The sequence below is a fragment of the Geitlerinema calcuttense NRMC-F 0142 genome (genome assembly GCF_030285425.1).
The window spans coordinates 1-57,671 of record NZ_JASVEJ010000035.1; the positions used below are offsets into that span (position 1 = coordinate 1).

Here is a 57,671-nt window from a genome sequence, read left to right on the forward strand (position 1 = left end):
CCCATCTCTTCTTCCCCCAACTCCTAACTCTCAACTCCCAGTTCCCCTTCTTTCCCCCCATCTCCCCACCTCCCCATCCTCTTCTTCCCCAACCCTAACTCCCAACTCCCAATTCCCTTTGAGATGCGAGACAATGGAAAACTTGGAAAATACATTGTCTTAGCTTGCTCATGCACGATTCATTGATGCTGCCAGAAATGACTGATCAGTGGCAGAATACCCTAGGATGGGAACCTTCAGCGGCGCAGCAACAGCAGTTTCAACAGCTTTATGCGTTGATTTTGGAGGGGAATACGCGGCTGAATTTGACCCGCATTACTCAGCCGGAGGAGTTTTGGGAAAAGCATTTATGGGATTCGTTGCGGGGAATTAAGGGATGGTTGCAAGCTGATACTTTGGCGAAAGCGATTGATATTGGGACGGGGGCGGGATTTCCGGGTATTCCGATGGCTTTGGTTTTACCCCAAACTCAGGTAACGCTTCTGGATTCTATTCGCAAGCGCATGGCTTTTTTAACTTCTCTGTTGCGGGAAATGGGGGTGAAGAATGCGACGGCGGTTGTCGGTCGGGCGGAAGCGGTGGGACAATTACCTCAGTATCGCGAAAAGTATGATGTAGCGATGATTCGGGCGGTGGCGGCTGCGCCTGTTTGTGCAGAGTATGCTTTACCGTTGCTGAAGGTGGGGGGGAAGGCGGTTTTGTATCGCGGACATTGGACGGCTGAGGAGGCGGAGGGGTTGGAATTGGCGCTTCAGCAGTTGGGAGGCGCAATAGAGTCTGTGGATGCTTTTACAACGCCTTTAACCCAAGGGGTGCGTCATTGCGTTTATTTGTCTAAAGATAAGCCGACTCCGGCGGAGTTTCCCCGCGCGGTTGGGGTTCCGGCTTCTCAACCTTTAGGTTAGCGGGTAGACCAGCGTTTTTTCCAGTGGGTGGTAGGTTCTAAGCTAGAGGCTTGCTGTTCTTGGCGGCGACGTTGCAAAATGAGTTCTGGCGGATCGTTAAGCTGCGGATCTCGATAGGGGATGGCGGCGGTGGTTTGCAGGTGTTCTTGTTCTTGTGGGGATAGGGGGGGTAAGTCTAGTTCAGTGTAACTGGCGATGGTTCCTGGCGATCGCCTTCCGAAGGGTTCGGTTGAACCAATCTTTAATCCGGCTTGCATTAAGGCAATTCTCACTGACGCCGCACAAGAATAGGTCGCCAGCCGTCCATCAGGTTTGAGACATTGACTCGCAAGACTTAAGAATTCTACAGTCCACAATTGCGGACAATGGGGCGGCGAAAAGGGGTCTAAAAAGATGGCATCGGCGAGAAAACCTTGCTGATGAACGTGTTTGAGGGTTTCTCTAGCATCGCCAATCAGCAATTGGGCTTGCAATTGGGGCGTTTGGCAAGTTTGGGTAGAACTTAACTGCTGGAGGATATCGCGAACTGGGGTAGACCAATGCTCTAGAAAGTGATGGTTAATGGCGCTTTGGGGAACGATGATATCTCGTTCTAAACCTAGCCATTCTATCTGACAATGGGGATTAGCTTGCCAAAGGGTTTCGAGGGCGACGGCGGTATTGTACCCTAATCCGTAGCAGATATCGAGGATGTGAATTTTGGCTGGCGCGAATCGCAATGCCTTCTGAGCCAGTTGAGTCGGTACAATAAATTTGAGTTCGGCTTCTAATCTCGCGCCGTGACTGCTATGAAAGGCTTCGCCAAACTCATCGGAAAAAAAGGTGAATGAACCATCTGCTGTGGTTTGAGGCTGGTAGGACACCGATGGGTTATCTTCCATGTTTCTAAGCATTGCTTTTGTCCCTCAAACCGGGTTGACTGACAATCAAGATAGTAGGTTGGGTTGAGGTACGAAACCCAACACAACCAGCGGCTGTTGGGTTACGAATGGCGCTAACCCAACCTACGACGACAACATAGGACTTTCAGCAGTGAGTGTCAGTCAATTGGTCCTCAAACTCTGACCGGGTTCGGTTCTGTTGGAACTTTGCACTTTAAACTTAATATGAATACTCCTCTAATTGTTGCACCGCAATGGGTGGCTGACCGTCTCGAAGATCCTGAAATCATTATTATTGATTGTCGCTTTGCGTTGAACGATCCGCAGTTGGGACGACAGCAATATCTCGCCAGTCATCTACCGGGGGCGTATTATCTCGATTTAAATCGAGATTTATCGAGTCCGGTACAGCAACATGGGGGACGCCACCCGCTACCGGATAGGGGAGAATTAGCCCGCAAGCTAGAAGGGCTAGGCATCAAGTTTAATCAGACTCAAGTCGTGGTTTACGATGACTCTAGAATGGCGTTTGCTGCGCGGTTGTGGTGGTTATTGCGCCATTTGGGTCACGATCGCGTTTCGCTGTTAGATGGGGGCTTCAGCGCTTGGCAAACGGCCGGATATCCGGTGAGTGAGGAGGTGCCGGAACCGCGTCTGGGCGGAAGTTTTACGCCCCAAGTGCAGGCTGATGCTGTGGTGGATATTGAGGCGGTTAAGGCGCGAAAAGATTTACCGGGTGTTGTCTTGATTGACTCGCGAGAACGCGATCGCTATTTGGGAGAACGCGAACCGATCGATCCGGTTGCCGGCCATATTCCAGGGGCGATCAATTATCCTTGGCAAGAGGTGACAGACGATCGCGGTTTTGTGAAATCCCAGGAAGCGCAACGCCAACGCTGGCAAGACATTGAAGCCGATCGAGAACTGATTGTTTATTGCGGTTCGGGGGTGACGGCGTGCGTTAATTTGCTATCGCTAGAACTTGCTGGAATTCAGGGTAGCAAGCTCTATGCTGGAAGTTGGAGCGATTGGTGTTCTTATGCATAAAACCTTCTACACTTCCCCCATAATTTGGAGATTTCGCCCCTAAAAAGTGATAGAGACCGCGATTTTTACTACGAGTCTACAACCATGCTTCGCAAATTCGCTCTTCTCTTCTGCTTGGTCTTGTTTGCAGTTGTGCTAGCGCCTCCTGCGACTGCCCAAACACCGCTGACGCGGGCAGTGATTCAAACGGTTCGCAACCAAGTTCAATTGATTCCCCGGCAGCAAACCCCGCGCCCTGCCCGAATTGCTGAGGAAATGCGATCGGAAGATGCCATCTCCACAGGACTTGCTTCTCTGGCGGAGTTACGGTTTAATGATGGTTCCCTGGCGCGGGTGGGAGAAAGTGCGGTGTTTCGGTTTGTGCCGAATACGCGCAATTTTCGGTTATCGAATGGCAATCTGTTGTTATTAGTCCCCCCAGGGCGGGGAACGACGCAAATTAATACGCCCAATGCGGCGGCGGGAATTCGCGGTTCGGCGTTGTTTGTCCGTTATCTTCCCAATAACGATACTACTATTGTTGCGGCGCTAACCAATAGCGGGATTGAGGTAGCTAACCGGACGCGATCGCAAAGACAAGGTATCCAAGCCGGACAATTGGCGCTACTGGTGCGCGATCGCCTGGAGGCGGTTTATAATTTTGACCTCAATCAGTTCTATGAAACTAATGAGTTAGCCCAAGACTTAAGTTTAAATAGTCGCGATCCACAAATAACGGACGATCGCGCGATTCGCGAAGCGTTCGCGCAGCGTCTCCACCGGAGAATCCCTGCGGGAATCGCAGCAGTTAGAGCCGAAATCCAAGAAGCCCTAGCCCAACCCCAACCCCCCCAAACGCCTTGGATACAACTGGCCGATCTCGAACAGTTCAGCGGGGTTCGTTCCCCATCCTCTTAACAAACTCAGAGATTTAACCAGCCTTCAATTCCCTTGCGAGTGGGAACGCCTGTTTGAGTAAACGTCCAAATGTCGCGTTTATGCTGGGGGCCATAGCTGATATGGATGGGGCGATCGCTTCCGTAAAAATAAAGCGAGTCGAAGGGTAATTTTTGTTGCAAAATCCACTCCACCACTTGACAGCTAGGCGTATTCAGGATTCTAAAATCGCAAGCAGCCCCCAGGCGATCGCAATAATACTGAGTAGTCTTCTTCACCTCATGGGCCATGTGCTGGTCTAAATGAGGCGCAACCCTGCCATTTTTTAAGCCAGTTATCGGATCTTTACGTTCCAAGAACTTTCTTAAATCAGGGGAACAAAACCCATAGGTGAGTTGAAATTGCGATTCGCGAAGCGTTCGCGCAGCGTCTCCACCGGAGAATCCCTGCGGGAATCGCCCAAAATGCTCAATAATCGGATCGAGAATCTGCTGGTTTAAGGCTTGGAGTGCGGGAATCGTTTCCTGGGGATTTTCAGGAAACGGATGAATCAACTCCGCATACTGGCGATAGGTTTGGGTACAAGTACAAAACTCAGTCAAACTCAAATATCGACCTAGCAGCACCTCATCCATCGCCTAACCTCTGGGTTGTTGAGGCTTGCGAAGGCGTTGGGGTGGGGGAGATGTCGGACGATTAGAATTGCGCGTTTTGCGGCGATGATGTTCTAAAGAAACCACATCCGCCTCATGATTCTCCCGCGCCACGCGAATCAGCAAACCCGCCGCCAGCAAACTGGCAATCATGGAGTTCCCCCCATAACTAAATAAGGGTAAAGGCAATCCCGTGGTCGGTAAAACCCCCGTCGTTACCCCAATATTAATTAACGCTTGTCCCACCATTAAAGTCGTTGCGCCAATAGCCACCAATTGATAAATCAGTCGCCGCGCCTTCAAAGCCACCAATAACCCCAACGTGGCATAAGCGCCAAGCAACAGCATAAACAGCCAACTCCCAACTAAGCCAAACTCTTCGGCATAGACCGCAAAAATAAAGTCAGTATATTGAATCGGTAAATAAAATAACTTTTGTTGAGACATCCCCAAACCCACCCCCCAAAAACCACCGGAACCAATCGCCAGTAGGCTTTGAATCAACTGATAGCCATCTTGTCCCGGATCGGCCCACGGGTTCAGAAACGAGAGAATCCGCCGCCGTTGGTACTCGTTAATGGTCACGCTGAGGCTAGCTAACAGAAAACCCGCGATCGCAGTTCCTCCCAAATAAAGATAGGGCAAACCCGCCGCCAACGCCACCAAAAATAGCGTCATCCCGCAAAAAGCAGCCGTACTTAAGTTGGGTTGTAGCAGAATTCCCACCAAAACAGCCGCAAAAATCAATAGCCACTTCACCCGATGTTTCACCGTCAGGCGTTCCCACTGACTAAACAAACGAGCGCTTTGTAAAACCAAAAACGGCTTAATCAGTTCCGAGGGTTGTAGCGGGAAAGATCCTAAAAATAGCCAGCGCGTCGCACCATTAATCGTCGTTCCTACCCCAGGAATCAGCGTTGCAACAATTAAGCCTAACAGAAATAAAACCGCCCAATTGGCAATACTCAAGGCATAGCGTAAGGGGAAGCGGATTAAAATCGTAAATCCCACCGAGCCAAATAGCACAGAAAGCAATTGGCGCTTCACATAATACAAACCGTCCCCCGACTCAGCTTCCGCAATAGGATAAGAAGCGGAAAACAAAGCCACGAGTCCAATAAATAACCAAAGAAAGGTTAACCACCGCAAAAGGCGAGCTTCAATCGCCCATTGTTGGGACGGACTATCAAACCAGGGAGAAAGGGAACGAATATCCAAAATCGCACGGCTAGCATGAGGAACGCTAAAATTTTAGCCTACATGGGGAAAAGAGTGCTGAGTGCTGAGTGCTGAGTGCTGAGTGGGGAAGTCAAACAAAAAGGAGGTTATGAAAACCTCCCGAACCACATCACTGAACTGAAAAGCCTAAAAATTAGCGTTTAGAGCAAACCTGTATTGGTGCCAACTTTACCTGTAGCGAGTTCTACTTTGAGGATTTTGCCACCCATCTTCATGATGCGTTGCTGCTCGCGGAACCAGTTTTCGTAGGGAACGAGCTTGGTGAAGTAGGTGTTTTGGAGTTCGCGCTGAGTCCGAATACGAGTTTGGCTAGGAACGCAAGCCGTAACTTTAAACATCCGCATGAGTCGATTAGCTCCTGAAAGGGTGAGGAAAACTTTGAATTCTTATGGATCGATTAAATTTGACAATTTTAAAGTCTGAGTGTCAAGAGTCAATTTTAGACTGTTCAAACCCATCGATGTTTCACCAAAGGCTTTTCACAGGCTAAGACTCACTCTAGACTACCCAGACTCTATAAGTTGTAGGGCTGAAGACTTTAGCCTTAAGCGCTACAGCGGGTGCCTAGCTCAAGCCAGAGCAGATGTAGTCGAAGTAAACGCCCATTTCTTTGCCAGCGTCAGCGCCAACTAAGCTAGCGGTGACTTCTTTCATGGCTTGGATTGCTTGAACGGTAGCAGAAACGGGAACGCCCAAGGAGTTGTAGGTTTCTTTCAAACCGTTGAGAACGCGCTCGTCGAGGATGGAAGGATCGCCAGCGAGCATTGCGTAGGTGGAATAACGCAGGTAGTAGTCGAGGTCGCGGATGCAAGCAGCATAACGACGAGTGGTGTACATGTTACCACCGGGACGGGTGATATCAGAGTACAGCAAGGACTTAGCAACTGCTTCTTTCACGATCGCAGCAGCGTTAGCGCTGATGGTGGTTGCTGCACGAACGCGCAGTTCGCCAGTCTTGAAGTAGCCTTTGAGTTTTTCTAAGGAGGAGGTATCCAGGTACTTACCTTGGACGTCGGAAGCGTTGATTACAGAGGTAATTGCGTCTTGCATTGTCGTTTTCGTTTGAACTTACGATTACTGGGATTGTTTTTCGGTTGATTCGGTAAGCGGTTGAGGCAACCCTTACTGCATTGCACCGATCACGTAGTCGAAGTAAGAGCCAGCTTCTGCTGCGTCTTCACCAGACATCATGGAAGCAGCAACGTTCTTCATTGCGCGAACGCCTTCAGCAACGCCGTCAATGGGGGTTCCCAAAGACTTGTACATTTCACGAACGCCAACGATACCGATTTCTTCGATCGGGGTGACATCGCCTGCAACGATTCCGTAGGTGATCAGGCGCAGGTAGTAGTCGAGGTCGCGCAAGCAGGTGGCGGTCATTTCTTCGCCGTAAGCGTTTCCACCAGGAGAAACAACGTCAGGGCGTTTTTGGAAGAGTTGGTCGCCCGCTTGCTTAACGATGCGCTCGCGAGAGTCGGTTAAGGTTTGAGCAATACGCAGACGGCGTTCGCCAGAGGTGACAAAGGTTTTGATCCGATCCAGTTCGCCAGGGCTGAGATAGCGAGCCTCAGCATCAGCGTTCACGATTGACTTCGTGACGATACTCATTCGTGGATTCCTCCAAAAAGATATGTAACCAAGTGGGTCTGATAATAGCTGGCTTACGCCAATGCCGTTCTGAGTTGAGTCCTGCTTGAGTGAGTGAAGTTGAGAGTCGCTTGGTTATGCCTGAGCTTTTCTCGCCGTCATTGGTTTTTCTTGAGCAGGTAACTCAGTGACTATCCGCAATTATTTTGCGGCATTGCGTTCGCATCCTAAATCAGTTCTTAACATTTTTTAATGTTATTCCTCATTTTTTCAGCCGCTTTGAGCGCCGCAATCTCAGACGGTGCCTGCCATTGGGAGTAGGATGATGAGAGAGTATCGGGATAATCTTAATGAGCGCTGCCAACCTCGACGATCGCCAGCCTGCTTCCAAGATTGTTGCGATCGCAGCATCGGCTGGGGGCATCAAAGCTATTGCGACTATCATTGGGGAGTTACCGAGCGATTTCCCGGCGGCGATCGCGATCGTTCAGCATCTCTCTCGCCAAATTCCCTCCCTGCTACCAGAAATTTTTGCTCGCCAAACCGCCCTGAAGGTCAAACCAGCAGAAATGGGCGACTTGTTGATGGGCGGACAGATTTACGTTGCCCCTCCGAATTACCACCTGATTATTAATGCAGATCGCACCTTATCGCTGACTCAAACCGAACTCGTTCATCACGTCCGCCCTTCAGCCGAGTTACTGTTTGAATCGGCGGCTTACAGTTATCGCGAAAATGCGATCGCGGTTGTCCTAACGGGTACCGATCGAGATGGTTCCCTCAGCGTTCAAACCATTAAGCGGATGGGCGGTATTGTCATTGCTCAATGCCCAGCCACAGCAGAATATCAGGGAATGCCCCAATCGACCCTCGATACTGGCGCTGTTGATTTACTTTTGCCGATTGATGAAATATCCTCTAACCTAATCAGGCTCATTGGCTCAACGCCTAAAATCCCAATGGCTATTAATGAAGAAGATCGTTTATTTGAAGCCCTTTTAGAATATTTAAGACAGGTACGCGGCTTTGATTTTACAGGCTATAAACCCTCTTCTCTGAAGCGACGCATCCGCAAACAAATGCAGGTTCGCGGTCTAGAAACTTTTGGCGATTATCTAGACTATCTCGAAGTTCATCCAGAAGAGTTTTCAGCTTTATTCAATACGGTTTTAATTAACGTTACGGGTTTTTTTCGAGATCCAGAAGCTTGGAAATATCTCGATACTCAGATTTTGTCAGCGATTCTGGCGCAAAAAACTCCAGATCTGCCTATTCGCGTCTGGAGTGCTGGATGCGCTTCTGGAGAAGAAGCCTATACCCTAGCGATGTTGCTCGCAGAGCATTTAGATATCGAGCAGTTTCGCCAACGGGTCAAAATTTATGCCACCGATGTTGATGAAGAAGCCCTAGCGCAAGCTCGTCAAGCCAGCTATGAAGCAAAAGCCGTTGAAGCAATTCCAACGGCTTTATTAGAGCGATATTTCGATGTGGTGACAGGGCGCTATGTCTTTCGGGCAGACTTGCGACGGGCTGTGATTTTTGGTCGCCACGACTTGGTTCAAGATGCTCCTATTTCTCGTTTAGATTTGTTAGTTTGCCGCAATACGTTGATGTATTTTAATGCGGAAACGCAAAGACGGATTTTGTCGCGGTTCCATTTTGCTTTAAACGATTCAGGTGCATTGTTTCTGGGCAAGGCTGAGATGTTGTTAACCCATAGCAGCTTATTTACCCCCCTGAGTTTGCAGCATCGAATTTTCTCACGGGTATCGCGGATTAATCCGCGCGATCGCTTGTTGGTTTTGGCCCAAACTGGAGATGAAGAAGCAGAGAATCGATTAGCCATCAATATGCAATTGCGAGAAGCGGCTTTTAATAGCGTGCCGGTTGCTCAAATTGTCGTTGATTTCAATGGCACTTTGGTCATGGCAAACAGTTTAGCAAGGTCTTTATTTAGAATTAACCTACAAGATGTGGGCAAACCCTTACAGGATTTGGAGATCTCTTACCGTCCTGTGGAATTGCGATCGCACATCGAAAAAGTTTACAGCGATCGCAATTCAATCTTAATCTCAAGCGTCCACTACACGCAGCCAGACAAACTCCCCCAGTTTCTGGATGTACAGATTACCCCGCTTCAGACCAACACTAATGGGTATATCGGCGTTAGCATCAGCTTTATTGATGTCACGGGCTATCATGAGTTACAAGCGGAGTTGCATCGCTACAACCAGGAACTCGAAACGGCAAATGAAGAATTGCAATCGAGTAATGAGGAACTCGAAACCACCAATGAAGAACTGCAATCCACCAATGAAGAGTTAGAAACCACCAACGAGGAATTGCAATCCACCAATGAAGAATTGGAAACAATGAATGAGGAATTGCAATCCACCAACGAGGAACTCCAAACCATTAATGACGAACTGCGAATTCGGACTGTTGAGTTAAATCAAAGCAATGCGTTTTTAAATTCAATTCTTGGCAGCTTGCGGGGAGGAGTGGTGGTTATCGATCGTCAATACAATGTTTTGACGTGGAATGGAGAAGCCGAGAACCTTTGGGGACTCCGCGCTGAGGAAGTTCAGGGTCATTCGCTGTTTAGTCTAGATATTGGCTTACCTGTAGAACATTTAGGAGAGCCGATTCGTAATTGTTTAGTTGGAAGCGAAAAATATCAAGAAGCAATTTTACAAGCCACTAACCGCCGGGGACGCGCGATTCAATGTCGAGTCAGTATTACTCCGTTAAATGGTCATGAGGAAAATCAACGACGAGGGGTCATTTTATTAATGGAAGAAATAGAAAGTTGAACTAAAAAGTCAAGATTTGCTCATCTCAGGATAACTTCAGCCTAGCGATAGGCGATTTCATGGGGATAAAGCTGCTACTTATGGAACGATTGCAGGCTATTGACAAGGATTATGGAGGAAAATTCGATGCCGCACGAAGTTGCCAAAGAGCGCACTCAATTAGCAATGGAACATGCTCGTTTAGCCGAACGCCACGGAATGCAGCTTGTAGAGAGAGGAAAAACTTTGCAGCAATCTGCCAGTTCCCAAGCAGCGGGTCAGTTTATTGAACGCCAAGGGGAGCTGGTTCAACAGCACGCCAAAAATGCTTTTGAGCTGGCGAAAACAGCCTTTGAATCGAGCGGTGAGGCGGCAAATCAAGCCTATGAAGCGTCTGTTGAAGAACACAGCAAGGCTACGGAAGAGTATACTAAAGCGATTCGAGAATTTGCCGAGTTAGCCCAAGACCACATTGAGCAATCTCAAGCTCGGATTAAGGAGGTGAAATAAAAATCTCTGGATCGGGGCTTGATGAGACAAAAACTAAATTAATACATTCAATAATAACCCCAGACCAATAGTTTTATTGGTTAACGCTTATAAAATAGCAAACAGGGTGCTTTTACTTTATAACAATCAGCTTTAAGCGTTATGTACACCGAGCAATTTTCAAATCAGCTTAGAAAAGCCCAAAATCGCTTACAAAAAATGCAAAAAGAAGCTGAGAATTCTTCTCAGTTGAACGAACAGTTAGTTCAAGAAGCTTTTGGTGAATTACCAAATGTGATTGAAGAATTGCATGTTGCCATTGAAGAGTTGCATCAACAAAATGAAGAATTAGTAGAAGCTAGAATCGCAATTGAAAGGGAAAGACAGCGCTATCAAGAGCTTTTTGATTTTGCGCCCGATCCGTACTTGGTGACAACTATTCAAGGGAGAATTGTAGAGGCGAATTATAGTGCAGAAAAGCTATTTAATGTTAGACGAAAAAACTTGTGCGGCAAGCCTTTGAGTATATTTATTGATCGGGAAGGTCATCATGATTTTTACCTGAAGCTGGTTAAATTGAAAAGCTCGCCTTCAGAGGCTGATGCAGGGAATCGCCAAGTGGTTTTACAAGATTGGGAAACGATAATTAAGCCTCGAAATCAATCGTCATTTCCTGCAACAATTTCTGTATCTAGTATTTATGATAGTCAAAAGCAATTATTAGGTTGGCGTTGGTTGATTCGGGATATTACCCAACGCAAGCAGGCTGAAGCAACCAACAGAATGTTACAAGAAGCCCGTGAAGTGAATAGTTTAAAATCGCGCATTCTCCGAACGGTGTCTCATGAATTTCGCACGCCGATGAATGTGATTTATATTTCCATTCAGCTATTGGAACGCTACAGCAATATCCAAAATGAGTCCACGAATAAGTTATTCTTGAAAATGCGAAAAGCCATCGATCATATGGTGAATTTGCTAGAAGATATTATGACTTTTAGTCAAGCAGAAGCGGGTAAGTTGGAATGCAACCCTTCGATGATTGAAGTTGTCCCGTTCTGTCAAAATTTGATTGATGAAATGAGCCTGGATAATAGTACCAAGAAGATTGTCCTGGTCGAGAAAAATCAACTAGCAACTGGCTACTGGGATGCCAAGCTTTTAAGACAAATTCTCGGTAATTTACTTTCAAATGCTCTGAAGTATTCGCCGCTGCATAGCGAAATTATTTTAGAGCTAGAGAGACAGGGCGATCGCGCGCTGTTCCATATTCAAGATTGCGGGATCGGCATTCCCCCAGAAGATGGCGATCGCCTTTTTGAGGTCTTCTACCGGGCGGGTAACGTCGGCACCATTCCCGGTACAGGTTTAGGACTCTCCATCGTCCAAAAAGCGATCGAGTTACAAGGAGGCGCGATCGCCTTTAGCAGCGAAGTGGGAGTAGGAACCACCTTCAGCGTCAGTTTACCGTTAAGAAGCCGCTAAAAAAACCCCCAATCCGCTCAGGATCGGGGGGGGTTCAAGGCTTTCTAATCGCCAATCAACCGCTTAACGGCTGAATCGTCCGCCCATCGTAGAAGGCGACAGATCCGACCAAGATTGTTTGACCAGATCCGTATCGGCGATCGCGCTTCCGAGGTAATTTCCGGCGGGTAGCGCCGGGAAGCGCTTGTAAGGCACCACATCTTCGCCAAAGAAGCGAGCATACTCAGCACTTTCCACCATTGCCACCACAGCCGCCTTCAGACCGCCATCTGCCAATAGCTTGTTGTACTGACGAATTTCCGCTTGCGTCGCCGGAGCGCGGCCTAACAGGTGTCTAAACAAGAATTCAATCACCTTGGTGTTGGGATACGGCGTGTAGAAACGCTTGCGGTAGATTTCGCTGCTCGCCAACTCGCGAACGAACTCCCGAACCGAGATTTCGCCATTGCGGAGCTTACTTTCCAAATCAGAACGACGGAATTCTCCCGGCACTTGACCGCTAAAGACATCCATCACCTGACAGTAAATGGCATTGATGGTTTGAGCCGTTTCCGCTTGGTTCGCCCCATTGGTCATCCGGTGAATGCGGGCGGGTTTGCGGCGGGTTGTACCCACACCCACCTCGACAGACTGGCCGCGACCATCATTAAACGAACGACCGAGTTCGATAAACTTCGGTTGGCTCATATCCATTTGACGGCTTTGAGCTGCCAAATCTGCGATCGCCTTGCCCGTCATCGGCAGCTTCGAGCTATCCATCCGAGACTTCACAGGCTCAAAACTCGGCACCACCAACTCGCGATTTTGCTTCGTCAAGCGGTTATAGAGTTTTTCACTATTCGGGAAGTTCGCCGCCGGGAAAGTATTGTAGCGGTAGTACGGTACCGTATCCTCGCCAAACGCTTGAGCATACTCCGCACTATTGACCATTGCGCCGACAAAAGCCCGAATTCCGCTCGCGGCCAGAATTTGGTTGTACTTTTGAATTTCCTTCTGATCCAAAGGCGCGCGACCGAGGAAATGCTTCGTCCCCAGCTCAATCACCTTCGTATTCGGATACGGCGTATAGAACTCGCGGATATAAAGCTCAGAACCGCCTAAGCCTTCAATAAACTCCTTGAGGTTAATTTCCCCATTGCGGAGCTTACTTTCTAGCACCGTGAACTCATTCTTGACTACGTAGGGTTCAACATCGCGCTCAAACACCTGACGGTAAGCCGCCCGAATCAGGGTTTCTACTTCTGTCTTGTTATTCAAGTCGCGCAGTTTGAACACCTTACGCTGATCGCGTTTAGCGCTCACCCCTTGACTGATGCGGAATTCAATATCCGGCTCAGTCCGGATCTCGGTAACTTGGCCCAACTCCACAAAGCGCGGCGTTTCTTCTTTCTGCGGCGGTACCCCAGCATCCGGGCGCAGGCTGCCCACGCGCGTGCGTAACGAAACACCCGCCGGAGTCAAATAGCGCTCGTAAGGAACGGTATCTTCGCCAAAGGCTTCGTTATACTCAGGGCTATCAATAATCGCATCCACGAGGGCGTAGAAGCCCTTCTTGGCGCAAGTATCGAAGTATTTGTTAATTTCTCCCCGACCGTAGGTTGGACGACCCAACAAGCGGCGATGAATATATTCAACCGCCTTGGTAATGTACAGCGAAGACCAGTACATCTTGCGGAACAGGTCAGACTTCGCCAACATCCGGATAAACTCGCGAATGGTGATTTCGCCGTTTTCCAGCTTAATTTCGGCTACCTTAATCCGCTGACCTTCGTAAACATCGCGACCAAATACTTGCAAGTAGCAAGCCCGAATCACCGCTTGGGTAGAGCTTTCGCTGAACTTGACGCTGGCACCCTTGTTTTTACCAACGGTACTCGGAATTTGGTCGAGCTTAAACACTTTGGGGCCTAAGCTACCGGGCGCAACCGGACGAGCCGCCGGGTTGCTGAGTTGGTTGTCAATACCAGGGCCGCGACGGATCAGAATCCGGCGGGTATCTTTACCAAACGGCGCAGGGCTGGCGCTGGGGTTGCGGGTTTCTTTGGGGAAGATTGCCCCAAATTGAATTTCCAGCGGGTCGTTGCCAGAACCGTAGGGGTGTTGATCCGGTAAAGGACGGTTATAACGCGCAAAGGTTGTAATAAACTGCGGAATCTTCCGGAAAGGAGCGCTGTAGTTAAACAGGTCTTGTTGGGGTCCCCAGTTGCGGCATTCTTGCGCTTCTTGACCCAATCCCCGCAGGTAGGGAACGGTTTCTTCGCCGAAGTAATCGCTGTATTCTGGAGAATCGATCAGGGCATCGATCAGGGCAGATAGACCGCCTTTGGAGATGATGCTGAAGTATTGTTGAACTTCTTCTCGCGAAGAGGGGCCGCGTCCGAGGATGTGACGGAAGGCGAGTTCTAAGGCCCGGCTGTTGATGAAGGGTTCGTAGAATTGTTTGCGATATAAGGGCGATTTCCCTAAGCGGCGAATAAACTCTTTCATGGAGATATCGCCGTTTTTCACCTGAGATTCTAGGTAAGAAATCGATTGGGAATAGGCGCGGGTAATGTCGCGTTCAAAAACTTGGCGATAAGCCGCTTTGACAACTTCTTGTTTTTCAAAAGCAGACAAACCGGGCTTCATCGCATATTTGGGGCGACGTTCTGCGGCGTTGAAGTAGCTTTGGGGCAACTGCAAGCCTTGCTGATCCCCAGACGGGCGCTGCCGTAATTTGTCCGAGGGACCCGGAGCTTTAAATTCGGTGATTAAAATGTCGAAGTATTGATTGACGATGGTGCTAGCCTCGTCATCTTGTCTGAAGTAACCCGCCGCTGCCACTTTCATTTCTTGAAGGGCAACGATGGTGGCTTGCGAGGAACAAGCATTTTCAATGATTTCTCTAAGACCGCGCGTGTTAACGACGATGATATTAGGGTCGCCAGCAACGATCGCGTAGGTGACATAGCGTAAAAACCAGCTCATGTCCCGCAGCGATTTTTGCATGTTGGATGGGCCATAGCGAGACACGTTGATCGGACGGAACCCAGTGGGAATGGGGCCTCCGCTGCCTGCGCTAAAGAGATTCCGCAGTCCTTCGAGAAATCCGCCGCTACTTTCAACGTAGGTGGCGGTTCCCAAGGAAACGGCTTTTCTCATGTCGTCGCCACCTGCTCCGGCGGCGGCTGTCACCATCACCTGTTCTCTGGGCTTTTCCAGATACGACATGGGAGAACCCCCCGTGAAGATCCGGTTGGCCGCACGCGAGACGATCAGTTCTGAGTTTTTGGTGATAATTTCAGCGATTTCTAAGCGCTTTAACCCGGAACTGAAGTAGTTAGACAGTTCGTTTAACTCTCCGCGCCCTGGAAAGCGGTCTTGTTGCTCGGCTTGAACAATGGTTGAGACTGGTAAGGTTTGATAGAGTTGCGGGCGTGCAACTGAGCTTCCACCACTTGCCTTGATACTCATGCGCTAATTCTTGGCTCCCTTCAGAATGCTTTACTTGCTTTAAACCTGAGTTCTCAGATTTGGGATGAAAGGATTTGGGATGAAAGGATGGTTGGCTTGCTGGTTGCTATTCAGGGCTTTTGGGCCTCCGATCCAGTAACCCCAATCCCAAATTTCCAATCGGCAATCTTTCAATCGATTGACTTATTATGACCACTTGGCAGCCATTGGCTTTTGGACTTTTGTTGAACTCCCAGTGGGTGAAAAAAAGTCGCGCAATGCTTGCCTAGGGCTAACCAGCTCAGTATTTAGATTAGTCTGGGTTGAGTCCCTTTGTTTATTAAAAAGCGTAACGAAGTCAATCATAGGCGATCGCAGCCCCTTCTCTGAGAAAAAAGATAAGTTTTGTTACCTTCTCAACAGTTGCTGACGCGAGCGATCCCGGTTCGGCATGGCGATCGCGATCGGTGTAGAGTAGAAAATCGCTAAACTACCCAAAGTTACTTTAATTTAAGTTTTATTGTTTCCCATGTCAGATTCTCAAGCGATTAGCCAAGCAGTTGCCAAGCTCTACGATACCTATCCCTTCCCGCCGGAACCGTTACTTGATGAACCGCCTCCGGGTTATAACTGGCGCTGGAATTGGCTAGCCGCCTATAATTTCTGCACGGGACAAAAGCCGCAACGCCAAAACGTTCGCATTCTAGACGCCGGATGCGGTACGGGCGTTGGGACGGAGTATTTGGTACACCTCAACCCCCAAGCGTCAGTGGTGGGAATTGACTTGAGTGCGGGGGCGCTGGAGGTGGCAAAGGAGCGCTGTCAGCGTTCGGGCGCAAACCGGGTAGAATTTCATCACCTCAGCTTGTACGATGTGGGACAAGTTCCGGGGGAATTTGATTTAATTAATTGCGTGGGCGTGCTGCATCACTTGCCTGACCCCATTCGCGGGATTCAATCCCTAGCCCCAAAGTTGGCTCCAGGTGGGTTAATGCATATCTTTGTGTATGCGGAGTTGGGACGCTGGGAAATTCAACTGATGCAGAAGGCGATCGCGCTTTTGCAGCAACCGGGCGACTATCGCGATGGCGTTCGGGTAGGACGGGAAATCTTCTCCTCTCTACCAGAAAATAACCGTCTTGTCAAGCGAGAACAAGATCGCTGGTCAATGGAAAATCAGCGGGATGCTTGTTTTGCGGATATGTACGTGCATCCCCAGGAAATTGACTACAACATTGACACCCTATTTGAGTTAATTGATGCTTCTGGCTTAGAATTCGTGGGCTTTTCCAACCCCCGTAACTGGCAAATTGAGCGACTTTTGGGCAAAAATCCCGATTTGGTAGAACGGGCGAAATATTTAAGCGATCGCCAATTGTACCGCCTCATCGAACTCCTAGACCCGGAAAACGTCACCCACTACGAATTCTTCCTCACCCGTCCCCCCCTCCCCAAAGCGGACTGGTGTTCCGAGGAAGCTTTACTCAGCGCCATCCCAGAAATCAATCCCTGTATCGACGGTTGGCCAAGTCGCTGCTTATTCAACTACGACTACCAACTGATTAACCTCTCAGAGTCCGAGTTTAACTTCCTCCAAGCCTGCGACGGTCAAAAAAATATCCAAGAGATTCTGGCGATCGCTCCTTTAGAGTTTAGCGATATCCGCAAGCTAATTGAACAACAACTCATCCTACTGAGTTCCGAGTTCCGAGTTCCGAGTTCCGAGTGAAGAAGAGGGTGGGGGGAAGTGAGTGCTGAGTGCTGAGTGCTGAGTGCTGAGTGTAAAGTGCTGTGCTTGCTTCCGCGTAGCGGTGTGCTGAGTGAGAAGTAGTTGCGCGGTTCTTGGTGTGTAGCCCTTTTCCTGTGTCTTCTTCCCTAACCCCCAACTCTTAATTCCCAACTCCCTTCTTCCCTCTAACTCCTAATTCCCAACTCTTTTCTTCCCCCCCATCTCCCCATCCCCATCCTCTTCCAAACCAGGGAGTAACGCAAAGAAAAGACCCCTATTGCTCTAGAAAATGGGAGAAATTGGGTAATTTCCAGATTTCTTCCAAGTTGCTTAATAATTCTTTAGAGCGATCCCTAGACGTGATATGATTCCTCATGGTCTGTCTTTCACAAGTCAAGCACCAGGACTGATTTAACGCAAGGTCGTTGTGAACACTTCCGACGAATCTCACGAAACCACCCCCAACGGGAATCCGAATCCGCCAGATTCCCTCAACGAAGAGCCAAACGCCTCAATGGAGGAATATTACCGACTGCAACAGGAGTTGTTTATCGGTACGTTGGCGATCGCAGGCGTTATTTTTATTTTCGTCTGGATTTTCTACTCCCTGAACATCGCTCTGAATTATGTCATCGGGGCGTGCACAGGTGTGGTTTACTTGAGAATGTTGGCGAAAAACGTAGAGCAGCTCGGACGGCAAAAAGAACGTCTAAGCAATACGCGGTTAGCGCTTTTTATTGGGTTGATTATAGTCGCAACTCAATGGAAACAGCTACAAATCGTCCCAATTTTTTTTGGGATTTCTGACCTATAAGGCCGCAGTTATCGTTTACGTACTTCGGACAACATTTCTGCCCAATCCGCGTTAGATTAGTTCGCCTTAAGTCTCCTTGCTGGCTTTGAGTCCTTGGGAATCTGAATGGAAACGCTAAATCTTCTAGAAGCCTACAACTGCTTACCCCTTGCTGAACTAGAAGTGGGTCAGCACTTTTATTGGCAAATTGGGAACCTCAAAGTTCACGGACAGATTTTCCTTACCTCTTGGTTTGTGATTGGCCTATTGGTCATCGCCTCCCTAGCCGCGACTCGGAACTTGCAGCGTATTCCCACCGGAATGCAAAACTTCATGGAGTATGCGCTGGAATTCATCCGAGATTTAGCGAAAAACCAGATTGGGGAAAAAGACTATCGTCCTTGGGTACCGTTTGTTGGTACCTTATTTCTGTTTATCTTTGTGTCGAACTGGTCAGGGGCCCTAGTTCCTTGGAAACTCGTCCATTTGCCTTCGGGCGAACTGGGCGCACCCACGGCTGACATCAACACAACGGTCGCTCTAGCGCTGTTAACCTCGCTAGCTTACTTCTATGCAGGTTTCAGCAAGCTTGGCTTAGGCTACTTTGCTCACTACGTTGAGCCAGTACCTTTCATGTTACCGTTCAAAATCATTGAAGACTTCACCAAGCCCCTTTCATTGAGCTTCCGTTTATTTGGCAACATCCTCGCTGACGAACTGGTTGTCGGAGTGCTAGTGCTGCTAGTGCCTTTATTTGTTCCCCTACCAGTTATGGCATTAGGTTTATTTACCAGTGCTATCCAAGCCTTAATCTTTGCGACGTTGGCGGCTGCCTATATTGGGGAAGCTCTAGAAGATCATCACCATGAAGAAGAGGCTCATTAAACTCTTCAGGGGTTGATGTGCTTGGGAAGAAATCTGGCACGGTAAGAGCGACCCGCTCTGTTAGATAACTTGTTTTGTTCAATTTTACGCTCATTCAAGGAGAATCGTTATGGACCCGTTAATTTCTGCTGCTTCCGTTCTTGCTGCTGCTCTCGCGGTTGGTTTGGCTGCAATCGGCCCTGGTATCGGACAAGGTAACGCCGCAGGTCAAGCGGTAGAAGGGATTGCTCGTCAACCTGAAGCTGAAGGCAAAATTCGCGGGACCTTGCTGTTGAGCTTGGCGTTCATGGAAGCACTCACCATTTACGGTCTAGTGGTTGCGCTCGTACTGCTGTTTGCTAACCCCTTCGCGTAAGTCTTAGCCTCCCTGTGTAGAGGTGCGAAAACTCGCATCTCTGCACCTTATAAAAACACTGCACTTTGGGTTGCCTAACCCCTCTATTGACGATGGGGAATTATAAACATGACAGAATGGACGATCTTACTAGCCGTTGAGGAGACTGCAAAATCTGGAGGGCTGTTTGACATTGATGCCACCTTGCCGTTGATGGCGGTGCAGTTTTTAATTTTAACTGCGGTACTCAATGCTATTTTTTACAAGCCCCTCGGTCAAGCCATAGACGGACGTAATGACTATGTGCGGAAAAATTTGACTGAGGCGCGCGAACGGTTAGCCAAAGCCGAACGGTTAGCCCAACAGTACGAAGAAGAACTCGCACAAGCCCGCAAACAAGCTCAAAGTGCGATCGCGTCGGCCCAAGAGGATGCGCGAAAAATTGCCCAAGACAAACTAGCACAAGCTCAAGGCGAAGCCGGGGCGAAGCGAGAACAAGCGGCTAAAGAAATTGAGCAACAAAAACAAGAAACCCTCAGCTCGTTAGAGCAACAGGTGGATGACCTCAGTCGCCAAATTTTAGACAAACTCCTTCAAGTCTAGGTGGCGCGTCTAGAAACACCACCAGGATTTGAATTAACTTGCACTGTTATGGGTTGAGTCACATGGGTACTTTTTGGTTGCTGGCAACAGAGGCAGCAGAAGCACATGAAGGGGGTTTCGGGCTAAATTTTGACCTGCTCGAAACCAATTTAATCAACTTGGTCATCATTATTGGGGTGCTGTTTTACTTTGGGCGCGGCTTTTTGGGGAAAACCTTGAGCGATCGCCAAGCTAAAATTGAAGCAGCGATTAAAGATGCTGAAAAACGGCAAAAAGATGCCGCCGCCGCCTTAGCGGAACAGCAACAAAAGTTAGCTCAAGCTCAAGCCGAAGCCGAACGCATCCGCAAGCAAGCACAAGACAACGCCCAACGAGCCAAAGAAGAAATCTTAGCTCAGTCGGTCAAGGAAGTCGAACGCCTGCGGGAAACAGCCACCCAAGAGATGAATGTCGAACGCGAAAGAGCGATCGCCGAATTGCGTCAGCGCGTGGCAACAATGGCATTAGCGCGAGCCGAAGCTCAACTCAAAGAGCAGCTTGATGAAGATCGCCAACAGCGCCTCGTCGATCGCAGCATTGCAATGCTAGGAGGTTAAGGCGTGAAAGGGAGTGGAACATTAGTCGGTGCCGTCGTTGAGCCGTATGCAGAAGCATTAATGTCTTTAGGACAGGCTAACGACCTCGTAGAAAGATTTGGGGAAGACGTACGGTTTTTAAAAGAATTGTTAGCAACTTCTGAAGAACTGCGGCAATTTATCGAAAACCCAATCGCCAAACCCGAAGCGAAAAAAGCCGTATTGCAGCAACTTGCAGGCGAGCAAATTCACGCGTATACGCTTAACTTTTTGTCGTTGTTAGTCGATCGGCGTCGGATTCAATTTTTAGATGCGATCGCCCAACAATATCTCGCCTTACTGCGGAAACTTAATAAAACCGTTTTAGCGGAAGTCACTTCCGTTGTCGAACTGTCCGACGATCAAAAACAGGTGATTCGCGATCGCGTAATTGCCATGACCGAAGCACAACAGGTCGAACTCGAAACCAAACTCGACCCCAGCTTAATTGGGGGCGTGATTATCAAAGTCGGCTCTCAAGTGATCGATGCCAGTTTGCGGGGTCAACTGCGGCGGATTGGTATTCGCTTAACCAGCGCCACCTAAACCCAGTCTCCAAGAAGATTCGAGTTTTGAGCCGTATTGGTTTACCTCAAGACTCAGCACAATTGCGAACCACTCAATACTCAAGACTAGGACAATGGTAAGTATCAGACCTGACGAAATTAGCAGCATTATTCGCCAACAGATCGAACAGTACGACCAAGAGGTTAAAGTCTCTAACGTCGGGACTGTTCTGCAAGTTGGAGACGGGATCGCGCGGATTTATGGCTTAGATAAAGCCATGTCCGGCGAATTATTAGAGTTTGAAGATGGCACCGTCGGGATCGCCCTTAACCTCGAAGAAGATAACGTCGGGGCCGTACTCATGGGTGAAGGTCGCGACATCCAAGAAGGCAGTTCCGTCACCTCCACCGGCAGAATTGCTCAGATCCCCGTAGGCGACGCCATGATCGGTCGGATCGTCGATCCCCTCGGTCGTCCCATCGACGGTAAAGGCGATATCAATACCAGCGAAACCCGCTTAATTGAATCGATGGCTCCGGGGATCATTCAACGCCGCTCCGTATACGAACCCCTACAAACCGGGATTACCGCTATTGACGCGATGATTCCCGTCGGTCGCGGACAGCGGGAATTAATCATCGGCGACCGTCAAACCGGGAAAACCGCCGTTGCTATTGACACGATTCTCAACCAAAAAGAAGAGAACGTGATCTGCGTCTACGTCGCCATCGGTCAAAAAGCCTCCACCGTGGCTCAAGTTGCCGGAATTCTCCAAGAACGCGGCGCGCTCGACTACACGATCATCGTTGCTGCTAACGCGAGCGACCCCGCTACCCTGCAATACTTGGCTCCCTATGCGGGCGCAACCTTAGCCGAATACTTCATGTATCGCGGCCGCCACACCCTAGTGGTTTACGATGACTTGTCCAAGCAAGCCCAAGCTTACCGCCAAATGTCCTTGCTGCTGCGTCGTCCGCCCGGACGGGAAGCGTATCCTGGAGATGTTTTCTATCTCCACTCTCGCTTGCTCGAACGTGCCGCTAAACTCAGCAACGAACTAGGCGAAGGGAGCATGACCGCTCTGCCGATTATTGAAACCCAAGCGGGTGACGTATCGGCATACATCCCGACCAACGTTATTTCAATTACCGACGGTCAAATCTTCCTGTCTGCGGACTTGTTTAACTCCGGTCTGCGTCCGGCGATTAACGCGGGGATTTCCGTCTCGCGGGTAGGTTCTGCGGCTCAAACCAAGGCGATGAAGAAGGTTGCCGGTAAGCTGAAGCTGGAATTGGCTCAGTATGATGACCTGGCAGCATTTGCTCAGTTTGCGTCTGACTTAGATAAAGCCACCAAAGACCAACTCGCACGCGGTCAACGCCTGCGCGAACTGCTGAAACAGCCGCAATACTCCCCCTTGAGCGTTGCCGAACAAGTCGCGCTAGTGTACGCCGGGATTAATGGCTATATGGATGATATTCCGGTGGACAAAGCGGCGGCCTACGCAAAAGGTCTGCGGGAGTATCTCAAGACCAGCCAGCCGAAGTACCTCGAAATTATCCGCAACGAGAAGCAACTGACCGAAGAAGCTGAAAATCTGCTCAAAGCAGCAATTTTAGACTACAAAAAGAGCTTTTTAGTCTCTGCTTAGGTCGAAAAAGGGGTTGGTCTGACTCTAGAGACTCGCCCCTTTTTGAGTTGCCATTCGCCATTCGCCATTCGCAAAACTATGCCTAACCTTAAAGCAATTCGCGATCGCATTCAGTCGGTTAAGAATACGAAAAAAATTACAGAAGCAATGCGTCTAGTGGCGGCGGCAAAAGTACGTCGCGCTCAAGAGCAAGTCATTGCTACGCGCCCCTTTGCAGACCGTTTGGCCCAGGTGTTATACCGCTTGCAAGGTCGGTTGCAATTTGAAGATGTTGACCTGCCGTTACTCAAACAGCGCCCGGTGAGAACGGTTGGGTTGTTGGTGGTTTCGGGCGATCGCGGTTTGTGCGGCGGTTACAATGCCAACGTCATCCGCCGGGCCGAACAACGGGCGAAAGAACTGCAAGCCGAAGGCCTCAACTATCAATACGTTTTAGTCGGCCGCAAAGCCATTCAGCATTTCCAACGCCGCAACGCGCCGATTGCGGCAACCTACGCCAACTTAGAGCAAATTCCTAGCGCCAGCGAAGCCTCTACCATTGCTGACGAACTGCTGTCGCTGTTCCTCTCAGATGTGGTGGATCGCGTTGAGTTGGTCTACACCAAATTCGTCTCCTTAATCAGCTCTCGCCCAGTGGTGCAAACCCTGCTGCCCTTGGATGCTCAAGGCTTAGAGGCTGCTGATGACGAAATCTTCCGCCTCACTTCGCGGGGGGGCGATTTTGAGGTCACGCGGGAGAAAGTCACCTCCCAGGCTCGCGCATTGCCCAGAGACATGATTTTTGAGCAAGACCCAGTGCAGATTTTAGACGCGCTGCTGCCTTTGTACTTGAATAACCAATTATTGCGATCGCTCCAAGAAGCGGCCGCTAGCGAACTCGCCGCTCGGATGACGGCCATGAGCAGCGCCAGCGATAACGCCTCAGAGCTAATTACCACCTTAACCTTGTCCTACAACAAAGCCCGCCAAGCCTCCATTACCCAGGAAATTTTGGAAGTGGTTGGTGGTGCCAGCGCTATTGGCGGTTAATCGGGTTGCGGCGCAAGTCTGGAGATTAACGCAAAATCTACCCAGAGTGCGATGAATCTTAAGGGAAAAGAAAGGATGAATAGTCCTTTCTTTTTTTTGTTTTGAATGTTTCAAAAATCCCCCCTTTCAGAAGCTACAATGACATAAACTTGTAGGCCTGATTGAAAGCGATTGTCTCAACTGCTGACCCTCCCCCAATTCCCCGCCCAAATTTGCCCGCTGACCAACGGATTAACCCTAATCCATCAAGCCATTCCTGCGACTCCAGTTGTGGTTGTTGATGTTTGGGTACAAGCCGGAGCCAAACTCGATCCAGAAGATGCGCCGGGAATGGCTCATTTTCTAGAACACATGATCTTTAAAGGGACCAACCGACTCGCAGCCGGGATTTTTGACGAGGCGATTGAAAGTCGGGGTGGCTTAAGTAACGCCGCCACCAGCTACGATTACGCTCACTTTTTCATGACTACTGCGGTCGTTCATCTCAAAGAAACGCTGCCCTATCTAGCAGAATTATTGCTGCATCCGGCAATTCCAGAGGAAGAATTTTTTCGGGAACGCGAAGTGGTCATGGATGAAATTCGGCAAACTCAAGATGACCCCGATTGGCTAGGCTTTCAAACGCTACTTGAAAATCTTTATCCTAGCCATCCCTATGGCCGTTCGGTGTTAGGCAGCCAAATTCAACTGATGCAGCAAACGCCGGAACAAATGCGCGCCTTTCACCGCCAGCATTATCGACCCGATAACATGAGCGTGGTGGTGGTTGGGGGAATTGAGCAATCTCAAGCCTTTGATTTAGTCAGCGAGTGTTTTGCGGAGTTTGAAACAAGCCATTTTCCCCCCTTACCCCCTCCTCAACCGCCCGCCTATCACCCCCCCGGCTGACTCAACCCTACCGCCGCGAACTGAATTTACCCCGTTTAGAACAGGCACGCTTAATGATGGCTTGGTTGGGGCCGGGCGTAGATTCCTTAAGAAGTGCTTACGGGTTAGACTTAATTTCAGTTTTGCTGGCTTCGGGTCGCACTTCGCGGTTAGTTCGCCAATTGCGCGAAGAACAAGGATTAGTTCAGGGCATTTGCGGTAACTTTTCCTTGCAAAAAGAATCGAGTTTATTTACCCTCACCGCTTGGCTAGAACCGCAAGAGCTTCCGCAGGTGGAAGAACTCATTCGCGAAAGCTTGTTACAATTGCAAACAGTGCCGGTTTCAGAAGCAGAACTGCTGCGCTGCCAAAGACAATTATGTAATGACTACGCTTTCTCTACGGAAACCCCCAGCCAACTTGCAGGACTATACGGTTACTACAATACGATTGCTCAAGCCGAGCAAGCAGCTATTTACACCCGTTGCATTCAGTCTTTGCAACCCGAAGATATCCAGGCATTGGCCCAACAATATCTTTCACCCGATTGCTACAGTGCTATCGTGATGAAACCGCTCTGGTAGTTCTGTTAGCCTCCGGATGGGGATGAAAGTCGTTAACATCAGTAAAGATTAGGTATTAGGGAAAACTTTGTGAGTCTAAGTGTGACGCCTTCGCGACAGAGCTACCAAGTCGATCGAATTGAGTTAGAAAATGGCATGGTGGTATTGGTAGTTGAGAATTTCGCTGCTGATATCATTTCAGGTCGGATTTTTGTGAAAGCGGGAAGCCGACGGGAGAGTCGAGAAAAAGCGGGACTGGCGAATCTCGTAGCATCGGTACTCACGAAAGGCACAGAACGGTTGAGTTCGCTGGAAATTGCCGAAAAAGTGGAATCGGTTGGCGCGAGTTTGGGGGCAGATGCCGCCTCAGATTACTTTTTGGTGAGTTTAAAGACGGTTTCAGCGGATTTTAGCGATATTTTAGGGCTAGCGGCCGAGTTATTGCGATCGCCTGCCTTTGAACCAGCTCAAGTGGAACTCGAACGCCGCCTCGCGTTGCAAGCGATTCGTTCTCAGCAGGAACAGCCGTTTGCTCTAGCCTTAGAGGGGTTGCGTCAATCGATGTACCAGCAACACCCCTATGCTTATTCTGGGTTGGGTTCGCTCTCAACGGTGAGTCAGTTACAAGTAGAAGACTTACAGGCTTTTCATTCCACCTATTTTCGACCCGATAACATTGTTATTAGTTTATCTGGCCGCATCTCCACCCCGGATGCGATCGCGCTGATTAAAGAAACCTTTGGCGACTGGCAACCCCCGGCAACGCCCCTTCCGGCTTCCCCAGTGGTAACAGTTCCGCCCATCTCTGGCGTGACCATTTCTCCCCAGGAAACCCAGCAAGCCATTGTCATGCTAGGTTATCTGGCGGCCTCTGTCCAGAGCGAGGATTATGCGGCGTTAAAATTGCTGAACACCTATCTAGGAAATGGGTTATCTTCGCGCCTGTTTGTGGAATTGCGCGAGAAGCGGGGGTTAGCCTACGATGTTTCCTCTTTCTATCCCACCCGCAGCGAAACCTCTCAGTTTGTGCTGTATATGGGAACGGCACCCACGAATACCACGGTTGCCTTAGAAGGACTGCAACAGGAAGCCGAACGCCTTTGCACCACTCGACTCACTCCAGAAGCCTTGCAAGCCAGCAAAAATAAACTCCTAGGACAATATGCGCTTGGCAAACAAACCAATGCTCAAATTGCTCAAGTATTGGGATGGTACGAAACCATTGGCTTAGGCATCGATTTTGACACTCAATTCCAAGTTGATGTCAGTAATGTTACGGTTCCCATAGCTCAGGCGATCGCCCAAAAATATTTTACCAACCCTTACATCTCCCTGGTCGGGCCGGCCGAAGTTGTGAATCCCTTTGTAGAAGAGTGAACCCCATCCTAACTCAATGCGAATGCCTGAGATAGTTTATATCTCAGGCATTCAAGCGTTTATTAGAGAATAAAGGCAGATAGACCTACATCAAGCCGAGTTGAGATAAAATCCCTTGACCCGTCAGATACTCAGTTGCCAAACCAATCAGAAAACCTAGCATTGCCAGACGACCATTCCAGGTTTCCGCAAACTCAGTAAAGCCAAACTTGGATTCTTGATTTTCCGTCATGATGCAGACCTCGCACTACAAATCAATTACCTGTTATTAAACTTAACGCAGCCTGCCAGAGTTGACAACATTTCTTAATGTTTGCCCAAAACCTTAAGCCATCAGCTTTTCGATGACCCAAGCGCGAATTAAGCCATTGACCGCATCCGGAACTTCATCGTGGGGACAATGACCCGCCTGCAAAAAGTATTCAGCCACCTGCGAGTAATACTGGCGGAACTTGGCGCTGCGCTGTCTGGCATTAATCCAAGGGTCAGCCTCACCCCAAAGTAGCAGTAGCGGGCAAGCAAGCTGACTCAGCAATACATCCACCTTTTCCCCTTGGGGCGTATTGAACACCGAGGCAAACACCTGCACCGCCCCCACATCGCAAGACGGGCGATAAATCTCCTCAACCAACTGTTCCGTGACTGCGCTTTGGTCGAGGTAGACTTTTTGCAACGTCTTGCGAATCATCGACTTTTGGCGGACGTACTGAAATAACAAGAAACTCGCCCAAGGCTGGCGAAACATGGTTTGGCTAGCCTGTCCCAATAACTTTTTCAGCGGTTCTGGAGGAGGGGCGGCTTGGGCTTGAGTAAAGGGGCCTGCACTGTTAATCAGAATCAAACCCGCCGCCGTATCCGGAGATTGGGCAGCCGCACACAGCGAGGCATAACCCCCCAGGGAATTTCCAGCGAGAACCGCTGGTTGGCGAATCACCTGAGTGACAAAATCGCTGAGTTGGTCGCGCCACAGGTCGCCACTATAGGCTAACTGAGGTTTAGCCGAGCGTCCAAAGCCGAGCAAATCAATCGCCCAAACTTCAAAATCTTGGCATAGGCCCGCTAGATTTTTCCGCCAGTGGTCAGTGGAAGCCCCAAACCCATGTACCAGCAGGAGGGGGGGACGTTGGGAATGGCGTTCTCCAGCCCGAACATAGTAAATTCGGTGGCCCCGCCATTGCCAATAGGTGCCGGGAAGGGGGGCCGTGTAGGAAGTCAGCGTCTGCATTACGAAGCGAACGAAAATGATAGGACTTAACGTATTTTAATCATTCCTACGGGTTAGGGCGATCGCAAGTCCTAGAAAACTGACGCCCCTTCCTTAATGACCAATCATCCAAGGACGACTCCCCCGATGTTCGCGGTTGCGCGGGGTTTCAGGTTCTTGGGTGCGTTGAACTCGCTTCGGTTCGGGCTGTTCGTTTCGCAGGCGCAGATTCCCCGTCAGAATCATCGGAGGAGAGAAAAGACGCTGGGCAACTGCATTGCATTGGGGACAGTGCATCGGCGTACTTAACTCCGCCAAGCTGCGCCATTTCTCAAAGTTGCCGCAAGTTTCGCAGCGAAAATCATAAAGTGGCATAGGTTTAGAAGGAAATGAGAATCTAGCCAAATCAAAGGTTGAGCAATTGCATCGGCCCCTTAAGTGGGCAAGATATTTTTATCAAAAATCTCTGTTGGCAAAGCTAAGGTGCAACAAGCATTGGGAATATCAACAATGCCGCTAATTCGACCCTCAACGGGGGCACAGCTTAAAAGCAGATAAGCTTGTTCGCCTGTATAACCAAACTTTTTCAAATACTCAATCGCATTTAAACAAGCCCGACGGTAAGCGACATGAGCATCTAAGTAATACTGTTCGCCGCTAAACTCATCTACAGAAATTCCCTCAAAAACCAAATACTCAGAGTAACGCGGTTCTACCGGGCCGGGTTTAAAGATAGGGTTAATCATGCCATATTTTTCCACCCCACCTTTAATAATATCTACATGCAAATCGAGGTAGCCTGCCATCTCAATTGCGCCACAGAAAGATACTTCTCCATCGCCTTGAGAGAAGTGAATATCGCCCATTGAAAGGTTAGCCCCATCCACATAAACTGGGAAGTAAATTCGCGAGCCTTTCGAGAGGTTTTTAATATCGCAATTTCCTCCATGTTCCCTAGGCGGAACGGTTCGGGCAGCTTCAGCCGCAACTCTCTCAAATTCTGACCCTTTCAGAGACCCTAAAACAGCATTTTCAGGAGTCGGTAAAGCCGCAAGGGGAGGAATAGCAGGTTTCCACGGCGGGCCGCCTTTTTGAACGAGTTCCGCTTCGCGCTTATTCCATTTCGCTAAAAGTTCGTGAGAGGGGGCGCAACCAATTAAACCGGGGTGGCTGAGTCCGGCAAAACGCACGCCAGGTATATGACGAGATTGGGTGTAAATGCCTTGAATATCCCAAATTGCTTTAGCGGCATTGGGGTAGTGGTCGGTTAAGAAACCGCCGCCATTCTCGCGGGCAAAAATGCCTGTAAATCCCCATTCATCGCCTTGTAAAGGACCGATGTCGAGAATATCAACAACCAAAATATCTCCAGGTTCGGCACCCTTGACATGAATGGGGCCGCTGAGAACGTGAACGACGGTTAATTTGACATCGCGAATATCGTCTGGATTATCGTCATTTTTGATTTGTCCGTCTGTCCAATCTTTACATTCAATCCGAAAAATATCGCCAGGATTAACGGAAACAACAGCAGGAATATCAGGGTGCCAGCGATTATGTCCAACAATTTCTTGTTCGGACATAGATTTGGTTAAATCAATTTTGAAGAGAACTTCTGGCATGGTTTACTCGCTTCAGCAACAGTCTGCTGAATTCTTGAATTTACATTCAGATAATCTTAAGTCTTGAATTCAGTTTGAAACCTAAAGTTTGTTTTAAATCTGGTAATCTGTCTCGCAAGAAATTAGTGTAAAAAAGCTGAAACTGAAATTGTATTTATTTTTACAAAACCAGCTAATTTTTGTAAACTTGTATCCTCTATTCAGGAATATCAATAAGCGGCTGCTCTCAATCCATACTGGATGCAGGCCCAGGACAATCTAAAGCACGAAACTATCGTCCCCGTAGAACAGTGCTTGAGAATCTGGACAACCCCCGTAGGATTGGGGAAGCTTATCTAAGTTTGCAAATGCTAGTGAGAAACAAAGCCTGCGACCAACAGCGGAAGCAACAACACCGCAACCACGATTAGGAGCAAGGTTCCGGGTTCGACGTTAATGACGTTTTTATCGGGTTTATTCGGGTTATTCACAATCCGTATTCTCCGCTAGGGTTGGGTTTATTGTAGGGGAAAGTTAGGGGCGATCGCTTGATCTAGAGATAGACTCTCATCCCTACCCTAAAAGTTTAGAGTTCAAACTATTTAATTGCTTTTGATTTGGGTAGCGTGCTTTTTAGTACCGCCAGTTCGCATCATTTAATACTAGGGCGTTCCGTAAGCGCGATCGCCTTTTTTAAGGTTTTCTAGACTTCTCCGTACAATCACTAAACGAACGGAGAAAAAATACGAAGAACAGAAAAGTCTGGGAACTGTAATTTCCTCGGATAGGAGTATACAGAAGGTTACTTTCTTGAGTGTAAATGCGGATATTTTTGTGTATTATGAATAGCTATCCCCCCAGTATTATTGCCATGAACCCAGTAGCAACACTTAAGCATCGGGAATTGCCCCGTAAAATTGTACTGAAAACCCCAGTTACAGCTGTTCCCTTCAATGTACAAATTGAGACAATGACTGATTGGGCGCGTCAGCGAGAAAGCCGTACCGTCTGCGTAGCGAATGTTCACATGCTGACCGAAGCCTATCAAAACCCTGAATTTGCTTCCGTATTGCAAGAAGCAGACCTCGTAACCCCCGATGGAATGCCTTTAGTTTGGATGTTGCGCTGGTTAGGAACCCAAGAGCAAGACCGAGTGGCGGGGCTTGACATCTTCGTCGCCCTCTGTCACCTCGCCTCCCTACAGGGCATCAGCATCTTCTTCCTCGGTTCAGATGATGATACCCTAGGCCGGATTAGAACCCGACTCCAGCAAGAATTTCCCGACTTAAAGATTGCGGGTATGCAGTCTCTCCCCTTTCGTCCCCTCACAGAATCAGAAGACGAAGCCATCATCGAACAAATTAACACCAGTGGTGCAGGCTTCGTCTTTCTGGCCTTGGGTTGTCCCAAACAAGAACAGTGGATTGCTCAACACAAACACAAAGTCCAAGCCGTCATGCTCGGTTTAGGTTGGGCTTTTACCGTCTATGCTGGCATTCAGAACCGCGCCCCGCGTTGGATGCAAAAAGCCGGGTTAGAATGGCTCTATCGCCTTGCCCTCGAACCCGGTCGCCTCTCGCAACGCTACTGGCACAGCAACCGCCTGTTTATTCAACTCGCCATTAAACAACTTTTAAGTGCTAAATACGCCCCTCGGTTGCATTCCCCCACGACTGAAGGTTAAGCACCTGGCAAGCACGAACGAGTTTTTGCGACTTGAATGGCTTGTTGGTAAATTGCTAGCAATTGCTCATAGTTCGCGTCTGGTGTATAAGAGCGTGCATACACCTGATTTCCCCGTCGTCCCATTTCTCGCAAAGCTTGAGGATGTGCAACAGCCCATTCTAGCTTCGAGGCCAAGTCTGTCGCGTTTCCTGCCTCAAAATGCAAGCCCGTCACCTGATTTTCGACTATCTCCCCTAGACTCCCTAGGCGAGAAACAATCACGGGTAAACTACACGCAAACGCTTCAATAATACTCAGACCAAACGGTTCGTACCAAATCGATGGAAAAACTAGAAATTGGGCAGATTGCATCAGGTGCAATACTGTGCTTTTCTCTTGCCAACCTAAAAATTCAATGCAGTCCTGAAGATTTGCCGCCTTCACTTGATTTTGCAAGTCTTCTAGCAAAGGGCCAGTCCCGACAATTTTCAAGGGGAATTGGAGATTTCGGCATTGATAAGCCTGAATCAGGATTTGCACCCCTTTTTCGATGGAAAGCCGACCGACATATAAAGCAAACGGTTGGCGTTGGAGAGTATCCTGAACGCTGAGTGCGACAAAGTTAGGTTTTACCTGAAGCTTGGCTGGGGGTAAACCCGCCTGAATCATTTTGTTTTTTTGAAACTGCGTCAGCACAATATAGCGAGTGACGCGGTTTTGCCAAGTTTGGCGCAAAGTATGGGCCGCTAGCATGGTAGCAGTAACAGCAGATTGCGATCGCGATCCGCGATAACATCCATACTTCACCCCAGGCCAGGGAATCGCCTTCCCCAAACACTCCTCGCACACCCGCCCCTCGCGAAACAGCAGCGCATTGGGACACCCCAAACGATAATTATGTAACGTTTGCACCACCGGAATCTGCGCCTCGCACGCCGCATCGTACACCGACGGCGACAGCAACGGGAAAAAATTATGTACGTGCAGCACATCCGGCAAAAACCATTGAATTTCCTCACCCACTCGCCGCTTGGCGGAATGCGAATAAATTGCACTCACCGCCGCCTTCGCCTTACCCCCAACTCCCTGAATTTCATCATTGGTTGTTTCTATCAGCCGAACCTCATCACCCTTCGCCTCCAATAACACCTTCTCCGCCTGGACAACCGCCTCCTCACCCCCCGCATACTGATAGCGGTTATGCAAAATTAGAATCTTCATGTCGGTTGAGACTCCAGCAACAACGGCGTGGGATGCATCTTGACATGATTGCGCCCGACCAAAGAATGGCGTTTTCCTGATAACTCTCGCATTTGCCGAACGCCCCATTCCGGGGGAAGTTCCAAACGTTGATTGCGGTTAGGATTCCAAACAATCCAAGCCATCGAACCATCAGAACGTTGTAACTGACAAATCCAAGCCCGTTGGCGGGTTTCGCATTGCTTTAGTGTCGAACCCACCAACCAATGCTGAAGTTCTGTATAAGCCCTGGCTACTGCCTTCGGACGCTTGAGGTCATAATCCGTTAGCCCCATACTGCGATGACCCCACGCATACCAATAAACCTGTTCTACCCCAGCCGCCCAATTGAGAATATAAGACCGCGCCAAATATGCCACCGCATCCCTAGAATTCAAAGGTCTTCCCGCCCAAGTTTCATCCTCAATATTTTGGTCGGAATTCTCCATTCTCCACCCCATCTCAGTATTCCATAGGGGCTTATCTGCCACTTGGTATTTCGCCATCAACGTCTGAACGTGACGAATGACGGGTAGCATAGCCTCCGGGGCATGGGGCGCAACATAAAAGTGATAGCCACTCACATCCGCCGCCTGACCCCCTCCCAACGCTAAATATCGCTCAAAATAACGTAAATGTTCGCCATAGGGAGACAGTCCAGAAGACACCACCGTAATATTTGGGTCAACCTGTTTGAGGACTTGATAAGCTGCTTGGTTGAGGCGCACCAACTGTTCAATTGTCCCCGAATAGAAGCGCGGCACATTCGGTTCGTTCCACAGTTCGTAATAGCGGACGCGCCCTCGGTAGCGAGTCGCCACGGTACGGACGTAATTTTTCCAATCTTCAATATTTTTGGCTTCAGCCACAGCCCCATTTGGCGGGTTAGGGTAGCAACATCCCGGTTCCTCTGGGCGGGCAGATGCCCAAGTTGGCGTTTCCTTGAGAATCAGCATCACCTCTACCCCTTGCTGTTCGGCGAGGGCAATATCTCGGTCAAGGGTGGCAAAATTCCACTCGCCCTGGCGGGGTTCCAGTAGCGGCCAATCTGCATAGAAGTTACGCCAAATTCGGAAAGGAATACTCGGCCAACTTGCCCCATAGTCCAGGTTAATCAGATTTAGGTTAAATAGGCTCGCCGGAATCGGTTTTGCAGCCGGGGTAAACACAGAAGGATTGCCCGATGAAGCAAAAAAAGGCAAGCTTTGCTGCTGCAAACAAAACGAGAGTAATACCGAAAGAATAAATAAGCCGCTATAACGCAATCGTTTAATCATCAGTTTTTCCTAAACGCACTGTTTTTCGAGGAGTCATCCAGCCAATGAGGAGCATCATTAAAACAGAGGGATAGACTAAAAAATCGGGAACATTCGCTTCAGTTAACCCGCGAATTAAAACGTAAACTAGTAAGGAAAGCCCTAAAATAGCTTGCGGTAACTGAGCTTGCTTTGCTCGCCAAATTAAGCCAATGTAAGCGAGATAGGTGAGGATGCCTAAAATTAGACCCACGCCCCCTAAATTAAACCAAACATTTAACCATTCATTGTGGGGATGCACGAGGCGAATGGCAATCACTTGGGGAGCAACATCGCGGTAGGATTGATAGCCATATCCCCAAACAGGATTTTCTTGAATCATTTCCCAGGCAATTTCCCATAAAACTGTTCTTCCTGATGCGGTTGTCAGGGCTTCTCCTCCCTGTTGTTCGTTTAAATATTCGTTGAGATATCTTCCCAAGGTGGGTAATGAGGCGGCTAGAAGTAAGCTAGTTCCTCCCAAGGTCATTAGCTTTTTTTTGATGCTAATTTTACTGCAAAAAATATAAATTAAAGCCGAAATCAAGAAAGCGGCTATCGATGTTTTACTCAAGCTCGTTAATAACGTAAAAAGCTGAAACATCAAAAAATATAAATAGGTTTTCTGTTGTTTAGTCGTTCCCCAACTTTCTAACGCCAAAAACATCGTACATAGGCAATTTATAGCCATGCGGTTGCCAATATCATTCGGATGTAAGAAGAGTTCATGTCCTAAACGCCCTTCCACTGTTCTAGCATTAAACAGGAAAGGAACTAAAGCATAAACCAGACCTCCCCAAGCAAGTCCTTGTAAGGATTTTATTGCGACTTTATCGATATCAGCCCGCAGAAAAGTTAAAATAACTACTACAATTTTCAATGTCAAGGTTAACCAATAACCCATTGCAGAGAAACGAGGACTTGCACCTGTCCAAAATAGCGACAACCCCGCCCATCCCGTCAATAGCAATAAACATTTAGCAGCAAAGGATTGAAAAATTTCTGGATTTCGCAATCGTCCGCCGATTAATAAGCTCGATAGGAGAAAACCCGCTAAACTAATAGGGGGTAAATAACTAACGGCTGTTCCTAATGCAGGTTTGCTTTGAAAGAAAACAAAGGTTAAACAGCCTTCAATACTCAAGAAGAACCAAAACCAAAAAGCTAGGCTTTCAATTTTGATAACAAATCTTGATTTCTTCCGATTCTGGGGCAAATTTTCGCTAAAAGACAAGGCTTTTTCGGGCATTTCGACGAAATTCTAATCAATGAGTTGTTAATCTCTAGAGAAGTTGGAGTTTTGATTGAGAAAGGCTAATTTGGTCAAAAAATAGCAAAAGTTTATTTACAATCTTAGCAGTTTCAAAACAGCCATGAAAGCGGGATTCAGCAGCTTGAGACAATGCTTGATATAAGCTTTTATTCTCTAAGATTTCTATCAGTTGCTTGGCTGCGAACTCAGGGTTATCTAAAGTCCAAAAATAACCTTCTACTCCTGAATTGAAAATTTCAGAAATGCCTCCAACGTCTCCCGCTAGTACGGGCAAACCCGACGCTAAAGCTTCTAATAAGGAGATTGGCAAGTTATCGATTTTGGCGCTATGAACATAAAGGCGATGGCTAGCCAGAAGTTGAGAGGCTTGCGGCTGAAATCCCCAAAATTTGACTTGTTCGGTAATTCCTAGAGTGTCAGCAAGCTGTGCTAATTTAGCTCTATCAGAACCGTCTCCAACCAAGCTTAAAGAGTAATGGAAACCCTGTTTTTTAGCCGCTGCGAGAACCTCCAATAGGTACGCTTGATTTTTACGAGGTTCTAGGGTGCCAATATTAATTAAGTCGCGCTTTTTTTCTAGAGAATTTAAGGGAGTTGGTTTGGCAATAAAGCAGGGAAGACAAATCTTATTCAAGGATTGAGTGGCGGGAATTCGCGTTTCTACTTGAGATTGCATGAATTGAGAAACATAGACAATCCCATCGAGTTGAGGTAATATCTTTTCCTCTAACTCTTGAATTGTTCGATAAAGGTTTCCCTTAACCTGTATTTTGCCTTTTTCTGCCCACTCCTCCGCCTGAGAAACATTAAAGTGAACGACCATTACCACTTTTTGCTGAGGATTTTGACGAACTTCTAAAGCTGCTTTTGCTGAAAGTGGACATTGAGCATAGATGAGGGGATTAATTCCAGGTTGGGCAGCATTTCGTAGAGACTGCTTTAACGCCTGCTTGAGAAAAAAATAGTGCCAGTAACGATACCACCATACACTCCATTCCCCATTCAGCGGATCGATGAGTTTGCGGAGGGCAAAAACAGGGATAACGAGCCAAGAGAAGTAAGAAAAAGGGGTGATAATTGCGGTTTCTCGACCGATTTGAACGAGGTAATCCCGCAACATATTAAAGTAAGTTTGGACGCCAGTTTCTCCCTGTTCGCGCATTAAGGTGGCGATGAGGATGGGTTGAGGGGAGTTCATAGGAAGACACAGGGGCTATAGAGGGTTTAGGCTGGATGCAGGCGGCGAGGGGTGGTGCGCTTTAGCAGTTGTCGTTTGGCTAAATACGCAAAATAGGTGCAGTCGTGCAGGAAGGTTTGTAAGGGTTGATTAGAGGTGAGTTTATAGCCGTATTGGTGCTTGATTTTAACGGTTTCTTGGCGGCGAATTTGGGGATAGACAACGCTGATGTTGGTATCGTGCCAGCGAAAGGCGGCGAAAACATCGGGAACGTAGGCGAAGCGATAACCTAGTTTTGCCAGTCGGACAAAGTATTCGTAGTCCATACAGGTTTTGTAGGAGATATCGAGTAAATGTCCGCTGTCGATAATGCTTTTTTTGAAAAAGGTGGTGGTGGATTGAATATAACACCCGTAGTAGAGGAGAACGCCGTAATCAAAAATGTGGTCTTGTTTAGTCCGAAGCGGTTGTTTATTTTGGTCGATGAGTAGGGTATCGCTATAGACGATGCTGGCGTCTGGCTGTTGGGTGAAGGTGTGGGCGACTTTGGCGAAGGTATCGGGTAGGTAGTAGTCGTCAGTGTTTAACCAAGCGACGATATCGCCTGTCGCCATTTGAAAGCCTTTGTTGATGGCGTCTGATTGACCTTTATCGGGTTCGGAAATCCATTTGAGGTGGGGGAGGTGGTTGTAGCTTTTCAGAACCTCTAGGGTGTTGTCGGTGCTTTGGGCATCGAGGATAATATGTTCTAGATGGGGATAGTTTTGTTGGGCAACGCTTTCAATCGCATCTGCGATATATCGCCCTTGGTTGTAGGAGGGGGTGATAATGCTAATTTTCATGAATTTAGAGTTGGGGCTGAAGTGGAGTTTAGCGTTTTTTTGAGATAATGGGAAATGGCGATCGCAAAAAATATCAAACCCGATAGCTGACCGATGAAAAGCGCGATCGCAATTCCGATTTCCTGAAAGTATTGTCCCAGAACATAAGTAAACAATAGGGCGGCTGTCGTTGAAATAATCGTATTCCAAATAATAATGCGGGTTTGGTGAATTGTGCGATAGAAGTAAAAACCCTGAAGTTGGTAAAATACCGCAAAAGCTGCCGCGAGTTGCCAAATCACCAGAGGCGCAAACTCTCGATATTCTACCCCATAGGCAAATTCCATAATCCAAGGAGAGAGGGCGGCTATGATGGCGCAAGGTAAGGCAATAAGCAGCCCTCCACCTAGGCAAACTTTTTGCATGTATTGCACTAAGCCAATAAGCTGCTTTTCAGCATATTGACGAGCCGCTTGAACGGGAATAAAGTTATCCATTGCCTGAAACAAAATATTAAACGGGCCGACAATATTTTGAGCGGCGCGAATTCCCCCGGCTGCCCGCGTTCCCAGAAAGCTTGCTCCTAATATTAAAATCCCCTGAGAACCGAGCCAGTGTATCTGTCCAGCCACTAGCAGGTTGCGTCCGGTGTGCCAACTTTTCTGGAATGCTTGACGGGCATCGGTTAGATTGAGGGCAAGTTTTTCGATTAATGCACCCACTCCAAAGGCGAGGGCAGAAGTACAAGCAATTCCCCAAAAAACGCGCTCGATGGTGAATTGGTTGAGGTGATGTAAAACCAATAAAACAATAACTTGTCCGCCATAACTAATCGAGTCATTAAAAAATACTGATTTGCCTTTTTGATAAATAAAATAATATCGTCTTAACCAATCCTGGAGTTGAAAGCTGAAGATACTCGCAATTAGAGGAAACTGATAAAGCGGTAAGTTCCATCGGGGAAAATAAACATCGGCAAATTGTCCTAAGATGAGCAGACCCAAACACAGAAGCAGCGTAAACCCAATCTGCAATGTTAGAGTACCTTTCATATACTGAAGGCGTGGTTCTCCTAACTGCATTTGTGGCGCGATGCTCATCATCGGAGCCACAATTAAAGCGACTTGAAAGGTATTGGCATAGAGGAAAATAGCATAGAGTAAAACAAATTGTCCGTATCCTTCTAAACCCAAGAAACGCGCTAGAAGAATGCCGGTTAAAAAATTCATGCCGCTGACAATAATTTGATCGGCAAGTACCCATTTCACATGAGAGGATCGCTGCCAAAATCTTCGCAAATGTTGCATACTGTTGACCTAAAATACAGCAATTTTTACCTTGCTTAAGAATTTGAGAGCTAAGGGTAAATTCAGCGCCCTGAAACCCCAATTGACTGACAAAACGGTTGTCGGTTGGGTTAGCGTGAGCGTAACCTAATAGCAGCCAGAGTTGTGTTGGGTTTCGTACCTCAACCCAACCTACACGACGATCTTGATTGTCAGTCAACCAGCTTGGCACCTGCGATCGCTCTCCCTCAGTATAAGCCATTCGATCGCGATCGCCTAGATATTAATACTGAGAAAGTAGACTGAAAGTTGTTCTGTATATTACAGAGGTAGAAGAACGGCGAGTTTCAAGAAAGTCTTTGCTATGCTTTGGGCAATTCTACGGCTCAGTTCGGTCTTGCACTTTACCGTTTCTTTGCAATCTTCCATCGTAATAATACTGAAAATTCACCAATACTTAGATTTACTGTAACAAACCGCTCCCCCCTATAACTTCATCCCTTTGAGGCGAGAGTTAGAGGAGGTTGGCGAGGGATAGTCCACCCCCATTGGATACTCTTTGGCGTAGAAATAGCTGTCGGGTTCATTATCCGGACTCACGCTATTAATCACCATCCCTAAAACATTTTGACCGGATTGGGCGAGTAATTCCTTAGCGGCGATCGCGCTAGCTGCATCCACTAGTTGCGGCTGTACCACAATTAACATGCCATCCGTCATGGCCGATAAAATCCGGGCATCCGCCGCCGCACTCAAAGGAGGTGTATCCAAAATTACAAAATCGTAGGTTTGAGCGCAATCCTCAATCAACGCCGCCATCCGGCGCGAGTTCAGCAAGGCGAGAGGGTTGGGGGGTAACGATCCGGCGGTTAGCACAAATAGATGGGGCATCACTTCCGCGATCGCCTCGTGGGGATCGACCTGCTCTACAATAATATTGCTCAATCCCACCGTTTTCGGGGTATCCCAAAACGCCTGTTGGGAGGGGTGGCGCATATCGGCATCCACCAGCAAGACTCGGAACCCTAATTGAGCAATAGCCAAGGCTAAATTCGCCGAAACCGTCGATTTCCCTTCCTTGGGGATAGCACTCGTCACTGCAATCACCCGAACCTGACGGTCTGAACCCAGAAACTTGAGGTTGGCGTATAACATCCGGTAGGATTCGCTAATTAGCGATCGCGGCGCATCCTTCACCGGCAGTTTTGGCTTCACCCGTTCCCCATCCTTACCATAGGACAAGCCCTTATCAATCTTCTCAAAATTGGGAATAATCCCCAATAGCGTATAACCCAAATACTCTCGCGCCTCGCGTACCGTTTTAATGCGAGTATCCTTCGCATCCAACACCAACGCAGCGACAACCGCTAAAAAGATCCCCACCACTCCACCCAAACCAAAGTTAATTTTCTTCTGGGGAGCAATCGGTCTTTCAGGAAATACCGCCGCTTGAATGACGCGAACATTTCCAATATTTTGTTCCTCAGCAATCCGCACTTCCTGCAATCGCGTCAATAGGGTTTGATAGGTAGACTGCGCCACCTCCACTTGACGTTCTAAATCTCTTTGGGATTCTTGCAGTCGGGGTAACGCATTCGCCCGTTGTTTGTGAATTGCATACTCGTTGAGCAATTCGTTGAGTTGACTATTCACCACCAAGCGGTCAACCTCAGAATTGACTAACTGTTGCATGAGGTCGAGTTGCAATTGTCCCATTTGCAAATTCCCTGGAGCGATCGCGCCTGGGGAATTCCCTAAAACTTCAATAATTCGCCTTTCTAAAACTCCTCTCAGGCGGGCTTGCTTGGTTTCGAGATCGATAATAATTGGGGCTTCATCTAGAAAGCGACTCCGTTCTAATTCTAGACGATTTTCAATGGCTTGTAATTCCGCGATCGCCTTTTGTACCCCTTCAGATTGACTTAAGGCACTCAGCGCTATTGCTTGCTGGCTATCAATTCCCGTTTGACTCCGCAGCGCAGCTACGCGCGTATTGGCACTGTTTAAAGCAACTTTTGCCTGAGTAATCTCGCCTTCGAGTCCCCCCAGAAGGGTAACGGTTGCACTCGCTTCTTGATCGAGCGCTACAATTCGATTATTTTCTTTGAAAACGCGCAAATTTGCCTCAGCTTCTTGAACAGTAAATTCACTTTTAGGGAGTTGTTCTTCAATAAACCGCCGCACGGCTGCTGCTTGAGCGCGATTGGTTTGAATGTCGTTTTCCTGATAAAATTGCATTAAGCGGTTAACGACATCTACCGCCTCTTGAGGATCGTTACTTTTAAAGGAGATTTGCAAGACATCGGTATCCTTTAAGGTCGAAATAGACAAGCGTCTTAAAAAGTCTTTACGTTTCAGCGGTTGACCTTCTTCATCTCTAAGATCCAGGGCTTGCATTACCCCTTCCGAAGTCGCTACAGAACGCACAATTGCCACTTCAGTATCTAAAGGATTTGTGGGCGGCGAATGAATTTCGGGAACTTCTTTACCGACCACAGTCACATTAGTGGTGACATTATTTTTCTTAAATAAAAGTTCGCCTTGGGCTTGATAAGTTGGCTTTTGTAAAAAAGTAATTGCCGCTGTTGCCCCAATTGCTGCACAAAAAACAATCACAGCGGGGAAGAAGCGCCGCTTAAAGACTAATCCATATTGCTTTAAGTCTATTGCATCCGAGTCTTCAAGATGTGTCATATTGAAATGCCCAATTTTGATTCAAAAAGATGCTGATAAACTTCAATAAATACATGCCTGAAGCAATGAACTAAAAGCGATCGCAACACTCTCGTTTCAAGCGGCTGTGATGAACAAGTGAGTTGAGCAATCCCCCCAAAATAGAGGAGATATCTGGGTAGATACGCGGTAGCCCCAGGGTGAGAGGCTCTAAAGAAGGCTCAGGTTGAATTGAGGATGAAAGGATAAGGGTTTGGGCAGACAGTCCCCAAGGCGCAAAAATGCCTTAAAACGTTCCTCTCAATCATAGTCTCTCCCCTCGCGAGGGTAATCCCCATCTTAGAGTTTTCTAAGGTATCTATTTTAACACCGTAATTTAGGGGAAGTCGCGATCGCCCCTTTACCCTGGAAGGGCCGGATTTAACCAGCGGATAATTTCTTTCTTGAGTTGCAGTTGTTCGCGGTAGAGAAACTCTTGCTTTACCCATTGTCCAAGGGCATCAAATGCCGTAAACTCTCGACCCGTTGCCCAGGCGATATCTTGTCCCAAGGGCGTCACATGGCTTCCCGGTAAAATTTGCAAACTCACCATATTGGCATAGCGGTATTGCAAAATTTCAAAAAGATTGGTGGTTTGGTCAATGGTATCGTTGGTAAACTTCACCAACAGATTGCGGCGAATGGGGTACGATTCGGCAATCAGCGTATTCGTTTCTATCGGCCCCGGCGTAAATTCCACATTAAAAGCCGGATTAATATTGAACTGCTGGATAAAAGGAATCGCCTGACTCGCGGGGTAATTATTATAAGAAATCAGAATATTGCCCGCCCGTTCCACCTCAAACAGGCTGTTAATCAACAAGTGTAGCTTGCAGCCCATACTATGACCCAAACCATAAATTGGGAGATAGCGCCGTCGCATCGCTGCAGTGGCCTGCAAGCGGTCTAAGGCGGTTTCAAAACTATTTAACACCGACCGGGCGATCGCGCCATGATCGAGAGTATTGACAAACGGCGTCGCAATTATCGCATAACCTTGATGGGCTAACTGTTCCAACAACCACCGATAGGTCAGTTGGGGGCTGTGGCCACAAAAGCGCCCCTAAAAATGTACGATCGCAATAGGGTGACGGGGAATAATCACCCAGTTTCCTGCAACTTCCTGCCAATCCATTAACCCAGCCCTGTCTTTAATCCTTCGCAATACTCTTAGTGTAGATGAATGCTTTTATTTCGGTCGTGGGACAAGACGCCGCCGTGAATTTATTGCAAAGCGCGATCGCCAAACAGCAGATCGCCCCGGCTTACCTATTTGTCGGGCCGTCGGGAATTGGCAAAAGTTTGACCGCCCAAGCCTTTATCGAGGCGTTATTTTGCCACGGGTTAAGCGAGGCGGACGCCCTCGTTACCAAACAACGCCTGCGCGATCGCAACCACCCCGATGTCCTTTGGATAGAACCCACCTACTCCCACCAAGGTCAGCGCCTCACCGCCGCCGAAGCCGCCGAAGCCGGACTGAAGCGCAAAACGCCCCCACAAATTGCCATTTCCCAAATTCGCGACCTCAACCCCTTCCTCGGTCGCCCTCCCCTGTGGGCTAACCGTTCCCTGGTGGCGATCGACCAAGCGCAAACAATGGCAGAAGCGGCGGCTAACGCCCTCTTGAAGACCTTAGAAGAACCGGGAAAAGCCACAATCATCTTAATTGCCCCTAGCGTTTCTTCCTTGCTGCCCACCATTATCTCGCGCTGCGCGGTCGTCCCGTTTTACCGCCTGGGGACGGAAGCAATGGCCAAGGTGTTGAAGCGCCAAGCCTACGGAAACTTACTAGAACGCCCGGAAATTCTGGCACTTGCCCAAGGCAGTCCTGGAGAAGCGATCGCCGCCTGGGAACAAATGCAAGCTATTCCCCCCAACTTACTCGAAAAGTTGGCAACCCCTCCGCAAACCTGGCGATCGGCCCTGGAACTGGCTAAGGATGTGGATAAAATTCTCGATACTGAGGCGCAATTGTGGCTAATTGACTATTTACAACAAAGTTATTGGCAAAAAAACTACCCCGTCCCCCTGTTGCAAGCTTTAGAAACGGCACGTCGCCAACTCCTGAGTTATGCAAATCCGCGTTTAGTCTGGGAAGTGATGCTGATGGGGATGTGCGCTTAGGGGCTGTAGGTTTGAGTTCGCCACCAAAGCGCGATCGCCATTACGGTAGAGGGGAATAAAACCACCCCTAGCGCTAGCATGGAACTTGGGGGGAGATCTAAAAACGGCCCGCCATATTTAATCGCCACAGATAGCAGTAACGAGGCGACCAGGACTTTGAGGATAAAATTCACCGTAGCACTCCATTTACAAAGGGCGATCGCGCGACTCTAATTGTCTAATCCGTTGTTCTAAGCTAAAATCGCTCGTTCCGGCGATCGTTTCTAGATTCGCAATCCGATCTTCCAATTGTCTGAGGCTTTCGGCTTTATCGAGTTGCTTCTTATCCGACAGCCAAACCGCCGCCGTTCCTCCAGCAGCCCCAGCAGCAATTGAAATGGGTAACAAGACGCTATAGCGCATCCCGGAGGCAAAAATGACGCTGAGTGCGATCATCCCCGTCGCATAAGACCAAATCGTTTTAGTCGTTTTGCTGCGAATATCCTCTTGCGATTGTGGTTCGCGATGGTTTGACATCAGCCGATTCCCAATTCTGGTCTATCTCCAGCTTAACTCAGGATGCTTCTGGGGCTGAAACGATTACAATTCTAAAGAGCGATCGCCCATTAGAGAGAACGCATGGTTATTGAGTGGTTACGATTTCAGGTTCCTACCGCCTTACGAGAAAAGTTTATTCAGCTAGACGATCGCATTTGGAGTCCCTTTTTAGCCAGTTACCCCGGCTATCTGAGTAAAGAGATTTGGATTAACCCGGATGAGGAAACAGAAATTGCGATCGCCATTCGTTGGGAAAGCCTAGAAGCCTGGAAATCCATCCCTTCCGAACGCCTCCAGCAAGTGGAAGCTGAATTTTCCCAAGCCATGTCAGGAGACTATCAACTCCTCGAAGGCAAAGCCTATCAAGTGCGAAAATTTCCCCAAACCTCCCCCACAAGCTAGAATGGGCAACTAGCGGGCTTTTTCAGGCTTGCTGCGCCCCGTTAGCCTTTCTAACTCACCATGCCGGAGTGTCCCACCTGCCATCAAACCGTTGATGCGAAAGCGCTAAACTGTCCCTATTGTCGCACGCCCCTCAAAGCCTTCGGTCATCCTGGGATTCCCCTGCATCGCGCCACCGGAAGCGAATCCCTCTGCGAGACTTGCACCTACCACGCCGACGACACCTGCAACTATCCCCAACGCCCCGACGCCCGCGAGTGTACGATGTATCAAAACCTGGCTGAAACCCAGCAGCAAGAAATGATGCGCCATTCGTTAGCCAACCGTTCTGGCTTCGATCTGGTTTCTGTGCAAAAGTGGATTCAAAGAAATCCCCTAGTCACGATTTTGCTGGCTTTAGTGCTAGTCAGTTTATTGCTAGCTCAATAGGGATGGCGATCGCTACAAGACTTTTATAAAGAGTTCAGGAAGTTGAGAAGGTCTTTAAACGAAGGGCAGCGATCAGAACAAAGCTCCAAATTTAGCATTTCCGCTAATTCAACATTCATATTAGTGCTATAACGAGGCTTTCTCTTTTCGTTCATTGATAATTTGATCAATTCTTCCTTGGGTTTTTCAATTAGGTGAGGATTTTGGGTTGCCTTACCTTGTCCCCGTCCAACATATCTAACAACCTCTGGATCGGACCAGAACCAAGCTTCTAACTCTTCAATCGGAATACAGATATGTTTATTAATTCCCTGAATTTTAGCAGATTCTTTCTCTAAGGTATCTCGCAGTTTCTGTTCATTATTAAGGGTGTTATTCTGGGGGTTACGATCGAGATCGTGGAGAATGATAAAAGCAGTACAGCCTTCATTAGATAAAACCTGAATTTTTGCTGCTAGCTTTCTTCGTAATGTACTACAGCCTTTAGATGCCCACGACTTCGTTTTCATCTGGACACCTAGCACGCGATGGACAATTTTCCGGAGTGCATTGCAGTCCGTATCATCTTCAGCAATTAAGGCAATCAAACAATCACTCATCAAGAATGCCGCTGTAAAGCCAATCGCCTAAGTCTCCTTGTTCGTCAAGATATTCGACGACTTTTCGGATCTCTTCTTCTTGTAACTTACGAATATTTGTCCGTCCCTGATTTCGATAAACTAAATTGAGTTTATCTGGGCTAGTCCACGCTACAACTTGGGGTGAATGAGTGGAGAGAATCAAGTTTCCGTCAAAAGTATATGCTTCAATTTCATTGAGTAACTTGTCTAACATCCCAGGATGAATTTGAGTTTCAGGTTCTTCAATAATTGTGGTTGCACTAGGATAAGAAGAAATTATTTCTAGGAGAATAGATAAAACCCGTAGCGTTCCATCAGACAGCAATCCAAGATTGATGCCATCAATTAACACAGATGATAAATATTCGTCACCTTCTCCCCTTACCTTCTCTTTAGAACTCTCACTTAAAACAAACTTCTGTTCTGTTATTTTACTGCCAAGTCCAACTCGCTGACACACCTTTTCAAGTTCGCTAAGCTCTTCCGTATCTAGAAGTCGAAGTATTTTGCGAGCAAGGTTATCGACTAAACCCAATGAACCTGAAGCCATCATCCCTCTACCCGATACCCGTATGAGAGAAGGACGCCGCCTAGAAGTTTGGCGAATCGGAATTTTTCCAAGAAGGCGAACTCCCCTTAAAATGGCACGAATCCAGCGCATCTCATCAGGTAGCTTTAATCGCGCATTTTCTGGAAGATGCGCTTGTCGCAGCGAACTCGTATTTCCTAGGATAGTAATAACAGGTTCATCCCCCTGTCTCAGGGTGGTTACTCCAGCTTCAGTTGTCCATAATACTTCTTTATTTTCATCAAGATATTGGCAGCTTTCATTCCAAGAAAACTGGCTTTCTTCTGAGCTATCACTTGTAGATTCATCTATATCTGTATTGTCTGTTGAATGAGGAAAGAATATTAGCTCGTACCGATATCCAAGCCGACGCTCAGTTGGTGTTAGAACTTCTATTTCTAATATTTTTGGAATACTCTCGCTATCAAAGAATCGAAACGGGTTTAACCGACCAATAGCCGATGATGAGATTGCATCAAATCCTTCGAGTATCGCTGACTTGCCCGCCCCGTTACGACCCACTAATACTCCAACGCGATCGCGCAGAGATACTGATACTCGACCGCCTAAAGCAGTCCAACCGTCAAGAGTAAAAGATAAGAGGCGAGGCTGATTGGTATCGGGCAAAATATAGTTTTTCCTTTTAGGCTAACGATTTCAGTCAATTTTACCTGATGATAGTTCTATTGACTGACTATCCTAGAGTAGCTTGCTAAGATAATTTCCGATAACTCTAGACTTCAGCAGCCGTAACTTCAATAGTGGGTACGTTATCTTCTGGAGGGGGTTCCATCACTTCATCTTCCTCTTCTTGGAAGACGGCGAGATCGAACCAGAAGGTTGTTCCTACCCCAACTTCGCTGACTAACTGAACGCGGCTGTGGTGTTTTTCAATAATATTGCGGACGATGGATAAACCTAAGCCCGTTCCTTCGAGGGTGTGAACGCGGTTTTCTACCCGGAAGAAGCGATCGAAAATGGCTTCTTGATCTTCTGCATCAATGCCAATTCCGGTATCGGAAACTTCAATGCGAACCAGGTGATTTTGCAGTTTGTGAGATTGGGAATCGACCCATTTCCCTCGTTCTGATTCTAAGTCGAGAAGATAGGCGCGGATTTTGACCTGTCCGCCCGGTTCGGTGAATTTTAGCGAGTTGCCAACCAGATTGGTGAAAACTTGTAACAAGAGGTCATAATGCCCTAAGACTGGGGGTAAATCGGCTTCAATGTCTTGAGAGAGTTCGATTCCCTTATCTTTGGCGTTGAGTTGATAGGTTCTTAGGGTTTGTTCGATGGGTTGGGCAATTTCTACCGCATCAAAATGATAAATTCGGCAGGATTCCAAGCGCGATAAATCGAGAACATCGTTAACTAGGCGGGTTAAGCGATCGGTTTCGTGATTGGCGGTTTCTAAGAAGTCGCGGCGTTCAACTTCTGTCAGTTCGTCCCCATATTCGTAGAGGGTTTCAATAAAGCCTTTGATGTTAAAGAGTGGCGTTCTTAATTCGTGGGAAACGTTGCTGATAAACTGACTTTTGGCTTCGTTGAGTTCGACTTCGCGGGTGATATCCTGCACTGTCATGGCGATCCCTTTGAGGTTTTCGCGATAGCGATCGCCCAAATGCTGCTTCTGTTCATCCTCTTCGTACAGAATACACTCAGTTGCCTGCGATCGCTCTGGCAAGTCGCACCGATCCTCTGTCTCGCTTAAACAATGCTGACACAAAGCTTCCTCATCGCTGGCCCGATGCGATAATACAGTCGTTAGGAGAATGCGAACGGTTCGGTTAACGGGTTCTGTAAGGGTAATCCGATATTCTGCCCCCTCCCGGCTGCTACCTGGTAAAGTTCCGGCCGCAATTTCCTTTAAAGGTCGCGTCAGCTTCACTTGGATCGGGGGTGGCAAGTGTTTAATGACAACATCGCCAGTAATATTTTGATTTTCCCAATTGAAAATCCGCCGCGCTGTTGGATTCACCAAAATAATCTGTAAATTGGTATCTAGCAGCACTGCCCCATCGGCGATTGTAGAAACCAAGGTTTCTAACTTAGCTTTTTCTGCCGTCAGTTCTTCAATATTTTGCTCTTCATAGCTTTCTAGGCGTTCTGCCATTTCATTAAAGCTAAAAATCAGTTCTCCGAGTTCCCCACCTAGCGGCAAGTCAATGCGCTGTTTAAAGTTCCCGGCTGCAATATTTTTCACCCCAACCAGTAACTCTTTAATCGGTTTGGTAATGGTTAAGGCATTAAAGACCGCCCCTAAAATCACCATTGCCCAAATCGAGACAAATACTGCTATGGTGACATCGCGAGTCAGGTTAGAAGACGCGACAACCGTAGGATTCGGGTTAATTCCAATCGCCAGAACGCCTAAATACTCATTTTGATGTCTTAAAGGCACAAACACATCCGTCACTTCCCCATCTGGCGTCAGGTGTTGGCGAACCAGCGGTACCTCTTCATTAGCGGCGTAGTTATCGGGAAGTTGAATGCGCCGTCGGATCGTCAGGGAGTTTTGCACTTCCGACTCCCAAAACGGAATTCCGAAGAAAATATTGCCCTGTTCGTCTGCATACAGCATATAACGGACGCTAGAGGTGCTTTCGTAGAAGCGTTGCGAAAAACGGGCCACCTCTGTCAGGTTATTCTCGGCGACTAAGGGGGCAACGTTTGCCGAGAGTAATAAACCCAGGTCGCGACCGAAACGCGTATCATTAAGCCGCGCATCTTGTTGAATGGTATTGACTGCCCAGAAGGTCAGACCGCTCATAATTAAGGACACCACCAGGGTAGCGGCGGCCATTAATTTGGTCTGGAGGGTAAACTCCGACCACCAATGGGCAATAATTTCTCCGAATCTTTTTAGCAAGGTCAGCATAGTGCATTCAAACTTAAAAATTAAAAATTTGTCATTTTTAACTTTTAATCCTACTCGCTCATTCTGACACGATGGCCGATATCTCGCCGATAGTACATTCCCTCAAATTCAATCGCTTCGCAAGCGCTGTAGGCGATCGCAAACGCTTGGTCGTAGGTTTCGCCCACCGCCGTGACGTTGAGTACCCGTCCCCCATCTGTCACCAGTTGGCTGCCATTGAGTTTAGTTCCTGCATGATAGACGATCGCGCCCTGGCTTTCGGCTGACTCTAATCCGGCGATCGCTTTATGCTTGTCAAAACTCCCCGGATAGCCTCCCGAAGCCAGCACCACGCCCGCACAAACCCCCGGTTTCCATTCAATTTTCGGGATGCTCGCTAAATTCCCTTTCGCAGTCGCCAGCAACAAATCTTCCAAAGGCGTAGCCAACAATGGCAAAATTACCTGGGTTTCTGGATCGCCAAAGCGACAGTTAAATTCAATCACCTTGGGTTCTCCCTGGGGGGTAATCATCAACCCAGCGTAGAGAATACCGCGATAGTCAATTCCCCGGTTCCGCAGCGCTGCCACCGCAGGCGCTAAAATCTCTTGGTGAATGCGGTCTAGTAACTGGGGCGTCACAATTGGGGCGGGTGCATAGGCCCCCATCCCTCCCGTATTGGGGCCAGTGTCTCCTTCACCGATGCGCTTGTGATCTTGGGCGCTGAGTAAGGGGCGAATGGTCTGTCCATCCGTTAGCGCCAATAGGGAAACTTCTTGCCCGGTTAAACATTCTTCAATGACGAGTTGCTTACCCGCATCGCCAAATTGTCCTCCAAAGGCAGCAGTAATTGCCGTTTTAGCTTCTTCCCAGGTTTGGGCAACGGTGACACCCTTCCCGGCCGCCAAACCATCGGCTTTAATAACGATAGGGACGCCTTGGGATTGAGCATAGGCTTTAGCGCTGGCTTCGTCGGTAAAGACCTCGGCTTTGGCGGTGGGAATACCGGCCTCTTGCATCAGGGCTTTTGCCCAAGCTTTACTCGACTCAATTTGCGCGCCCGCCTGGGTGGGGCCAAAAACCGTGAGGTTTTGCTGGCGAAGGAAGTCGGTGATGCCTTGGGCGAGGGGGACTTCAGGCCCAACGACAATTAAAGAAATTTCATGGACGAGGGCAAACCGGGCAATGCCTTCAAAGTCTGTCACCCCAAACGCCATGTTGCTACAGCGTTCTAAGCTGGCAGTTCCGCCATTTCCGGGGACGCAGACGACTTTTTTAACGCGAGAAGATTGTAAAAGGGTGCGCGCGATCGCGTGTTCTCGTCCACCACTACCAACCACCAAAACCTTCACGTTGTTCTCTCACCTTTGCCACTCAAAATGCATCTAATTATGCCACAATGTTTGATTTTCAGTAACTTTAACGAGACTTTGTGACTGCTTCTTTACAAGCAGCCACGACCTGCTGCGTCCTCACCGTTAATATTCATCAATTCTTGCTGGAGTTCGTTTATGAGCCGGGAAATCAGCATCCGCAATTTCGGGGTATGGTTTGGGATGGTGTTGAGTCTGGGGGTGTTGGGGTTGGGTTCGCCTGCGATCGCAGCCCGCAGAAACGCGCCGGATCGCTTTCCTCCTAACCCATTGGAGATCCAAGCCCCAGATCCGCTATTACCGAACCCTAAAGCGCCGTTAAGCGGCTCGGAAGCCGAAGCGTTAGGGGTAGCTTTAGATGGACTCAATCTAGAGGCTCTGGCGCAACTCAGGGCGGGGGATCGCGCACAAGCATTTGAAACCTGGTATCGGGAACTGCGCTTGCGTCGGGCGTTGGGGCCGATGGCGGAGGTGGAAGCCTTGGGACGAGTGGGGAGTTATGCTTGGGGAGAAAATAACGCTCCAGTTGTTCGAGTCATTACCCGCCGCTTAGAGCAAATTCAAGCCACCGCCCAAACCCAAAATCCTCCAGATTGGGGCGTATTGCGGCAGTTAGGCGCGGCGTATCAGCAACTTCGCACCCCCGAACAGGCGATCGCTATTTACGAGCAACTTCTAACCCATGCCCGGACTCAGGAAGACCGCGCCTCTGAATTAGAGACGTTGCAAACAATGGGGCAATTGTATCTGGGATGGCTGAATTATCCAAAAGCAGGGGCCATTTATCAGGAGTTGTTAACGGATGCCCAGGCTAGAGGCGATCGCAATTCCCAAATTACCCTCTATCAACAGCTAGCCTATATCTACGATCGACAACAACAGGTGCAACCCGGTATTGACGCGCGGCTGGCTTTAGTGGAACTCTACACCCAAGCCAATCGCCTGCGGGAAGTTCCTCAGTTAAAATTAGCGATCGCCGCTAACTACGAAACCCTTGGCGAACTGCAAAAAGCCGCCACCCAATACGAAGAAGCCTTTACCCTGGCTCAAACCCTACAACAGCTAGACGATGCCGCCATTGCTTTAGAACGCTTAGGTCAACTCTATCGCCAAGAGCAACAACTTGAAGCTGCCCTAGAAGTCTATAAAATTCTGCTATTAGTCAACTCCCAAGCCTACGATGTCTACGGGATGATGAACACCTACGATCGCATGGCTCAAATCAGCCTCTCGCGCCAAGACTATCCCCAAGCCTTAGCTTCCTACCGCCGAGCCTTAGCCCTCGCCGAGCAGTTGAAGATTCGCCGCAACCATTTTATCCGCCAAATAGAGCAAATCGATCGCCAAATGAACCCCACCCCGCCGCCGACTACCCCAGATCCGCTCTAAAAGCGATCAAAATTAAGGCAAAATAGGGGTGAATCTGATGGCTTAACCCGGCTCGACGGGACTTCAGGATCGTGAATAATAAGTAAAAGATAATTAACGTCCCGCAATTCATGGATATTACGGAGTTTTTTCAACAAAGTTCGGGTAAGTGGTTTTCTCAGCGAACTGCTCACCACCTCGCCTTTAAACAAACAGAGTCGGGTCAATCGAATATTGAAATTGCCATGCTAGAGGCAAACGATCCCGCCATTGCCAAACTCTGCGAACAATATCAAATCGATCCGGCTTTGGCTTTATGTGGCGCTCGCGTTTCGTGGAATGGCACGATGGACTGGGATGAAGAAAAGCATAGTGGTTCTACTGTTCTAGTTCCTGTTGCCGATCCAGACAAGCCGAATGAGGGGAAACTACTACGCGAAGTGGGTTATGCCGAAAAGGTCCCCGTCGCTGGACGTTACGTGATGGGTGACGATGGTGCTTTAACCCTGATCACGGACTACGAAACCATGTATTCTGAGGAACGCTTGTGGTTTGCTAGCCCCAATTTGCGATTGAGAACGAGCATCCTGAAGCGGTTTGGCGGCTTTAGTATGGCGTCGCTGTGTTCGGAAATTCGCATGGGGGTAACGGCTCCACCCCAATCCTAAAATTGGGGAGAGACGCGGATTCACGTCTCTCCCTGCGGGGTTATTTGCGTTTAAATAGACCAGAAACTGCATTAGTGACGTTTGCAACGGTGTTTTGAATTAAATTCCCTGCACCGGGTTGCGGGGGGACAGCAAGCTGGATGGGTTCGTCTGCAAACTCTTCGCCTTTGAGTTTGTAGCCGTACTCTAGGTTTTGCTGGTTTTTCCGCAGAATGGGATACAGGCGAAAAGCACCTTGGCGCAAGTCTTCTAAGTTGGCGAAAATCGCTTGGTTAATTTGATTGCTGCGATTCACGGTCAGAGAGCCAACGGGGTACCAGTTTTTTTTATCTTTGATCCGAGCAAAAATCGCAAACTCTGGCATCCCTTTAGAGGACATTTTTTCATATTGCTTTTCCGCTTTGACGCGTCGAGCCGTGTTGCTGCTGTTTTTCTGGGGTTGCGGTTTCCCAAATCCTGTTTTAGCGGGCATTGTGACGGATTCCTGAGAGACTTTTACAAAAGTTTATAATATTTTGCGGGGTCTAAACAACTTATACAATTTTACGATTCCCAGACAATCCACCGGGGTCAGTCGCTCTTGTGGGAATTGTCGGGGGAGAAAGCAAATTGAGGTTCGCACTTTGGCTAGATGTGCCGGGTGCAAAACTCTGTTTGTCTGATTAAGACGCGCAAACCCAACATAACCTTTATGATGATTGGGAGGCGAAGCGATCCCAAAAGGGCGATCGCATCTTCTTTCAAGCAAGGACTCGACCAATGGGATACATTATTTCCACTGTCAATATGAAAGGTGGCGTTGGGAAAACGACGCTAACCGTCAATCTCGCAACTTCGCTCGCCAAGCATTACAATAAGCGGGTTCTCGTCATAGACCTAGACACGCAAATTAGTGCAACGCTGAGTTTAATGCAGCCATCTCACTTCGCGAAACTCCGCAAAGAACGGCGTACCTGTCGCCAGCTCATCGCCAAAGCCATTAACCCGCTGGTTCAGTCTAACTATGCAATTCAAGACTTGATTCAGCCGTACATTTGTGCTGTCAAAGGGTTAGATTTATTACCCGGAGACATCGATATGTACGATGAATTTTCAGTCTCAGAAATGATGTACGAAAAAGCCGCTTATCACGAAGGCGCAAATCAATCTCCTCGCACCGGCCCCACCAATTTTGAGCAGGTTTGGAATAACTTTGAGCGCGTGCTAATTCGGGGGATTTTAAGCCCTGTAATTTCCGAATACGATTTCATTATCTTAGATTGCGCTCCCGGTTATAATCTTCTCACCCGCAGCGCTCTCACGGCTAGCGACTTTTACATGCTTCCGGCTAAACCCGAACCCCTATCGCTGATTGGGATTCAGTTGCTTGAAAGACGGTTAGCCCGGTTGCGAGAAGTCCATAAAGATACGAATCCTTTGAACATTGAAATGTTGGGAATTGTCTTTACAATGGCAGGCGGATTGATGAATCGCTACTACCGCCAAGTTATGAATCGCGTCACGGAAGATTATAGCGCTGCCAAAATTTTTAGCACGCGCATTCCCGCCGATGTCAATGTCTCGAAAGCAGTAGATAGCGGAATGCCTGTTGTTTTAGCTCATCCGGGTTCAGCAGGGGGAAGAGCCTTTCAACGTTTAACTCAAGAAACGCTACACAAACTTGAACTGATTGCAGGTAAAAAGGAGCAAAAAGTTAAAGTCAATCTAGCAGAGTTGGAGTAGGGGAATAGTACCGAGTTCCGAGTACCGAGTTCCGAGTAGCAGGAGAATCACAAGTGCAAAGTTTTGGTTTGGGGTTAAGGAAAAAGTACAAAGTACAGATTTCCGTAACCCCTTCAGAAAAGCCCACTCAGCACTCAGCACTTTACACTCAGCACTTAGAAAAGCACTTTTAAAACTCCCCTGCTAGTGCAGCAATGCAACGCTCGCAGATTTCGGGATGTTCTGAAGATTGTCCCACGTAGGGAGAATAGTTCCAGCAGCGATCGCACTTTTGTCCATCTGCCTTGGTAACACCCACTGCTAGCCCCTCAGATTTTAGCTGATGCTGTAACCCTTCAATTGCCGTTGGGGTATCTACTAATTCCACCTGCGAAGCCAGGAACAGATAGCGCAACTCATCCACCCCATTCGTCAGGATAGCCGGAGGGGTGAGGGAGGGCGTTGTTACAGAGGATTGAGGTTGAACGGCTGTTTCCCCAGAAGTGGGTTGAACCGTATCTTGGGGTGCCGGTTTAGCGGCGTCGTCTCCAAAATACTGCGTTTTAACAGCCATGACATTCTGCCAAAGCTCTTGACGGGTGGAGGCTTGCAAGCCATAACGGGCAACCCCCCAACCGAAAACGCCAATCCCAACAATCTCGAAGAAGAAGCCCACCAGGGGTAATTTCAGTACCGATTCTGCCACCGATAAACCAAAGTTTAACGCCGCGATCGCCAATAAGATCCACAGAACATTCAGCAAGGGTTTCTGATAGCGGTTATACCCTTCCCCCAAGATTTCCGGGAGTTCAGAGATATAGCGCAAGGCCCGATCCAGATATTGCGCCGAGGTTTGTAACACCTCTTCCACAGGTTCGGGCACCGGAACTTCGGCTGAGGGGTCGCTAGCTGGCTCTGCGGGCGTTGGTGCTGGCGCAGGGGCGTTTGCGGTCTCCACCGTCGCTTCCGGGGCAACCAGCGCGTTTAAGGCGTCTCTGAGCGGTTCATCAGAGACATATAGCAGTACCTTCGCCTCTAGGGAAGAGCCAATGGTTTTCTCTGTTCTGGCTTGTTCGAGAACCTTATTAACTTCGCCGCGTACTTGGCGGAATTGCTTCCAGGTTTTCGCCAATTCTGGCTGATGCCATTGCGGATCGAGTTTTACCCAACCTGCGGCAAAGACCGAGGCGTGGGGGGTAGGATAGGGGAGATTTTGCCAGATATCTTCTGCCATGTGACAGAGGACGGGCGCGATCGCCTTTGCTAGAGTTTCGAGTGCGATCGCTAAAACCGTCTGACAACTGCGCCGTCTTTGAGCATTCACCGCGCTGATATACAGCCGATCCTTGGCAATATCGAGATAGAAATTGGATAAATCGATCGCGCAGAAATTCTGCACCGTTTGGAAAAAGCGGAAGAACTGATAAGACTCAAACGCCTCCGTCACCTCCCCAAACACTTCCGTTATCCGGTGCAGCATATACTTATCGAGATCCGGCAACTCCTCATAGGGAACCGCATCCTTAGCGGGGTCAAAATCATCCAAATTCCCCAACAAAAACCGCGCCGTGTTGCGAATCTTGCGGTAAACATCCCCCAATTGCTTGATGATATTTTGTCCAATCAGCACATCCGAAGAATAGTCTACCGACGACACCCACAAACGCAGCACATCCGCACCATAAGCCGGGTCCGTCTTCTGATTCGATCCGCCTTCAATAATCGCCATCGGATCGACCACATTCCCCAAAGACTTACTCATCTTCCGGCCTTGTTCATCTAACACAAAGCCATGAGTTAAAACCGTCTTATAAGGTGCATGACCATTCGTCGCCACGCTAGTCAGCAAACTTGACTGGAACCAACCCCGATGTTGATCTGAGCCTTCCAGGTACATATCCACCGGGTAGCCTAATTCCGGACGCTGTTGCGCCACCGCCGCCCAAGAAGAACCCGAATCAAACCAGACATCCATCGTATCGGTGCCCTTATAATAGTTCTTCCCATTATTGCGATAGGACTCTGGTAACAATTCCTCAACCGACAACTCCCACCACGCATCCGAACCACTTTTCGCGATAATGGCTTGGACATGCGCGATTGTTTCCTCATTCAACAGCGGTTCGTGAGTTTCCTCATCGTAAAATACCGGAATCGGTACCCCCCAACTCCGCTGGCGCGAAATACACCAATCCGAACGTTCCGACACCATCGCCGTAATCCGGTTTTCCCCTTGCTTCGGAATCCATTCCACTTCCGAAATTGCCTTCATCGCCTCTTCCCGGAAGCCATCCACGCTAGCAAACCATTGCTCTGTTGCGCGGAAAATCGTCGGTTTCTTCGTCCGCCAGTCGTAGGGATACTTATGGACGTAAGCCTCTTCCTTCAGCAAAGAATTGGCTTCCGTCAGCGCCTTGATAATTTCGCCGTTAGCATTCTTAAGGACATTCAACCCCGCAAACGGCCCAGCTTCGGCTGTAAAATCGCCATTCTCATCCACCGGAGACAAAACCGGCAAACCGTAGCGCTGACCCACGATAAAATCTTCTTGACCGTGACCGGGTGCAGTATGGACTAAACCCGTACCCGATTCCGTGGTGACATAATCGCCGCCAATCACAATCGGACTTTCCCGGTCAAACAGGGGATGCTTGTAGGTAGAATGTTCTAAATCTTTACCTTTAATCTTGGCTTTCACCGTTAGCGGCGTTCCCAAGGTTGCCGATAGCCGTTCAATCACCTCTGCTGCCACTAACAAATACTTGGCGTTAGCGGGTTCGTAGTCTGGGTCAGCTTCCACTACGGCATATTCTAATTCTGGATTGACTGCAACCGCCAAATTTGCCGGAATCGTCCAAGGCGTCGTCGTCCAGATCGCCACCCACAGCGTCTCTAAATAAGGCTTTAACGCGGCGGCAGCTTTTGAGAGCTTTTTCATCTTAAAAGCCGCGTAGATACTCTGTGAAGTATGACCTTCCGGATACTCCAACTCGGCTTCAGCCAGCGCTGTCTTAGAACTTGGACTCCAGTGAACGGACTTTAAGCCGCGATAAATATAGCCCTTGAGAACCATCTGCCCAAAGACTGCAATCTGAGCCGCTTCGTATTCTGGTCTTAAGGTTAGATAGGGGTTATCCCAATCTCCCCAAACGCCAAATCGTTTAAAACCTTCTCGCTGTTCCTCAACGGTTTTCAGCGCAAAGTCTCGCGCCTTTTGTCGCAGTTTCAACGGGGTGAGGCCTTCCCGTTCTTTGGCAGACATATTCTGCAAGACTTTCAATTCAATAGGCAACCCATGACAGTCCCATCCCGGCACGTAACGACCCTTACGCCCTTGCAGAAGCTGATATTTGTTGACGATATCCTTGAGGATCTTATTCAGGGCGTGACCCATGTGCAGCGACCCATTGGCATAGGGCGGCCCATCATGCAAAATAAAGGCTTCGCCAGGGTTGTTCTGCGACAAGGTTTCGTAAATTTGATGGTTGGCCCAAAACTTTTGGAGTTCGGGTTCGCGCTTGGCTGCGTTAGCCCGCATATCAAACTTAGTCCTGGGCAGATTAACAGTATCTTTGTAGTTATTTGCGGCTGTCACAGTCCAATACCGATGGCTTATACAGGGTTGCTCAACCATTATGGGCTAGAAGCCGATCGCGCTTCAAGTTTCTTTGCGTTCCTCTGGGGAAGATTCTGAAGCAGAATGAGTAGACTGTGAAGCCTCAGAGCCAGTATCTTCAGGTGTTTGAGCCGCCTCAACTAAATCTGGATCTGGAGAATTGGGTCGTTGTAAAACTTCTTCAGAATCTGGCGACTCTGGGGAGGATGACAGGCTATCCGAAGTTTGAGCGGGTTCAACCAAGTCAGTCTCTGGGGAAGTGGCTGATGGCACCTCTTGTTCGGCGGTGGGTAAGTGGGTTTCTACAGAGGCAACTTCTACGGTTTCCGGTGGGGTCAAGGCTTCCGCTGGAGGAACGATTTCGGGAACCGTAGGCGCTTCGCTAGCATCGACGGATGTAGTGTCTACCGGGGAAGTCTCTTCTAAATCTCCAAAATCAAAATCCTCATCTATGCTCGTTTCAGCCGCCGGAGGAGTGGCTGTTGTCGGAAAAGGTTTAGAGGTGGGTTGAGCTTTCGGCTTTTTAGCCAAGCGCGTTTTCACAAAGCTGACTAAGCGGCCGGCTTGAGCAAAAGCTTTAGACTGGGGTTTTTTGGCGGTTGGAGATTTAACTTCTGTGGGTTTTACTGCGGGTGGCTCAGGGTTCTCAGGCGCTTCATCTGCGGGGGTGGAGATAGCCGCGTCTGGAGATTGTTCGCCAGCATCTATAGGCGTTTCTGGGGTGGCTACGGCGGCGATGTCTTCTGGCGTTTCTGGGGTTGCGGTATCTTCTAGTGTTTCCGGTGTTACAACAGTTG

50 protein-coding genes and 4 pseudogenes (1 of these 54 running past the window's edge) are annotated in these 57,671 nt (G+C 48.5%); 26 read left to right on the top strand and 28 right to left on the bottom strand.

Annotated features, from left to right (window positions below; translation table 11 throughout):
* Positions 1-170: 170 nt before the first annotated feature.
* Positions 171-905 (top strand): 16S rRNA (guanine(527)-N(7))-methyltransferase RsmG, encoded by a 735-nt coding sequence (gene rsmG / locus QQ055_RS08975; protein ID WP_349775337.1) that lies wholly within the window; start codon positions 171-173, stop codon positions 903-905.
* Here rsmG and QQ055_RS08980 read toward each other — a convergent pair.
* Positions 902-1,798 (bottom strand): tRNA (5-methylaminomethyl-2-thiouridine)(34)-methyltransferase MnmD, encoded by an 897-nt coding sequence (locus QQ055_RS08980; RefSeq protein WP_284477136.1) that lies wholly within the window; start codon positions 1,796-1,798, stop codon positions 902-904. The two genes, rsmG and QQ055_RS08980, sit on opposite strands and share 4 nt — an antisense overlap.
* 213 nt (positions 1,799-2,011) lie before the next feature.
* Between QQ055_RS08980 and QQ055_RS08985 the strand changes: the two genes are divergently transcribed.
* Positions 2,012-2,833: a sulfurtransferase gene (locus tag QQ055_RS08985; protein WP_284477135.1), complete on the top strand. Its 822-nt coding sequence runs from the start codon at positions 2,012-2,014 to the stop codon at positions 2,831-2,833.
* Positions 2,834-2,917: 84 nt separating this feature from the next.
* Positions 2,918-3,730 (top strand): FecR domain-containing protein, encoded by an 813-nt coding sequence (locus QQ055_RS08990; RefSeq protein ID WP_284477134.1) that lies wholly within the window; start codon positions 2,918-2,920, stop codon positions 3,728-3,730.
* A gap of 5 nt (positions 3,731-3,735) precedes the next feature.
* Here QQ055_RS08990 and QQ055_RS08995 read toward each other — a convergent pair whose 3' ends face one another.
* The 5 genes from QQ055_RS08995 to apcA all read right to left on the bottom strand — a co-directional run bounded on the left by QQ055_RS08995 (position 3,736) and on the right by apcA (position 7,209).
* Positions 3,736-4,344 carry a hypothetical protein gene (locus tag QQ055_RS08995; RefSeq protein WP_284477133.1) on the bottom strand — a complete coding sequence of 203 codons (609 nt, stop codon included), beginning with the start codon at positions 4,342-4,344 and terminating at the stop codon, positions 3,736-3,738.
* Between the two features lie 3 nt (positions 4,345-4,347).
* Positions 4,348-5,580, bottom strand: a complete 1,233-nt coding sequence (locus QQ055_RS09000; protein ID WP_284477132.1) for an FtsW/RodA/SpoVE family cell cycle protein — start codon at positions 5,578-5,580, stop codon at positions 4,348-4,350.
* A 161-nt stretch (positions 5,581-5,741) separates the two neighbouring features.
* Entirely contained in the window at positions 5,742-5,945 is a 204-nt protein-coding gene (locus QQ055_RS09005) for a phycobilisome linker polypeptide (protein ID WP_069966578.1), read from the bottom strand.
* Between the two features lie 220 nt (positions 5,946-6,165).
* Positions 6,166-6,651, bottom strand: coding sequence for an allophycocyanin subunit beta (gene apcB / locus QQ055_RS09010; RefSeq protein ID WP_069966579.1), 486 nt, complete (start codon positions 6,649-6,651; stop codon positions 6,166-6,168).
* 72 nt (positions 6,652-6,723) lie between these two features.
* Positions 6,724-7,209 carry an allophycocyanin subunit alpha gene (apcA, locus tag QQ055_RS09015; RefSeq protein WP_069966580.1) on the bottom strand — a complete coding sequence of 162 codons (486 nt, stop codon included), beginning with the start codon at positions 7,207-7,209 and terminating at the stop codon, positions 6,724-6,726.
* A gap of 329 nt (positions 7,210-7,538) precedes the next feature.
* Here apcA and QQ055_RS09020 point away from each other — a divergent pair.
* The 4 genes and pseudogenes from QQ055_RS09020 to QQ055_RS09035 all read left to right on the top strand — a co-directional run.
* Positions 7,539-8,099 (top strand): annotated as a pseudogene (locus QQ055_RS09020) (chemotaxis protein CheB); the annotation flags it as partial.
* 48 nt (positions 8,100-8,147) lie between these two features.
* On the top strand, positions 8,148-10,001 hold the full coding sequence (locus QQ055_RS09025; RefSeq protein ID WP_284477168.1) for a CheR family methyltransferase: 1,854 nt from the start codon (positions 8,148-8,150) through the stop codon (positions 9,999-10,001).
* A 126-nt stretch (positions 10,002-10,127) separates the two neighbouring features.
* Positions 10,128-10,490, top strand: coding sequence for a hypothetical protein (locus QQ055_RS09030; protein WP_141724320.1), 363 nt, complete (start codon positions 10,128-10,130; stop codon positions 10,488-10,490).
* A gap of 198 nt (positions 10,491-10,688) precedes the next feature.
* Complete coding sequence (locus tag QQ055_RS09035) at positions 10,689-11,954, top strand: PAS domain-containing sensor histidine kinase (protein ID WP_286004594.1); 1,266 nt, start codon at positions 10,689-10,691, stop codon at positions 11,952-11,954.
* 63 nt (positions 11,955-12,017) lie between these two features.
* Here the strand turns inward: QQ055_RS09035 and QQ055_RS09040 are convergent, their stop codons facing one another.
* Entirely contained in the window at positions 12,018-15,407 is a 3,390-nt protein-coding gene (locus QQ055_RS09040) for a phycobilisome rod-core linker polypeptide (RefSeq protein ID WP_284477131.1), read from the bottom strand.
* Between the two features lie 508 nt (positions 15,408-15,915).
* Between QQ055_RS09040 and QQ055_RS09045 the strand changes: the two genes are divergently transcribed.
* From QQ055_RS09045 to QQ055_RS09095, 11 genes and pseudogenes are all read left to right on the top strand, one after another.
* Positions 15,916-17,115 carry a class I SAM-dependent methyltransferase gene (locus QQ055_RS09045; protein WP_284477130.1) on the top strand — a complete coding sequence of 400 codons (1,200 nt, stop codon included), beginning with the start codon at positions 15,916-15,918 and terminating at the stop codon, positions 17,113-17,115.
* Between the two features lie 514 nt (positions 17,116-17,629).
* Positions 17,630-17,984 (top strand): annotated as a pseudogene (locus QQ055_RS09050) (ATP synthase subunit I).
* 50 nt (positions 17,985-18,034) lie between these two features.
* Positions 18,035-18,793 carry a F0F1 ATP synthase subunit A gene (atpB, locus tag QQ055_RS09055; RefSeq protein ID WP_069967800.1) on the top strand — a complete coding sequence of 253 codons (759 nt, stop codon included), beginning with the start codon at positions 18,035-18,037 and terminating at the stop codon, positions 18,791-18,793.
* A 109-nt stretch (positions 18,794-18,902) separates the two neighbouring features.
* A complete protein-coding gene (atpE, locus tag QQ055_RS09060) occupies positions 18,903-19,148 on the top strand; it encodes an ATP synthase F0 subunit C (protein ID WP_006278178.1) in 246 nt (81 codons plus the stop codon).
* A 108-nt stretch (positions 19,149-19,256) separates the two neighbouring features.
* A complete protein-coding gene (locus tag QQ055_RS09065; protein ID WP_283358133.1) occupies positions 19,257-19,730 on the top strand; it encodes a F0F1 ATP synthase subunit B' in 474 nt (157 codons plus the stop codon).
* A gap of 62 nt (positions 19,731-19,792) precedes the next feature.
* On the top strand, positions 19,793-20,326 hold the full coding sequence (locus QQ055_RS09070; RefSeq protein ID WP_069967802.1) for a F0F1 ATP synthase subunit B: 534 nt from the start codon (positions 19,793-19,795) through the stop codon (positions 20,324-20,326).
* Between the two features lie 3 nt (positions 20,327-20,329).
* The gene (gene atpH / locus QQ055_RS09075; RefSeq protein ID WP_071958164.1) at positions 20,330-20,890 is read left to right on the top strand and encodes an ATP synthase F1 subunit delta; all 561 of its coding nucleotides are present in this window, start codon (positions 20,330-20,332) and stop codon (positions 20,888-20,890) included.
* A 94-nt stretch (positions 20,891-20,984) separates the two neighbouring features.
* Positions 20,985-22,502 (top strand): F0F1 ATP synthase subunit alpha, encoded by a 1,518-nt coding sequence (atpA, locus tag QQ055_RS09080; protein WP_069967804.1) that lies wholly within the window; start codon positions 20,985-20,987, stop codon positions 22,500-22,502.
* Between the two features lie 78 nt (positions 22,503-22,580).
* Entirely contained in the window at positions 22,581-23,531 is a 951-nt protein-coding gene (locus QQ055_RS09085; protein ID WP_069967805.1) for a F0F1 ATP synthase subunit gamma, read from the top strand.
* A gap of 171 nt (positions 23,532-23,702) precedes the next feature.
* Positions 23,703-24,982: pseudogene (locus QQ055_RS09090) on the top strand (M16 family metallopeptidase).
* A 69-nt stretch (positions 24,983-25,051) separates the two neighbouring features.
* On the top strand, positions 25,052-26,338 hold the full coding sequence (locus tag QQ055_RS09095) for a M16 family metallopeptidase (protein ID WP_284477129.1): 1,287 nt from the start codon (positions 25,052-25,054) through the stop codon (positions 26,336-26,338).
* An 85-nt stretch (positions 26,339-26,423) separates the two neighbouring features.
* Here the strand turns inward: QQ055_RS09095 and QQ055_RS09100 are convergent, their stop codons facing one another.
* The 4 genes from QQ055_RS09100 to fmdA form a co-directional block, all read right to left on the bottom strand.
* A complete protein-coding gene (locus tag QQ055_RS09100) occupies positions 26,424-26,570 on the bottom strand; it encodes a chlorophyll a/b-binding protein (RefSeq protein WP_069967808.1) in 147 nt (48 codons plus the stop codon).
* A 93-nt stretch (positions 26,571-26,663) separates the two neighbouring features.
* Complete coding sequence (locus QQ055_RS09105) at positions 26,664-27,563, bottom strand: alpha/beta fold hydrolase (RefSeq protein WP_284477128.1); 900 nt, start codon at positions 27,561-27,563, stop codon at positions 26,664-26,666.
* Between the two features lie 93 nt (positions 27,564-27,656).
* Complete coding sequence (locus tag QQ055_RS09110) at positions 27,657-27,917, bottom strand: FmdB family zinc ribbon protein (RefSeq protein WP_283358130.1); 261 nt, start codon at positions 27,915-27,917, stop codon at positions 27,657-27,659.
* A 59-nt stretch (positions 27,918-27,976) separates the two neighbouring features.
* Positions 27,977-29,164, bottom strand: coding sequence for a formamidase (gene fmdA, locus QQ055_RS09115; RefSeq protein WP_283358129.1), 1,188 nt, complete (start codon positions 29,162-29,164; stop codon positions 27,977-27,979).
* 850 nt (positions 29,165-30,014) lie between these two features.
* Here fmdA and QQ055_RS09120 point away from each other — a divergent pair.
* Entirely contained in the window at positions 30,015-30,827 is an 813-nt protein-coding gene (locus QQ055_RS09120) for a WecB/TagA/CpsF family glycosyltransferase (RefSeq protein ID WP_349775339.1), read from the top strand.
* On the opposite strand, the gene QQ055_RS09125 is transcribed toward QQ055_RS09120, so the two are convergent.
* The 6 genes from QQ055_RS09125 to QQ055_RS09150 are packed head-to-tail and all read right to left on the bottom strand — an operon-like array spanning position 30,824 to position 37,920.
* The gene (locus QQ055_RS09125; protein ID WP_284477126.1) at positions 30,824-32,029 is read right to left on the bottom strand and encodes a glycosyltransferase family 4 protein; all 1,206 of its coding nucleotides are present in this window, start codon (positions 32,027-32,029) and stop codon (positions 30,824-30,826) included. The two genes, QQ055_RS09120 and QQ055_RS09125, sit on opposite strands and share 4 nt — an antisense overlap.
* Positions 32,026-33,324, bottom strand: a complete 1,299-nt coding sequence (locus QQ055_RS09130) for a cellulase family glycosylhydrolase (RefSeq protein ID WP_286004595.1) — start codon at positions 33,322-33,324, stop codon at positions 32,026-32,028. Before QQ055_RS09130 ends, QQ055_RS09125 begins: the two co-directional genes overlap by 4 nt.
* Positions 33,317-34,591, bottom strand: coding sequence for an O-antigen ligase family protein (locus QQ055_RS09135; RefSeq protein ID WP_284477124.1), 1,275 nt, complete (start codon positions 34,589-34,591; stop codon positions 33,317-33,319). The genes QQ055_RS09130 and QQ055_RS09135 overlap by 8 nt, the downstream gene beginning before the upstream one ends.
* 34 nt (positions 34,592-34,625) lie before the next feature.
* Positions 34,626-35,813 carry a glycosyltransferase family 4 protein gene (locus tag QQ055_RS09140; protein WP_284477123.1) on the bottom strand — a complete coding sequence of 396 codons (1,188 nt, stop codon included), beginning with the start codon at positions 35,811-35,813 and terminating at the stop codon, positions 34,626-34,628.
* A 26-nt stretch (positions 35,814-35,839) separates the two neighbouring features.
* On the bottom strand, positions 35,840-36,634 hold the full coding sequence (locus QQ055_RS09145; RefSeq protein WP_284477122.1) for a glycosyltransferase family 2 protein: 795 nt from the start codon (positions 36,632-36,634) through the stop codon (positions 35,840-35,842).
* Positions 36,631-37,920 carry a lipopolysaccharide biosynthesis protein gene (locus QQ055_RS09150; RefSeq protein WP_284477121.1) on the bottom strand — a complete coding sequence of 430 codons (1,290 nt, stop codon included), beginning with the start codon at positions 37,918-37,920 and terminating at the stop codon, positions 36,631-36,633. Before QQ055_RS09150 ends, QQ055_RS09145 begins: the two co-directional genes overlap by 4 nt.
* 147 nt (positions 37,921-38,067) lie before the next feature.
* Here QQ055_RS09150 and QQ055_RS09155 point away from each other — a divergent pair, with 147 nt between their 5' ends.
* Positions 38,068-38,205, top strand: a complete 138-nt coding sequence (locus QQ055_RS09155; protein ID WP_286004596.1) for a hypothetical protein — start codon at positions 38,068-38,070, stop codon at positions 38,203-38,205.
* Positions 38,206-38,385: 180 nt separating this feature from the next.
* Here the strand turns inward: QQ055_RS09155 and QQ055_RS09160 are convergent, their stop codons facing one another.
* The gene (locus tag QQ055_RS09160) at positions 38,386-40,593 is read right to left on the bottom strand and encodes a GumC family protein (protein WP_284477120.1); all 2,208 of its coding nucleotides are present in this window, start codon (positions 40,591-40,593) and stop codon (positions 38,386-38,388) included.
* 379 nt (positions 40,594-40,972) lie between these two features.
* Positions 40,973-41,746: pseudogene (locus QQ055_RS09165) on the bottom strand (DUF1350 family protein).
* A 44-nt stretch (positions 41,747-41,790) separates the two neighbouring features.
* Between QQ055_RS09165 and QQ055_RS09170 the strand changes: the two are divergent.
* Positions 41,791-42,735: a DNA polymerase III subunit delta' gene (locus tag QQ055_RS09170; RefSeq protein ID WP_283358118.1), complete on the top strand. Its 945-nt coding sequence runs from the start codon at positions 41,791-41,793 to the stop codon at positions 42,733-42,735.
* Here QQ055_RS09170 and QQ055_RS09175 read toward each other — a convergent pair.
* Both QQ055_RS09175 and QQ055_RS09180 read right to left on the bottom strand, forming a co-directional pair.
* Entirely contained in the window at positions 42,732-42,908 is a 177-nt protein-coding gene (locus QQ055_RS09175; RefSeq protein WP_198931434.1) for a hypothetical protein, read from the bottom strand. The two genes, QQ055_RS09170 and QQ055_RS09175, sit on opposite strands and share 4 nt — an antisense overlap.
* A 13-nt stretch (positions 42,909-42,921) precedes the next feature.
* Positions 42,922-43,251 carry a hypothetical protein gene (locus tag QQ055_RS09180; RefSeq protein WP_283358117.1) on the bottom strand — a complete coding sequence of 110 codons (330 nt, stop codon included), beginning with the start codon at positions 43,249-43,251 and terminating at the stop codon, positions 42,922-42,924.
* A 102-nt stretch (positions 43,252-43,353) separates the two neighbouring features.
* Between QQ055_RS09180 and QQ055_RS09185 the strand changes: the two genes are divergently transcribed.
* The gene (locus tag QQ055_RS09185) at positions 43,354-43,674 is read left to right on the top strand and encodes a TIGR03792 family protein (protein WP_284477119.1); all 321 of its coding nucleotides are present in this window, start codon (positions 43,354-43,356) and stop codon (positions 43,672-43,674) included.
* Between the two features lie 60 nt (positions 43,675-43,734).
* Positions 43,735-44,103 carry a zinc ribbon domain-containing protein gene (locus tag QQ055_RS09190; protein WP_284477118.1) on the top strand — a complete coding sequence of 123 codons (369 nt, stop codon included), beginning with the start codon at positions 43,735-43,737 and terminating at the stop codon, positions 44,101-44,103.
* A gap of 23 nt (positions 44,104-44,126) precedes the next feature.
* On the opposite strand, the gene QQ055_RS09195 is transcribed toward QQ055_RS09190, so the two are convergent.
* The 4 genes from QQ055_RS09195 to purD form a co-directional block, all read right to left on the bottom strand.
* A complete protein-coding gene (locus QQ055_RS09195; RefSeq protein WP_286004597.1) occupies positions 44,127-44,690 on the bottom strand; it encodes a DUF4276 family protein in 564 nt (187 codons plus the stop codon).
* Between the two features lie 4 nt (positions 44,691-44,694).
* Positions 44,695-45,918: an AAA family ATPase gene (locus QQ055_RS09200; protein WP_284477116.1), complete on the bottom strand. Its 1,224-nt coding sequence runs from the start codon at positions 45,916-45,918 to the stop codon at positions 44,695-44,697.
* Positions 45,919-46,024: 106 nt separating this feature from the next.
* Positions 46,025-48,169 (bottom strand): HAMP domain-containing sensor histidine kinase, encoded by a 2,145-nt coding sequence (locus QQ055_RS09205; RefSeq protein WP_286004598.1) that lies wholly within the window; start codon positions 48,167-48,169, stop codon positions 46,025-46,027.
* 50 nt (positions 48,170-48,219) lie between these two features.
* On the bottom strand, positions 48,220-49,500 hold the full coding sequence (gene purD, locus QQ055_RS09210) for a phosphoribosylamine--glycine ligase (RefSeq protein WP_284477115.1): 1,281 nt from the start codon (positions 49,498-49,500) through the stop codon (positions 48,220-48,222).
* Positions 49,501-49,659: 159 nt separating this feature from the next.
* On the opposite strand from purD, the gene QQ055_RS09215 reads away from it, so the two are divergent.
* Both QQ055_RS09215 and QQ055_RS09220 read left to right on the top strand, forming a co-directional pair.
* Complete coding sequence (locus QQ055_RS09215) at positions 49,660-50,910, top strand: tetratricopeptide repeat protein (protein ID WP_284477114.1); 1,251 nt, start codon at positions 49,660-49,662, stop codon at positions 50,908-50,910.
* Between the two features lie 110 nt (positions 50,911-51,020).
* The gene (locus QQ055_RS09220; protein WP_069967826.1) at positions 51,021-51,557 is read left to right on the top strand and encodes a phycobiliprotein lyase; all 537 of its coding nucleotides are present in this window, start codon (positions 51,021-51,023) and stop codon (positions 51,555-51,557) included.
* Between the two features lie 40 nt (positions 51,558-51,597).
* Here the strand turns inward: QQ055_RS09220 and QQ055_RS09225 are convergent, their stop codons facing one another.
* Positions 51,598-52,029 carry an HHL1-like protein gene (locus QQ055_RS09225; protein WP_069967827.1) on the bottom strand — a complete coding sequence of 144 codons (432 nt, stop codon included), beginning with the start codon at positions 52,027-52,029 and terminating at the stop codon, positions 51,598-51,600.
* A 287-nt stretch (positions 52,030-52,316) separates the two neighbouring features.
* Here QQ055_RS09225 and QQ055_RS09230 point away from each other — a divergent pair, with 287 nt between their 5' ends.
* Complete coding sequence (locus QQ055_RS09230; RefSeq protein ID WP_069967828.1) at positions 52,317-53,279, top strand: ParA family protein; 963 nt, start codon at positions 52,317-52,319, stop codon at positions 53,277-53,279.
* A gap of 169 nt (positions 53,280-53,448) precedes the next feature.
* On the opposite strand, the gene ileS is transcribed toward QQ055_RS09230, so the two are convergent.
* The gene (gene ileS / locus QQ055_RS09235) at positions 53,449-56,796 is read right to left on the bottom strand and encodes an isoleucine--tRNA ligase (RefSeq protein ID WP_349775338.1); all 3,348 of its coding nucleotides are present in this window, start codon (positions 56,794-56,796) and stop codon (positions 53,449-53,451) included.
* A gap of 120 nt (positions 56,797-56,916) precedes the next feature.
* Positions 56,917-57,671: the 3' portion of a Ycf66 family protein gene (locus QQ055_RS09240; protein WP_283358111.1), read on the bottom strand. Its footprint extends 445 nt past the window's final position; only the last 755 of its 1,200 coding nucleotides appear in the window; its start codon lies beyond the right edge, outside the window; its stop codon occupies positions 56,917-56,919.

Bases quoted from the DNA above. Each gene is read 5' to 3' on its own strand.
- QQ055_RS09190 (WP_284477118.1), top strand. From the start codon at position 43,735: ATGCCGGAGTGTCCCACCTGCCATCAAACCGTTGATGCGAAAGCGCTA.
- QQ055_RS09100 (WP_069967808.1), bottom strand. From the start codon at position 26,570: ATGACGGAAAATCAAGAATCCAAGTTTGGCTTTACTGAGTTTGCGGAA.
- QQ055_RS09085 (WP_069967805.1), top strand. From the start codon at position 22,581: ATGCCTAACCTTAAAGCAATTCGCGATCGCATTCAGTCGGTTAAGAAT.
- ileS (WP_349775338.1), bottom strand. From the start codon at position 56,796: ATGCGGGCTAACGCAGCCAAGCGCGAACCCGAACTCCAAAAGTTTTGG.
- atpE (WP_006278178.1), top strand. From the start codon at position 18,903: ATGGACCCGTTAATTTCTGCTGCTTCCGTTCTTGCTGCTGCTCTCGCG.
- QQ055_RS09185 (WP_284477119.1), top strand. From the start codon at position 43,354: ATGGTTATTGAGTGGTTACGATTTCAGGTTCCTACCGCCTTACGAGAA.
- QQ055_RS09070 (WP_069967802.1), top strand. From the start codon at position 19,793: ATGGGTACTTTTTGGTTGCTGGCAACAGAGGCAGCAGAAGCACATGAA.
- QQ055_RS09135 (WP_284477124.1), bottom strand. From the start codon at position 34,591: ATGCCCGAAAAAGCCTTGTCTTTTAGCGAAAATTTGCCCCAGAATCGG.
- QQ055_RS09220 (WP_069967826.1), top strand. From the start codon at position 51,021: ATGGATATTACGGAGTTTTTTCAACAAAGTTCGGGTAAGTGGTTTTCT.
- QQ055_RS08990 (WP_284477134.1), top strand. From the start codon at position 2,918: ATGCTTCGCAAATTCGCTCTTCTCTTCTGCTTGGTCTTGTTTGCAGTT.
- QQ055_RS09065 (WP_283358133.1), top strand. From the start codon at position 19,257: ATGACAGAATGGACGATCTTACTAGCCGTTGAGGAGACTGCAAAATCT.
- QQ055_RS09215 (WP_284477114.1), top strand. From the start codon at position 49,660: ATGAGCCGGGAAATCAGCATCCGCAATTTCGGGGTATGGTTTGGGATG.
- apcA (WP_069966580.1), bottom strand. From the start codon at position 7,209: ATGAGTATCGTCACGAAGTCAATCGTGAACGCTGATGCTGAGGCTCGC.
- atpA (WP_069967804.1), top strand. From the start codon at position 20,985: ATGGTAAGTATCAGACCTGACGAAATTAGCAGCATTATTCGCCAACAG.
- QQ055_RS09205 (WP_286004598.1), bottom strand. From the start codon at position 48,169: ATGCTGACCTTGCTAAAAAGATTCGGAGAAATTATTGCCCATTGGTGG.
- fmdA (WP_283358129.1), bottom strand. From the start codon at position 29,164: ATGCCAGAAGTTCTCTTCAAAATTGATTTAACCAAATCTATGTCCGAA.
- QQ055_RS08980 (WP_284477136.1), bottom strand. From the start codon at position 1,798: ATGCTTAGAAACATGGAAGATAACCCATCGGTGTCCTACCAGCCTCAA.
- QQ055_RS09160 (WP_284477120.1), bottom strand. From the start codon at position 40,593: ATGACACATCTTGAAGACTCGGATGCAATAGACTTAAAGCAATATGGA.
- QQ055_RS08995 (WP_284477133.1), bottom strand. From the start codon at position 4,344: ATGGATGAGGTGCTGCTAGGTCGATATTTGAGTTTGACTGAGTTTTGT.
- QQ055_RS09110 (WP_283358130.1), bottom strand. From the start codon at position 27,917: ATGCCACTTTATGATTTTCGCTGCGAAACTTGCGGCAACTTTGAGAAA.
- QQ055_RS09150 (WP_284477121.1), bottom strand. From the start codon at position 37,920: ATGCAACATTTGCGAAGATTTTGGCAGCGATCCTCTCATGTGAAATGG.
- QQ055_RS09225 (WP_069967827.1), bottom strand. From the start codon at position 52,029: ATGCCCGCTAAAACAGGATTTGGGAAACCGCAACCCCAGAAAAACAGC.
- QQ055_RS09030 (WP_141724320.1), top strand. From the start codon at position 10,128: ATGCCGCACGAAGTTGCCAAAGAGCGCACTCAATTAGCAATGGAACAT.
- QQ055_RS09180 (WP_283358117.1), bottom strand. From the start codon at position 43,251: ATGTCAAACCATCGCGAACCACAATCGCAAGAGGATATTCGCAGCAAA.
- QQ055_RS08985 (WP_284477135.1), top strand. From the start codon at position 2,012: ATGAATACTCCTCTAATTGTTGCACCGCAATGGGTGGCTGACCGTCTC.
- QQ055_RS09120 (WP_349775339.1), top strand. From the start codon at position 30,015: ATGAACCCAGTAGCAACACTTAAGCATCGGGAATTGCCCCGTAAAATT.
- rsmG (WP_349775337.1), top strand. From the start codon at position 171: ATGCACGATTCATTGATGCTGCCAGAAATGACTGATCAGTGGCAGAAT.
- QQ055_RS09105 (WP_284477128.1), bottom strand. From the start codon at position 27,563: ATGCAGACGCTGACTTCCTACACGGCCCCCCTTCCCGGCACCTATTGG.
- QQ055_RS09005 (WP_069966578.1), bottom strand. From the start codon at position 5,945: ATGCGGATGTTTAAAGTTACGGCTTGCGTTCCTAGCCAAACTCGTATT.
- QQ055_RS09140 (WP_284477123.1), bottom strand. From the start codon at position 35,813: ATGAACTCCCCTCAACCCATCCTCATCGCCACCTTAATGCGCGAACAG.
- apcB (WP_069966579.1), bottom strand. From the start codon at position 6,651: ATGCAAGACGCAATTACCTCTGTAATCAACGCTTCCGACGTCCAAGGT.
- atpB (WP_069967800.1), top strand. From the start codon at position 18,035: ATGGAAACGCTAAATCTTCTAGAAGCCTACAACTGCTTACCCCTTGCT.
- QQ055_RS09025 (WP_284477168.1), top strand. From the start codon at position 8,148: ATGGCTATTAATGAAGAAGATCGTTTATTTGAAGCCCTTTTAGAATAT.
- QQ055_RS09045 (WP_284477130.1), top strand. From the start codon at position 15,916: ATGTCAGATTCTCAAGCGATTAGCCAAGCAGTTGCCAAGCTCTACGAT.
- QQ055_RS09040 (WP_284477131.1), bottom strand. From the start codon at position 15,407: ATGAGTATCAAGGCAAGTGGTGGAAGCTCAGTTGCACGCCCGCAACTC.
- QQ055_RS09145 (WP_284477122.1), bottom strand. From the start codon at position 36,634: ATGAAAATTAGCATTATCACCCCCTCCTACAACCAAGGGCGATATATC.
- QQ055_RS09230 (WP_069967828.1), top strand. From the start codon at position 52,317: ATGGGATACATTATTTCCACTGTCAATATGAAAGGTGGCGTTGGGAAA.
- QQ055_RS09035 (WP_286004594.1), top strand. From the start codon at position 10,689: ATGCAAAAAGAAGCTGAGAATTCTTCTCAGTTGAACGAACAGTTAGTT.
- QQ055_RS09130 (WP_286004595.1), bottom strand. From the start codon at position 33,324: ATGATTAAACGATTGCGTTATAGCGGCTTATTTATTCTTTCGGTATTA.
- QQ055_RS09125 (WP_284477126.1), bottom strand. From the start codon at position 32,029: ATGAAGATTCTAATTTTGCATAACCGCTATCAGTATGCGGGGGGTGAG.
- QQ055_RS09170 (WP_283358118.1), top strand. From the start codon at position 41,791: ATGAATGCTTTTATTTCGGTCGTGGGACAAGACGCCGCCGTGAATTTA.